Annotated in this window: 16 protein-coding genes and 2 pseudogenes; 17 read left to right on the top strand and 1 reads right to left on the bottom strand. The window is 63.8% G+C overall.

Features of this window, described 5'->3' with window-relative positions:
- The 6 genes and pseudogenes from F790_RS0112845 to F790_RS0112875 form a co-directional block, all read left to right on the top strand.
- On the top strand, positions 1–423 hold a 423-nt coding region (locus F790_RS0112845), incomplete at its 5' end, for an IS256 family transposase (RefSeq protein ID WP_019591925.1).
- A 40-nt stretch (positions 424–463) separates the two neighbouring features.
- Positions 464–1273 (top strand): annotated as a pseudogene (locus F790_RS13925) (ADP-ribosylglycohydrolase family protein); the annotation flags it as partial.
- The gene (locus F790_RS0112855; protein ID WP_019591927.1) at positions 1270–1866 is read left to right on the top strand and encodes a cyclin-dependent kinase inhibitor 3 family protein; all 597 of its coding nucleotides are present in this window, start codon (positions 1270–1272) and stop codon (positions 1864–1866) included. The pseudogene F790_RS13925 and the gene F790_RS0112855, both read left to right, overlap by 4 nt.
- A 274-nt stretch (positions 1867–2140) precedes the next feature.
- The gene (locus F790_RS0112860) at positions 2141–3577 is read left to right on the top strand and encodes a hypothetical protein (protein ID WP_026332971.1); all 1437 of its coding nucleotides are present in this window, start codon (positions 2141–2143) and stop codon (positions 3575–3577) included.
- 108 nt (positions 3578–3685) lie between these two features.
- The gene (locus tag F790_RS0112870; RefSeq protein WP_232199279.1) at positions 3686–6037 is read left to right on the top strand and encodes a S8 family serine peptidase; all 2352 of its coding nucleotides are present in this window, start codon (positions 3686–3688) and stop codon (positions 6035–6037) included.
- Complete coding sequence (locus tag F790_RS0112875) at positions 6037–6333, top strand: hypothetical protein (RefSeq protein ID WP_232199280.1); 297 nt, start codon at positions 6037–6039, stop codon at positions 6331–6333. Before F790_RS0112870 ends, F790_RS0112875 begins: the two co-directional genes overlap by 1 nt.
- Positions 6334–6499: 166 nt before the next feature.
- On the opposite strand, the gene F790_RS14590 is transcribed toward F790_RS0112875, so the two are convergent.
- Positions 6500–7012, bottom strand: a complete 513-nt coding sequence (locus tag F790_RS14590) for a hypothetical protein (protein ID WP_156824341.1) — start codon at positions 7010–7012, stop codon at positions 6500–6502.
- Positions 7013–7067: 55 nt separating this feature from the next.
- On the opposite strand from F790_RS14590, the gene F790_RS0112885 reads away from it, so the two are divergent.
- From F790_RS0112885 to F790_RS14400, 11 genes and pseudogenes are all read left to right on the top strand, one after another.
- On the top strand, positions 7068–9953 hold the full coding sequence (locus tag F790_RS0112885; protein WP_019591933.1) for a DEAD/DEAH box helicase: 2886 nt from the start codon (positions 7068–7070) through the stop codon (positions 9951–9953).
- A gap of 48 nt (positions 9954–10001) precedes the next feature.
- Entirely contained in the window at positions 10002–15020 is a 5019-nt protein-coding gene (locus F790_RS0112890; protein ID WP_019591934.1) for a class I SAM-dependent DNA methyltransferase, read from the top strand.
- Between the two features lie 49 nt (positions 15021–15069).
- The gene (locus F790_RS14595) at positions 15070–16482 is read left to right on the top strand and encodes a hypothetical protein (protein WP_156824342.1); all 1413 of its coding nucleotides are present in this window, start codon (positions 15070–15072) and stop codon (positions 16480–16482) included.
- Positions 16483–17378: 896 nt separating this feature from the next.
- Complete coding sequence (locus F790_RS14600; protein ID WP_156824343.1) at positions 17379–19652, top strand: hypothetical protein; 2274 nt, start codon at positions 17379–17381, stop codon at positions 19650–19652.
- A 105-nt stretch (positions 19653–19757) separates the two neighbouring features.
- On the top strand, positions 19758–23123 hold the full coding sequence (locus F790_RS13935; RefSeq protein WP_019591938.1) for an STY4851/ECs_5259 family protein: 3366 nt from the start codon (positions 19758–19760) through the stop codon (positions 23121–23123).
- A 20-nt stretch (positions 23124–23143) separates the two neighbouring features.
- Complete coding sequence (locus tag F790_RS13940) at positions 23144–28654, top strand: DEAD/DEAH box helicase (protein WP_156824344.1); 5511 nt, start codon at positions 23144–23146, stop codon at positions 28652–28654.
- Positions 28655–28915: 261 nt separating this feature from the next.
- Positions 28916–29440 (top strand): annotated as a pseudogene (locus tag F790_RS13945) (DDE-type integrase/transposase/recombinase); the annotation flags it as partial.
- Positions 29441–29872: 432 nt separating this feature from the next.
- Positions 29873–30727 carry a hypothetical protein gene (locus F790_RS14605; protein ID WP_156824345.1) on the top strand — a complete coding sequence of 285 codons (855 nt, stop codon included), beginning with the start codon at positions 29873–29875 and terminating at the stop codon, positions 30725–30727.
- Between the two features lie 98 nt (positions 30728–30825).
- The gene (locus F790_RS0112930; protein ID WP_019591942.1) at positions 30826–37248 is read left to right on the top strand and encodes a DEAD/DEAH box helicase; all 6423 of its coding nucleotides are present in this window, start codon (positions 30826–30828) and stop codon (positions 37246–37248) included.
- A complete protein-coding gene (locus F790_RS0112935) occupies positions 37248–39437 on the top strand; it encodes a UvrD-helicase domain-containing protein (protein WP_019591943.1) in 2190 nt (729 codons plus the stop codon). The genes F790_RS0112930 and F790_RS0112935 overlap by 1 nt, the downstream gene beginning before the upstream one ends.
- Before the next feature lie 192 nt (positions 39438–39629).
- Positions 39630–40010: an Ltp family lipoprotein gene (locus F790_RS14400; RefSeq protein WP_083938886.1), complete on the top strand. Its 381-nt coding sequence runs from the start codon at positions 39630–39632 to the stop codon at positions 40008–40010.
- Positions 40011–40447: the final 437 nt, after the last annotated feature.

The following is a 40447-nucleotide window of genomic DNA, read 5'->3' on the forward strand; positions in this document are numbered from 1 at the left end:
CAGGCGATCTGGATGGCCGAAACCCGCGCCGACGCCGAGAAGGCCTTCGACGCCTTCCTGACCGCCTACGGCGACAAGTACCCGAAAGCCGCCGAGACGCTGCGCAAGGATCGGGAGGACCTGCTGGCGTTCTACGACTTCCCGGCCCCGCACTGGCAGTCGATCCGGACCACCAATCCGATCGAATCGACCTTCGCCACCGTGCGGCTGCGCACCGCCAAGACCCGGGGCTGCGTGACCCGCAACACCGTCCTGAGCCTGACGTTCAAGCTCGGCCAGAGCGCGCAGAAGCGCTGGCGTCGGCTCCGGGGTTACGAATGGCTCGACAAGCTCGAGCGCGGGGTGACGTTCATCGACGGCGTCGAGCAGACCGAACCGACCAACGACGAGGCATCATCCATGACCGACCGGAGCGCCGCCTGAACCAGCGATCGCTCATACACCAGACTTGACCATAAGTCATACCTCGATGGCCATCGCGCTGGCGGAGAGCCTGGTCGAGTGCCGCGGCTTCGATGCGCACGATCAGATGGACCGGTACGTCCGCTGGTGGCGCGAAGGCTATGCCAGCAGTACGGGGCGGTGCTTCGACATCGGGAACACGGTGAGCGCAGCGCTGGCGCGGTGCGAAGACTCCGGCAATCCGTTGAGTGGTTCGGAGGATCCCACGGCGGCGGGCAACGGCTCGCTCATGCGCCTGGTTCCGGTCCCGCTGGCGTACCGCCGCACCCCGGACCGGGCCCTTGAAGCCGCCCGTTTGAGTTCCCGGACCACGCACGCGGCCGCGGAATGTCTCGATGCCTGTCGTCTGTGGACGGCTTTAATCCTTGCCGTTCTGGAAGGAGCGGAACGAGCCGAGGTGCTGGAACGGCCCTGGCAGGCGCTCCCCGGCTTCGGTCCGGGTGATGAGCTGGAACCGGCCGTCCTGGCCATCGCCGAGGGCTCCTTCCGCCACCGGGATCCCCCGCAGATCCGAGGGACGGGTTATGTGGTCGAGAGTCTGGAGGCGGCCCTGTGGGCCTTCGACCGCAGTGGGGATTTTCGGGAAGGAGCGCTGCTGGCGGCGAATCTGGGCCAAGATGCCGATACCACCGCCGCGATCTATGGGCAATTGGCGGGGGCGTACTACGGGGAGACGGGGATCCCGGTGGAGTGGCGCACCCGCCTCAGCCAGCACGACCGAATCGCGGGTCTTGGCGATGCGCTTCTTCAGCTCTCGATTGCCGGCCCGTCGGATGTCCCTGTCATGGAATCACCGGGGCGCACTGAATGAACGCCGTTCGGACCAGTACCAGTCATCCGCTGGAGATCGCCGAGATCACGTTGCCGGAGGGCGGCACCATCGGTATCACCTTCTGCCCGGGTAAGCAGCAGGCTCATGCGATGACGGGCGCCTGGGCCCGCGACCTGGAGGCCGATCTGGACCGAATCCGGGCGTGGGGCGCGGCCGGTGTCGTGACCCTCACAACGCTTGAGGAACTGCATGAGCTGGGCGTGCCCCGGCTCGGGGAGGCCGTCAGCGAGACCGGGGTGACCTGGTACCACCTGCCCATCCCGGACATGGCCGCTCCCGACCGTCAGTGGGATGACCGCTGGCAGGCGGTGGCTCCGGAGATGCATCGAGCACTCTATGCAGGCGGGCGCCTGCTCGTGCACTGCAAGGGCGGTCTGGGACGGGCGGGTACGGTGGCCGCCCGTCTCCTGATCGATCGAGGCATGGCCCCGGATGCGGCGGTGGCTGCTGTCCGCCGGGCTCGGCGAGGCGCCATCGAGTCGAGCGAGCAGGAGCGCTATCTGCAAATGGTGCCGCCGGGACAATACGCCGATGGAGTGGCCAGGGCTCCTCGGCAGGCAGGGGATGAGTGAATCGAACCTGGCTTGTCTGGCCGGGTTCGACCGACGCCCATACCGGCTGCCGAGTTACACATTCCTGGGAACTCTACCTGCTGATCACGCTGCACTACGGGAGCGAACCGGAGGCGGACATCTCTCGATTGCGTCAATCACTTTCGGCATTTAGGGTTTAGCTCTGTACCGACAAGGTTGTCGGTTGGGGAGACGGTCGATTGGTCCGCGATACGGTCATGCCATCCGTATGCACCGCAGACCGGATTTGGGGGACATCAACAAAGGAAGCGGCATGAAGAGGACTCTTCTTGTGGCGGGCGTCAGCGCGGCGCTTGCGGTACTGGCGACCGGGTGCGACTCGTATCCCACGGAGGCGGAAATCAACTTCGACGGGGTCGAGTCGGAGGAGGAACGTGCAGTGGCCCGGATGATGTGGGCCGAATTCGAGGAAACGGTCGAAACGGGCTGGTCGTTCATGCTTTCGACCGAGGTCGAGGCGGAGCTGGAGCCTGTGGCCGCTCATCTCAAGGAACTGTCCGATTATCTGGCCACCCCCGGTGACGGTTCGAAACCGGAATTGCTGTACGACGGCCCGGAAAGCGAGGCCCTGCGCGCGGCGCACGCCGAGTACCTGGAACGCAGGAGTTCGATCAAGGCCGAGCAGGAAGAGGAATTCGAGGCGCGGCGGGAGGAGCTCTCGGAGGAGCTGTCGTCGATCGAGGCCGATCTTGCGGAAACGGAGGAGGCGATCGAAGCGCGCGAGGCAATGCTGCGGGACGAAGTGGAAGCGGTGAGCGAGCTCGAGGACGAGATCGAGGAAGCCGAACAGGAGTTCGAAGAGATCCGTGAGACGGTCCGCCAGGAGCTGAACGAGGCGATCGAGGAGGAAGACCTTCCAATCGACACGCTGGATCACCTGCGTCGGTATTCGTGGCGTGATTGGGAGAAGGGGCCGGGGGAGGAATGCCCTCGGCCGGACAGCTCACTTACCGTGGATGCTCGAGATTCCCACGGAGTGTGCCTTTTCGCGACCCCGACGCCCTACCGGGATCCAACGCCCTTCGATGGTGGCGAAGGGGTCAATGAGGTCCTGGACCCGATCCTGGCCTCGAGGCTGCTGGAGGCCTACGAGGTGGCAGAGGAGCTCGGTCCGATTGGACGTAATGCACCCGAGGACAGTCTCCGGGGCGAGCTTCGCCAGGCTCGACAAACGCTCTCCGAGCGCCAGAACGAGGCGGACTCGAAGCATGGAAGTGCGCGCGATCTCAACCGGAAACACTCACGTTCCGAACGCGAGCGAGAGCGTATCCAGGGTCGACTGGACGGAGTGGAACGTACGGATCCGAGCGTGCAGCCCTGGGAAGTTCGGGAAGAGCAGCGGGCTCTCCAGCGGTCGCGTCGTGAGTATCGCGACGCGTTGATCCGGACGACCGTGGAAGACCACGCTCGACCGGCGGGGGAGATGACCGACGAGGGGACGTTCCCGGTCGAGGGCGAGGAAGGCATGGTCGTGGCCGTGATGGCGGCTCAGGATGCCCGTGCCTCGCAATCCTGGGAATGGTCGATCTCCCTGTTCAAAACCCGGCTCGAAGAAGAAATGGCTGACCGGAACCGAGTGCCGATCGACCCTCGTGAAGGCGAAGTCGGCCGGGCCGTGTTCGACGAGAAAGACCGGGACACGATGACTCGGGAGGCCTACCTGGAGGTCGGTCAGCAGCTGATGGACTGAGGCCCGAACGCGGTCGGCATTCCGCGTGATTCGAAAACAAGAAATTGGGGCCAGACCTGTAACGCGCACGCAGGGCTGGCCCCGGCAACAACCAGGGAGATCCGAATCATGATGATTTCAATGGACCGTTTTCATCCCACTGTCGTGGCCGTCGCCGTGTCGGCCGCAATCCTGGCACTGTCCGGCTGCGCGAGTAGCGGGGGAAGCAGCAGTAGCAGTAACGGGGGCGGAGGTGGCTCCGGTAACGGTGAGGAGGAAGATACGCGCGAACTCCCGTCCTACGACCAGCAGACGATCCTGGATGATGACGGGGAAACCGTGGAAGTTCAGGTCGCGGTTATCGATAACGAGTTTCGGTCGAGTCACGAAGAATTCGAAGGGCGTGTGTCGGGCACGGAGGCCGTGGCGGGCCACCGGGATAGCGTGGAAGCCTCGGAAGATGACGATGGGGATCCGGAGTACGTACATGGAACCCCAGCTGCAGCTCTGGTCGGTGGCCAAGAGTTCGGAACCAGCGGGAATGCCCGGATGGAGCTGATTGCTGCAGCGGATGATAATGGGACGGTTTTCGGTGGTTACGTGCGCGAAGGAGTGGCGCATGCAGTCGAGGAAGAGGCCCGTGTCATCAACGCGTCCCTGATAGGTCAATGGTCGACATGGGATTACGAAGAAACGGTGGGACAGCTTCAAGAGGTCACGTACGAACAACCGCAGGAAGATGGCGAAAGCAAAACCATCGAGGTGGGCACGGCAGCGGTATTCCCCGCAGGGAACAATGGGAGCAACCTCAGCGAAGACAATGGCGACGGGGACGATGATTATATCGACCACGAAGGGTTCGAATACCTGGGTGAAGTCTGGGATCAAATCCTGATCGCGGGCGGATCGCGCGACTGGGAGAAGGCCTTTCACAGCAACTACCCGGGCCAGGATGAAGAAATCCAGAATCGCTTCCTGGTGGCGCCTTACACGGCCCGGTCGGCAACGAATACCGGCGACGACGCCGAGGGGACGTTCACCGGGACCTCGTTCGCGGCCCCGCGGATTGCCGGCATGGTGACCGGAATCATCGCGCAGTGGCCGCATCTGGACGCATCCGAGGCCACCGGGCGTCTGCTCGAGACCGCCAGTCAGGAGTCGGAGCTTTATGAAGAAAACGACTGTGGACCGAACGAGGACCTGAACTGCGGCTATTACTATCTCGGCCAGGGTCACGCGGATTTCGAAGCCGCCCTGGAGCCGAAAGGCGATGTCGTCCAGCCGGCCGGCGGACAGGTCGAGGATGACGAAAGCCACGATGTTCAGGAAAGCTACGCGTCCTGGTCGCACGCATTCGGCAACGGCTTCCAGGCGGACGAAGAGCTGTTCGATGGCGCGGTGGCGTTCGACGAACTGGGTCGCGACTACCGCGTGGACCTGAGCGGGCAACATGCGGGCGGGTTCGCGCTGGGTACGCATGTCCGTCAGCGGCTGGAAACGCACCTGGCGAACGCCTCGGTGGCGGGTGACGAATCCATCGAGATCGCCGAAGGCGTCAGCATGGCCACGCGCTATACGGATTCCGGAGAACTGCTCACCGGTCGTTTCGACATGGACTTCGGCGGTACCCGCGTGTCCGCGTTCGGCTTCCAGGGTGGAGAAGAAAACCCGATGGAGACCGTGCTGGAGGGGGCGGATACCGCCATGCTGTCCAGCACCACGCCGCAGTTCACCCACAGTCTGGACGACGTGGCCGGTGTCGCCGCTGAGGTCGGCCTGACCGATACGTTCAGCGTCAGCGCGGAATACTGGTCCGGGCGTTCGGATGAAGATCCGGCCGAGCGGGTGCTGAGTGAGGACACCGTGGGTCTGTCGGATTACGGCGTGGACCGCCAGGACATCGCCCTGCACATGCAGGCCACGGACGATCTGCGGCTGTCGCTGGGTCAGGGCATGCTCCGCGAGGACAACGGCATGCTGGGCTCTCGTGGCTATGGTGCGCTGAACCTGGGTGACGAGCACGAGCTGCATGTCACCAGTCTCGGGGCGGAATATGCCGTGTCGGATCGACTGAGCGTGACGGGTCAGTACGAGTACGGCCAGGGCCGTATGGACGGCGGTGCCGGCATGATCCGCTCCATCGACAACCTGCGCACCGAACGGGCCACCCTGGGCGTGGCGTGGGACGGCGACGACCATCAGGTCGCGCTCATGGCGAACCAGCCGATGCGGGTGACTGGTGGGGAGGTCGAGGCCAGTGTGCCGGTCGGCCGGACCGTGGACGGCGAGGTGATCCGCGAGGATCGCACGGCCAGCATTGGTACTGAAGGTCGGCAGACGGATATCGAGCTGGGCTACAGCTTCATGCCCGACCGTGACAGCCGCTTCAACGCGAACCTGCTGTACATGGACCAGCCGAACCATGACCCGAACGCCTCGGGTGAATGGGCCGGTGCCGTGACCTACGCGGTGCGGTTCTGATGGCGGCTCGATATGCCATGACCCTCATGGTGGCCCTCGCGGGGGCCACCATGCTTTCCGCCTGTGCCGGCGGCGGTCAGGCCGGGGTCGGAACCCACGAATCGAAGGCCGGCGACTCGGAGCCCAGCGTTCGCTATGTCCCGATTGGCCGGGACGAGGGCGGGTGCATGCAGTATCGCCCGGAACCACTGAAAGAAGACGTCGCGGTGCCGGCGGCGATCTTCTTCTGGGATGGCGAGGGCTACACCACCAACCGAGACCGTTGTCAGCCACGCGACGTTCAGCAAGACCCGTAAAGTGAATCCCACGGTCAAGACACAAATCGCCTAGATTTAAAGCTTACGCCCTTGGCCGTGTTTGCAGCTCCGTAGGGCAGGCCCGTGTGAAGCGCCCCACGGCCTCGTCTCCCGCCCTCGGGGCGTGATGTTGACCAGCCACCCCACGCTTGACGGGCTTGGGGGGTCATGACTGGGCAGTGGCAGGATGCGGACATCGGAATACTGTTCCTCGGATCGGCAGCGTTTCCCGAACTTTGCGGGGCAGGGCCGCCACGTCGTCGACTCCCACTTCGTACTCCGGCAACCGCATTTCTCCCGCTCGAAGGGCCTTCCGGACCACCTGAAGAAAACGGTGGCCGATGTCGTCCGGGAGAGCGTCCTGCAGGGACGTGCCTTCCAGCAACTTGCCGCTGACATACATGGCTTCGTTGGCCCCGACACTGACCCGGATGTACAGCCCATGTTCATCGAGCACGGACGAGATGTCGGGCAGGGGCCGAAACAGGCCGAGGAGCTGATCGGGTTCGGCTTTCAGCCGGGAGGCGAGGGCCGGCTGGTCAGGATGCGAAATCTCGTCTCGACCATGGTGCGCGGCGTTGCAATGCGCAGAAGTTAAGGCGGTGCGTACGCGAGGCGACAGGCCTTGTCGCCCGGATGGGAGCGGAACGCCGTTGCGAGCTTTATTCACCCAATTCATTTGGGGTAGGGTGCCCATGGACGCCTGAGCGGGGCCTCACGGACACGGGGAGAACATGAGCGAAGTACTGGCGCCCGGCATGCGGGTGGAGATTCGCGATGCGGAGTGGCGCATCCGTCAGGTGGATACGACCCCGGAAGGTGAGCGCCTGCTGACCTGCGAAGGGCTGTCCGAGCTGGTGCGGGGCCGTCAGGCGACCTTCCTGCCGGCACTGGAGGCGCGGCATGCGCAGCCGGTGCGGGTACTGGATCCGCGCGAGACCGAGCTGGAGGACGACCTCAGCGCGAATTACACCGCGAGCCTGCTGCACATGGAAGCGGCCCTTCGCAGCACGCCGGCCACCGGCGAGGCGATCCATGTGGGCCATCGGGCGGCACTGGATGCCTTGCCGTACCAGCTCGACCCGGCGCGTCAGGCGCTGGCCCAGCCGCGCCCGCGCATCCTTATCGCCGATGCGGTGGGTCTGGGGAAGACCCTGGAAGCCGGCATCCTCACCTCGGAACTCATCGCCCGCGGGCGGGGCCAGCGCATCCTGGTGCTGGCGGTCAAGTCCATGCTGGCGCAGTTCCAGCAGGAGTTCTGGAACCGTTTCACCATCCCGCTGGTGCGGCTGGATTCAGTGGGCCTGCAGCGCGTGCGTTCGCGCATCCCCACCAACCACAACCCGTTCCATTACTTCGACCGCTCCATCATCTCGATCGACACCCTCAAGCAGGACATCGAGTACCGCCACTATCTGGAGCAGGCGCGCTGGGACATTATCATCATCGACGAGGCGCACAACGTGGCCGACCGCGGCTCACGCTCGCAGCGCGCCCGCCTGGCGCAGTTGCTGGCCACCCGCTCGGATGCCCTCATCATGCTCTCGGCCACCCCGCACGACGGCCGCGCCGAGAGCTTCGCCAGCCTGATGAACATGCTGGACCCCACGGCCATCTCCAACCCCTCGGACTACGCCCACGAGGACTTCCGCGACAAGGGGCTGGTGATCCGCCGCTTCAAGAAGGACGTACAGGCCGATCTGGCCAGCCACCTGCCGGAGCGCGAGATCGCCATAGAACGTGCCGGCGCGAGTGCCGCGGAAGAGGCGGCGTATGCGGAACTGGAAAGCGCCCGCTTCCGCACCCTGGACGGCCGCGGCGCGCGCGGCGCCCGGCTGTTCCGGACCACGCTCAAGAAGGCGCTGTACTCCAGCCCGGCGGCCTGCCGCGCCACCATCGAGACGCGGCTGCGCAACCTGCAAAAGCGAGACGCCACGCCGGAGCGCCAGGCGGACATCGACGCCCTGGAGGCGCTGCGCCTGACCGTGGACGCCATCGACCCGACCAGCTTCAGCAAGTACCAGCGGCTGTTGCGTCTGCTCGGCAAGGGGGCGGACGGTCTGGGCTGGTCTCCGCGCGACAGCGAAGACCGCCTGGTCATCTTTACCGAGAGCATTCGCACGCTGGAATTCCTGGCCGAACGTCTGCCCGCGGACCTCGGCCTCAAGCAGGGCCAGCTCCGCGTGCTGCGCGGTGACATGCCCGACCGCGAGCAGATGGCCGTGGTCGAGGCCTTCGGCGCGAAGGACGACAAGGTCCGCGTACTGGTTGCCTCCGATGTCGCGGCCGAAGGCATCAACCTGCATTACCGTTCGCACCGGCTGATCCACTTCGATGTGCCCTGGTCGCTGATGACCTTCCAGCAGCGCAACGGCCGCATCGACCGCTACGGGCAGACTCGCCAGCCGCAGATCCGTTATCTGGTCACCGAAAGCGACAACCCCCGCATCCGCGACGAGCAGCGGGTGCTCGAGGTGCTGGTGGAAAAGGACGAACAGGCCGGGCGCAACATCGGCGACCCGTCCGAGTTCATGGCCGAACGGACGGTGGAGGAACAGGAAGCCACGGTGAGCGAGTTCATCGAGGACCACGAGCAGGACGCCGGCAGCGGCGAGCTCGCGTCCCTGTTCGGCGATTTCCTCGACACCCAGCAAAGCGAGGCGAGCGAGCCGCTGGATGCCTTCGTGGCCGAACCGCCACCGGCCGAACACGCTCCCGCGCGCGACCCGTTCTCGCTGTTCGAGAGCGACTTCGACTTTGCCGCCACCACTGCCCGCTGGCTGCGCGACGGCGGCGTGCCCCTGCAGGTGGATATCGACCGCGATGATCGGCGCCTCGCGCTCACCGCGCCACCCGATCTCGGCATCCGCCTGGCGCAGCTGCCGCGCGAGGCCCGGCCCGAGGATGACCATTTCATCCTCACGCCCGACCGTGATCAGGTGAACGAGTCCCTGCGTCGGCACGACGAGGACAGCCCCTGGGCCGAACGCCAGTACCTGTGGTCGCTGCACCCGGTGGTCGAATGGCTGGTCGACCGCGCCCGGGGTGCCTTCGGGCGCCATACCGCGCCGCTGCTGCGCCTGCCCGCGCGGCTGGCGGAAAACGAGACCGCCTTCCTGCTGCAGGGCGGCTATCCCAACCGTCGCGGCTATCCGCTGGTGCAGGACTGGCTCGGCTTTGTGCTGCGCGACGGCGAGATCGTCGAGGAGCTGGACCTCCCCGGGCTGGTGGAACGCCTGCAACTGCACCCCGGCCAGGTCCCCAACCGGGGCGAGGCCGGCGAGACCGCGCCCGAACGCGCCGCCCTCCCGGCGGTGGTGGAACGCGCGCAGGCCCTGCTGGACGTCCGCCGCCGCGAGGAAGAGGCACGCCTGAACGTCCGCCTCAACGAACAGATGGAAGCGATGGATGCCCTTGAGGCTCGCCACAAGCGCCAGCTGGAACTGGAGCTCGAGACCAGCGGCCAGGCGGACAGCGTGAAACAACGCCGGCGCGAGCAGCGCATGGACCGGATCGAGCGCATCTTCCGCGACTACCAGAGCTGGCTGGAGGACACCCAGATGATCGAAAAGACCCCCTACATCCAGGTCATCGCCGCGTTCACCGGCCGTCGCGCCTGAACGCCCCAAACCCCTGCGATACGCAACAAGAACAGGGAGACGCGCCCCATGAGCTGGGCCGGCATCAGTAACGAAAACGAGTTCTACTCCGAGCACTACCTCAGCGAGGTGTTCCACGGCGACATCAAGGCCTTCATTGAGCGCTGGAATGCCGCCGAGCAGGCTGCGCGCGAGGCGCACGATCCGGTGCCGGACGATTTGCAGGCACCCTGGAACCGGCTCGGCCGCATCGCCCACGAGTACCTGCGCGCGCAATCCGCGCTCGAGCGCGACCGCGACCCCGAGCGCCGTGTGCAGGCCCAGCGCGAGCAGGTGCGCGAACTGCTGGGCGTGTTCGGCTTTGAGTACCACGCCCGGCGCCTGCCGGCCGGCGAGGACGTGGAGATCCCCGTGCTCGCCGAATACACCGGCGTCGACGGCCATCCGCTGCTGTGGGTGGTGCAGGCCATCCCGCTGGACGACCCCGAGAGCGACCCGCTGGAGGTGCCGCTGCACGCCGAGCAGTTCCGCTCCCTGTCGGCCGCGCCGGTGCCCCGCGCGCTGCACGCCGGCGAGGGCGAGCACGCCCTGATCGACTGGCAGACCGCGCTGTCGCGCCACATCCTCGCCCAGCCGCACCCGCCGCGCTGGGTGATCCTGGCCAGCCCGCGCCAGTGGCTGCTGATCGACCGCACCAAGTACGCCCGCGGCCGCCTGCTGCGCTTCGACTGGGTGGAGCTGTTCTCCCGCCGCGAGACCGACGCCCTGCGCGCCACCAGCGTGCTGCTGCACCGCGAATCGCTCACCGACCACGACGGCCAGTCCCTGCTCGATCAGCTCGAGGACAACGCCCACAAGCACGCCTACGGCGTCTCCGAAGACCTCAAGTACGCCCTGCGCGAGGCCATCGAACTGCTGGGTAACGAGGCCGCCGCCCAACTGGAGGCGCGCGCCCAGCAGCACAAGAAGAGCATCTACCAGGGCGAGGAACGCCTGGACCCGGAACAGCTCTCCCTGGAATGCCTGCGCTACATGTACCGCCTGCTGTTCCTGTTCTACATCGAGGCCCGGCCCGAACTCGGCTACGCCCCGATGAACGCCCCCAGCTACCTCGGTGGCTACAGCCTGGAACGCCTGCGCGACCTGGAGATGGTCCCGCTCACCCGGCCGGACGAACAGCAGGGCCGCTACCTGCACGACAGCCTGAACATGCTGTTCGCGCTGGTACACCACGGCTCCGAGAGCGACGAGGCCGACCAGCGCGCTGCTCAGCCCGGCCTCGATCTGGAAGGCCAGGCCCCGGAGCCCACCGGGCCGCCCGACGCCACCGCCAGCCGCTTCCGCATGGCGCGGCTGCAGTCGCACCTGTTCGATCCCGAACGCACCCCGCTGCTCAACCGGGTGGTATTCACCAACCAGACCCTGCAGCGCGTCATCCAGCTCATGTCGCTGTCGCGCGAGGGCGGCGGCGGGCGCGGGCAGGGCCGCCGGCGCCGGGGCCGCATCTCCTATGCGCGTCTGGGCATCAACCAGCTCGGCGCGGTGTACGAGGCCCTGCTGTCCTACCGCGGCTTCTTCGCCCGCGAGGACCTTTATGAGGTCAAGAAAAAGGACGCCAAGTCCAACCCCGGCCCGCTGGAAACCGGTTACTTCGTCACCGCCGAGGCGCTGGAGGACTACGAAGAAGAAGAGCGCGTATACGACCGCGACGAACTCGGCCAGCGCGTGCTGCGCCGCCACCCGCGCGGCAAGTTCCTCTACCGCCTGGCCGGGCGCGACCGTGAGAAATCCGCCTCCTACTACACCCCCGAGGTGCTCACCCGCTCGCTGGTCAAATACGCCCTGCGCGAACTGCGCTGCGAACAGCTCGACCCGCTGCCGGACGACGCCGCTCGCGCCGAACGCATCCTGCGGCTCACCCTGTGCGAGCCCGCCATGGGCTCTGCCGCGTTCATCAACGAGGCCATCGACCAGCTCGCCGACCTCTACCTCGAATACGCCCAGAGCGCCCGCGACGAACGCATCCCCCAGGCCGACTACGCGCGTGAAAAACAGCGGGTGAAGATGTACCTCGCCGACCACAACGTGTTCGGCGTGGACATGAACCCCGTGGCCGTGGAACTGGCCGAGGTCTCCCTGTGGCTCGCCGCCCTGGCCGAAACCGACGCCGACCACCCCCACGTTCCCTGGTTCGGCCTGCAGTTGCGCACCGGCAACTCCCTGATCGGCGCTCGCCGCGAAAGCTGGCCCGCCCACCGCCTCACCTGCGGCGCCAACGCCCCCGAACGCTGGACCCGCCACGCCCCGGAACACCGCCCGCTGGACCCGGAGCAGGGCACGGCTCTGCCCGAAGGCCATGTGTGGCACTTCCTCGTGCCCGACCGCAGCATGGCCCACTACAACGACGCGACCGTCCAGAATGTTCATCCGGATGCGATCGCTGCGATTAACGAGTGGCGCCGCGCCTTCAACAAGCCCTTCGACCGCGAAGACGCCGAACGCCTGCAGCGCCTGTCCCGCCGCATCGACGAACTGTGGCACCAGCACGCCCGCGAGCTGGCCGACCTGCGCCAGCGCACCACCGACCCCTGGGATATCTTCGGCCAGCCCGCCCGCGGCCAGCGCTCCAGCATCGACTACAAGGACCGCGCCCTGGCCGGCGAGCTCTACGCCGAATACCAGAAAAACGCCTCCGCCTACCGCCGCCTGCGTCTGGCCATGGACTACTGGTGCGCCCTGTGGTTCTGGCCCATCGGCGAACACGCCGACCTGCCCGACCGCCAGGACTTCCTGTTCGACCTGGAAAACCTCCTGCTCGGCGACACCATCCTGCCCGGCCAGGTGAACGAGACCGACGACCTCTTCGCCCCCACCCAGAACCCCGACGCCGGCCGCCGCTTCATCGACCGCTTCGGCGTGGTGGACCTCAAACTGCTGTTCCGCAACTTCCCCCGCCTGCGCCGCGCTCAGCAGATCGCCGAAGCTCGCCGCGTCTTCCACTGGGAGCTGGAGTTCGCCGACATCTTCGCCAGCCGCGGCGGCTTCGACCTGATCCTCGGCAACCCGCCCTGGCTCAAGGTGGAATGGGAAGAGGGCGGGGTGTTGGGGGACCACGACCCCCGCTTCGTCCTGCGCAAATACAGCGCCACCCGGCTCAACCAGATCCGCGAACAGGCCTTCCACGAACACCCCGGCCTGGAAGCCGCCTGGCGCGCCGAATACGAAGAGGCCGAAGGTACTCAGAACTTTCTCAACGCCGAGGCCAATTACGGCGTTCTGAGAGGGCAGAAGGCCAACCTGTACAAGTGTTTCCTGCCGCTCGCGTGGCGCCTCGGCCAGCCGCAGGGCGTCAGCGGCTTTCTGCATCCGGAAGGGATCTACGACGATCCGAAAGGCGGGGGGCTACGGCGCGAGGTGTATCCGCGGCTGCGGGCACATTTCCAGTTCCACAACGAGCTGTCCCTGTTCGCCGAGGTGCATCACGCAACGATCTTCAGCATCAATGTGTATGGCTCACTACGGGTGACGCCCGATTTCATCCATCTCGCCAACGTCTATGCGCCGGCCACCATCGACGGCTGCTTCGCACATCGCGGAAACGACCCGGTACCCGGCATCAAGGAAGAGGCAGCGAAGCCGGATGGATCGATCACCATGCGCTGGGGCACTACCGGACACCAGGAACGCCTGATCCGCGTCACCGAGCACGAACTCGACCTCTTCGCGCGGCTGTACGACGAGCCTGACACCGACGCGCTAGAAGCCCGCCTGCCGGCCCTGCACGCCCGCCCGTTGGTCGCCGTGCTGGACAAGTTTGCCGCCCAGCCGCGCCGCCTCGGCGACCTGGAAGGCGACTACTACTCAACCCAGCACTGGAACGAATCCAATGCGCAGGACGACGGCACCATCCGCCGCGAAACCCGTTTCCCCGACGACCCCGGCGAATGGATACTCTCCGGCCCGCACTTCTTCGTCGGTACCCCGCACTACAAGACCCCGCGCGCCGTCTGCACCCAGAACAGTCACTACGACCAGATCGACCTGCAGGCCATCCCGGACGACTACCTCCCGCGCACCAACTACGTCCCCGCCTGTACCCCCGACGAATACCGCGCCCGCACCCCCGTCGTCCCCTGGACCGAACCCGGCGAAAGCGCCCCTCGGCGTGTCACCGACTACTATCGGGTGATCTCGCGGACCATGATCGGGTCTTCATCAGAACGAACCCTGCAAAGCGCAATTGCGCCCAGGGTAGTGGGCCACATCGATCTAGGTTTTTCGATCGCTCTGAGGAAGCAGCAGGACACGGCCTTTCTCGCTGGCTTATACGCGTCTGTCGTATTCGACTTCTTCGTAAAGTCCACAGGGAAGGGCCATTTCCGGAACGATATTGCATCACTCCTTCCCATGCCCCCGCTTCGGGAGGATCTGGATCTGGCGCTGAGAGTCAGGTCGCTTGCGCTCAATTGTCTGACCGTCTTTTACAAGGATCTTTGGCGCGAAAACTGGCGGGATTTCTTCAGGTCCGGCGCGTGGTCGTGTCCGGTCGAAACTGATGCCGGATCCCGGCTGCCGCACGATTTCTTCGACAAACTCACGCCCGAATGGCACCGCGACTGCGCCCTGCGCACCGACTACGCGCGCCGTCAGGCCCTGCTGGAGATCGACGTCCTCGTCGCTCAGGCCCTCGGCCTCACACTGGAAGAACTGCTCACCATCTACCGCGTCCAGTTCCCCGTGATGCGCCAGTACGAAGCCGACACCTGGTACGACCGCAACGGCCGAATCGTCTTCACGCCCAGCAAGGGCCTCCCCGGCGTCGGCCTCCCGCGCAAGGCCCGCAAGGCCGACCCGCAAAACGGCATCCGCTACGGCATCACCAGCCCCGACCGCACCGAACACGACATCGCCCTGGGCTGGGAAGACATCCAGCACCTCCAGCAGGGCACCGTCACCAAAACCTTCATGGACGACACCCTCCCCGGAGGCCCGACCGAACGCACCATCGAATACCACGCCCCCTTCTTCCGCCCCAACCGCGAAGAAGACTACCGCTCGGCCTGGCACCACTTCTCTGGCACGGGATAAACGTGCGCCTGTTCATGGCGACGCACATCCCCACTCCAAAGGACGTTTCATGATTACATTCAACACGATTGTCCCGCTTCCTGACACCGCTAGCCTGGATGAAGTCGCCAACCTCGCGCGGGAATGGGTGGCCGGTAGTCCTCATACCGCGTTAGCTGATCAGTTGCTGGACCCGGCGCTCGATGATCGTACCGACTGGAGCGTTTCGGACACGGACGAGTACGCCGAAGCCCTCCAGATGGTAGGCGACGGATATGCACGGTACGGATTGCGATATATCAAGGACGAATCAAGCGGGGTGCGATGGGTGAGCGACGTCCTTTATGCGGAGGATGATTCCGGAAGGTGGGTGGCGGTTACAGTGTCTTGCGACTCCGAGTCCACCGCGCTCCGGCTTCCGATGGCAAAGAAGCCATATATCCTGCGACTCCTCATTGAGCGGTTTGGAGGAGGGGAAGACGGCGAGATCGTCGTTTCCGACAAGCCATATGAGCTCAGCGGCAGCGAAATCGCCTTTGCTGCAGATATGCTGACCGGAAATGCTCGTAACTTGCTCCCGATTGTTTACCTAAGTGCGAACGCCAATGGAGACCCTGCACTAGACCCGAAACGGCTTGCTCGGTGGCTCTCCGGTGTCGCCCATGTCGTAAGCGAGCCAAACCGTGAGTTTTCATATCGTCTGGCAATCGAGGTGAACCATCAGAACCCGTATGGAGGAGCGGTCGGTATCTATTGGCCAGATGATTCGCGCAGTACCCGCCTTCTGCCGCGCGAGCATGGTTACGATCCGAACACAATCTCGAAAGAGATCGCGCGTCTGTTGCGCGACCGGTCTGTGAGGTTGCGAATCCCCCGTCGCCTTACCTGGACCAATCTGTTGGAAAATCGTGCCCGAAGGGAGATTGAAAGACTGCGAGAGGCCGGGTCAGAAGACTTGGATCAATATGTCGCTAACTTTGATAATGAGGTCAAGGCGAAAGAAGAGGCTCTTGAGGCCGCAGAAAAGGAGATAGCTCGGCTGCAAGCTGAAGTGCACGGGCTCAAGGCAAAGACTCGCTCGTCGGATGGGAGTCCGTTGCTAGTATGGGGGGAAGAGACGGATTTGTATGTAAGTGAGAACTTAGCAATTGTCGTGGACGCTCTAGAGTCGGCTTTGAGTCAGGCGCCGGAAGGCTCCAGGCGGCACCATGTCCTGTCTTCATTGCTAGCCGCAAATCCAGTGGAGAAGGTCGCGCCGCAGTATTCGGAGACAATTAAACATCTGTTGTCTCAATATCGGACGATGGACTCCGAGGTGTCTGGGGGGTTGGAAGAAATGGGATTCGAGATTTCGAGTTCCGGAAAGCACCACAAGCTAGTGTTTCGAGGGGACCGGCGGTACCAGTTTTCTATGCCGAAGACGAGCTCGGACCATCGTGCTGGTATGAATATGGCGACCGAGATTAACAGGAAGTTGTTTTGACGCGCATTTACACGATAACGGTTGGTCCGATCCCCGGGGGTGTTGAATCCTGTGCGGAGCGGATCCCTTCACCAGGGGTTTAAAACGCTTTTGTAGCAGAACCTTTTTTTGCACATCGATTGGTACCGTCTTCGTGAAATTTGGCGGGGGAGTAGGTGAATATGTCGAAGGGCTGGAGCAGAGCGAGCAATCGAGGCGGGAATTTTCTGAGTAAAAAGCAGCGTAAGCAGTGGGTCTACGCGTTGTGTGAGAGAGTCCAGCGCGGGGATCAGGAAGCCGAACGGCAATTGGAGGAAGAGCTCAGCGCGAGTTCAGTGGCTCGGTGGGCAGAAAAACATTGGCGCAAAGTGAGGGCGGGGAAAGAACGCCGGTTACGCAATAACCAGGGTGGCGGACATCGTGGACCGCGAAGGTCAGTGCCGAGCATGGGCGTGTCCGGAGATCCAACTCGACCAGTACAGGGCGGGGCGTTCGGCTCCGGGAAAAAATCATGAGAATTGGAGGGTAGCGATGGATGAGAAACGCATCGGAAAGGCCGTAACCTTGGGATCAGTCGTGATGCCGGCAGCGGCCCTACCGTCGATGGCCTTTGGGCAGTGGTCCCAAATGTTCCCGGATGGGAGTTACGGACCAGACTACGGGCGAGGCTCTAAGATGCACCCGGATGGCACCTACGGGCCTGCAACAGGGCACGGCTCCCAGATGAATCCAGATGGGAGCTATAGCTCCAGCTTTGGGCAAGGCTCGCAGATACATCCCGATGGTACGCACGGACCTAACACCGGGCGAGGTTCGCAGATCTACCCGGATGGCACCTACGGTCCGGACACTGGGCGCGGCTTTCAGATGCACCCGGACGGCACCTACGGCCCAAGGTAATCGAAGGGAGCGGTCCTATGGGCAACGTCATAAACCTGGTTCCGGATGCCTACTACCAACGCCTCCGGCAGTTTGAAGATGACCGGCAGCTCGGCAGCTTTCTCGCGGCATTGGATGCGATCGCCCCAGTCACAACGGTGGATGAAACCGCCGTCGCAACCTGGGCGAGATTAGCTGATTCGGTGATGTCGGATGAACCGCTCACCGAGGTATTGAACTGGGTCGCAAAATACCGCTTCAACTTCCTGGATCCACCCGCGGAGCGCGAAGAGAGCCGACCGAATGAGTCATTGGAAGAGGGGGACTCAAGAATTTGTGAGGTTGCCCGGATGGCGGCTCAAGTTGATTTAGACCGGACAGTAGAAATGGACCAACTGCGCGTTCGCAATCCGGTATATGGCCGTTTCCCGGCTATACTGCCTTTTCTCAGGCGGTCCGACGCTCCTTGGTTTGAGGCTATTTCTGAACCCGCAAAGATCATCGGTGCGTTCATAGACAACGTGTACCCGGAAGATACTGACAGTCCGGAGCAGCCAACGGTCGTGGGCCAGTTCTGGCTGGAAAAACACGTTACCGAAATACTGCTCCCATGGGCCATTGATCAGGAAAGGTATGGGCAGTCTAGCTATTCCGACGAAGCTCTTTCGCGCATTGAAGCGTTCGTTCCTTTGGTCTCTACCGTTTTCGATTTTCACTTCGAATTTGTTAAGCCGGAGACATGGGGGGATCAATTTTATCCCGAGAAATTAGTAGATGCATTGATTCACTTGCCGCAGGGGATGTTCGATCGCGTATTGAATTCAGCGTCGTGGGAGGCATTAGAGGCGGATCCGGAAGTGTCGAGTGACGGGCGAGATCAGCCTGGAAGAGACGAGCGAGCGGCGCGCGCGATCATCGAGATTTTTGAGCTTGTCTCTGTCTTGCCCGTTATCAGGCGGGAACGGCTTGTTAGGGAGAACATACCCTCTTCGGTCAGGCATCACTTTGAGGCGCTTAATAGAATTCACTGTGTTCCCCGGATGGATTGGGGGGTTCATAAACACTGGGCTTTTGAAGCCTTGTACGGTGAAGGGGATGAATACACCGTTCCGGCACTTGTGGACCACGTGGGGCATCTGTCGAGCGGGAACAAGTTTGATAAAGAAGATCTGTCACGCTCTCTCGGGCGTGTAGTGCGAAAGCTGGGACGCTTTGACTCGTCCAGGGGCCGTGCACGTATAGGATATGGTGACTGCGGTTACGTAGGCGAGGCCCTGGCAAGTGCAATGGAGTTCGTTGGGGTTGACCGTCCCGATGTGAATTTTGTTTTACTGCTGGGGCAGGATGACACTTTTGGGTTCGGGGATGCGGCGTCTATCGGAAGCCCTGAGCTTCTTGAGTACGGAATAGAAGCTCATGGGATGGCGAGGGAACGAAGCGCTGGTTTTCGGTTGGCGATAAATAGTGCATTCGAGGAAGGCTTTGTAGAGTTGGGGTGTGCATTGATGGCGTTTTACCTACCGACGCAAGTCTTCGCCTACAATGACGAAGCCGATTTTGATTGGTCATGGTTAGACGCGGCGATTGATTGGGCGTTGCGGTGGGATCATAACGGTCGTGTTATGGCAGCCGTGAAGGCAGCGATTCAGCTTTTTGATGTGGTAGCGGATGGCGACTGCTCGGAGTCGGGGCATAGGAGCAGGCTAGCTGCATTCCTTTCCGGGAGGGTGAGTCGGTTGTCGCTCGATAAGGGGGAGCTCGAGGAGTTACGTCGGGAGATTGGTGAGGAGGCTGAGGTGCGGGGGGCGCGGTTTCTCGATGAATATGTGGGTTACGCGAACTTGCGCTGGATGGATGGCAAGGATGTGGAAGAACTGAAAGGGTTGGTGATATTTACTGTACGTGCCCGAGATGAGGGGCATTTGGTGGCAGGGTCTCCTGTTCCGGCAATGCTGCTCACGCACTGGTTTAAATTTCTGGAGTCGCGCCTCGTCCGCGTTTACGACGGTGCGGTCCACGAAGAGGTGGGTTCAAATCCGGATCGTGGGTTTGGGGTGGACGGCTCTGTGGCGGATCGGCTCTCCGTCCTGGGGGGCAACGGTCGGCGGAAGGCGCAGTTGCTGGAGAAGATCAGGGATGGTTTGCCCCCCGGGCTGCGGGACGATGAGCTTCTGGACTTTTTGCAGAGGTTTCGGAAGCTGCGAAACAAGGCCGCCCACGAGGAAACGCTGCCGCCCGGCACCTTCGAAGAGATTTACGCAGAGCTGGAACACGGACGGCTTAGGGAGTTCGTCGAGGGTGTCTTGTTTTAGGTGGCGGGAGGGGTTCCAGAAGCCCTGCAGCCAAGAGACGTGGGGCTGCCGCCGCACGACGCGGATGCGTGGCAAGGGGGGCGCCGGGCGACAGGAGTGGTCGCAATGAGCCTCGAGCATAGGTCGCAGAGGCTCGCGTCGTCGCGACGGGGAGTTTCGGACAACCATCCCGAGGGGAGGCGGATGTTTCATCGGGAAACGATTGATTGGGTGCGGACGTTTCTGGACCGGCGTGGGTTGGAGAAGCCGGACCAGCGAGAGTTGTACCGCTATCGGTGCACGGATGGTGAATACCGTGACCTCCGCCGTGTTCTCCGTCTTATTCCGGATTTCATGGACGTGAGGGACGACAGGCGGGTCTGCGGTGCGCTGGTTCTGGGGATCGCCGAGTGGTCCAGGCGGGAAAAGCACCCTGACCAATGGGAATGGGAGCCGATTTTCGAGGCCTTCGACTTCGAACTTGACCCGGCTCCCAGGGGTGACGTGATGACTCGCGGGCTGGAGGACTTCTGGGGGCGCCCGATCCATCGGTTCGAGGCCGGGCATCGGGATTTTCTGGGTTCGCTCATGAGTGAGGGTGGCTTGCCGTTCCAGGTGTTGCGCGCCCCGGGGAACCCGCTTCATGTGCTGTTCGTGCGGTTGCTCCGCCGTGTCGACCAGGCCGAGGCCCTGGGGGCGGACATGGAGGCGTTCGTGCGCCGCGAGATCGACGCATCGCATCTGCCCCAGGTGTTTTCGTCGGTGGGCCCGGTGCGGTTGATTACCGGGATGTTGCAGCAGTTGCGATCGCTGGTGCGCAGTCACGGCCTGGAGTCGCAGGAAGAGCCGGTGGCATTCCTGGATCAGCAGGATCCGCAGTGGCGCGAGCGTTTTCCGATCCCGCTGGATCAGGAGACGGGCGAGGACTTCCTGAACAGCCTGCTCAAGACCGCGAGCGATGAGGGACGCCGCCGGCGTCGTACCGGGGCGTTGTCGTGTACGCACGTATCTCGCGACGTCTCGATTGGAGAGCTGGAGACGGTGGTGACGCTGCCGGCCGAGTTGCAGGTGCCGCTTGAACATGTACCGGCAAGTTCGCGTCTGGAAGTCGAGATCCTGGAAGGGACCGAACCGTGCCTGAGATTGGGGGCGGTGTTCGCGGATCTTTCACGACCCGGCTTCGCGAAGATTCGTTTGCGCGCCGGAGAGCGAAGGATCCGGAGGAGTTCGCCCAATCGCTTCCTGTTGCTGGCGGTATCGGCGGGCGGTTTGCAGGCAGGCAAGGTCCTGATTCCGGGGGGAGCCGTTGCGCTTGGGGAGGTCCCGGTGGGGTTCGCCTGGCGCGAGAATCGATGGCATGTCTGCGGGCAGGCTTCCTTTCGGACGGAGGATCGCGATGTGCTGGTTACGGTCCCGACCGGGGTCTCCCTGGAGCGGGTGGAGCCGGAAGATGCGAACGTTCGGCCCGAACCGGTACCCAGGCTCGGCCTGGACGGGTACCGGGTTTCCGGACAGGTAACGGTGAGCCTGGTCGGGGACGATCGCTTCAGTGTGCGCACGGGGCAGGCGGGGGCCGCGTCCATGGGCCTCGGTCTTGCGGGTGACATGCTCGACTGGCCGACAAACCCGCCACTGTGTCTGCGGGGCATGCCCCGGATCGACCACTCGGCGAGTGGTGGCGCCGCCGATGTGGCTGATCTTGGGGTTTACGTGGGTGGCGAACGTATCGAGTCGCTGCCGGCACACGAGCTTGGTGGTGTGCGCTCCGTGTCGATTCGCAATCGTTCGGGCGAGACGCTGCTGCGGCGCAAGGTCGGTATTTTACCCTCCGATTTTGCGGTTCAACTGATCGGGGGAGACCAGCCGGGCCAGGGCTGGATCCGTGTCACGACGGCACAGCGCTGCCTGGTGGAGTTGGACGACGACCGGGTTGAGGTCCAGCGCACCCGCGAGGATGAGGCATCCAGCCTGCTGTATCTGCAGGCAGTGGGCGAGATCCCGGCCAGTGTGGCCATACGAGTGACCCCTTCCCTCGTAGCTGATCCGATCGAAATACGGCTCCCGTTCCCGTATGTGGGGTGCCTTGCGCTGGACCGGGACGGCAGGCCCCTGGCCCGTGATCTCGCGGTGGATGATCTGCTGGGTGCGCGTCTCATGCTCTACGGGGCTCAGGGAGGGTCCGGCTTTTCGGTCACCCTCTTACTTTCCGGGTATGGCAGGGGGCAGCTGTACGATCGCTGGATCTATCGAGTGGGCCAGCAGCCGCTGGAGATCAGCTTGCACGGGCTCCGCGAAAAAATCGTCGAACTGCTTTCGATTGATACGGACATCGACTGCGAGGTGCGGCTGGAGGTCGAAGGTGGTCCGGTTCCGGTGCGACACAGGGTTCGCCTGTTCGGGGTGCAGTTGCGCCGGTCGGAGGGCAATGAGTTTCGGGTTCATGTGGCGGACGGGAGCGGGGGGAGCGCGGAGGGCCTGGACCCGCGTCTGATGCTCCTGCACGCCCCGTCCGTTCCGGCGGTTTCGCTGGAACCGGTACGCAGTGAAGGGGTGCCAACTGGGGAATTCAGGCTGCCGGAACAGGTGTCGCGCGATGGTCCGTGGCTCGTGGTTCCAGGGCCTGACTCGAAGATTTCTTTTCGCCCGCTCCTCGTACCAGGCGAGCCGGACTCGGGTGTGGACCTGGAGCGCGTGGAAAGCCTGCAAAAGGCCGTGCTGGCGTTTCGGCCGGGTCGCGGCACAACGTCGTTTGACGAAGTGCTGGATGCGATGAGCGAGAACCCGCGGCACGGTGGATGGGAGTTTCTCAACGCGCTGTATCGCAATTTCGGATACCTGCCGCTTACCACATTCGAAGTCTGGAAGGCGCTGGTTCAGCATCCGCGTGCGCTCTGCATGGCGATGTTCAAGTTCGAGATGGACGAGAATTTCGTCGGTCGTCTGGAACGTGATTTCCCCTTGTTCTTCGAGATGCTGCCGGTACGGGACTTCCGCGCGGCCACGGAGATCTTTCATCGGTTCCTTGTGGACCAGGGCATTCCGGAGGACACCGTCAACGACGTGCTGGGGCGGACGTTGCAGCGTCTTGAACACGCCACGGTGGCCTATGGCACGGAACTGCAGGGATGGTTGAGGCAGGGGGATGTTGAGCCACAAGCCCGACAGGCAGCTCTGATTCTGCCCAATCTTTTTGAACAGGTGATCCGCGAGCGGGTGGATGTGGAATGGCCCGATTATGGAGCCCGGGAGCTGACGGAGTGGATTGGGGGGAGGGCCGATGAACCGGCTGGCCGGATTCATACCCAGTTCCAGCATCGCAACTCGGTGGCTTACCTGCCTGCCTTCGTAGCGGCGATCGCCCTGGGCGAGGCGCGCGTTGACGAGGTGTTCCATGACTACGGAGAGGCGCTGTTCCAGTTCCGCCGCATCCGTGATTTCGATGCCACGTGGTTTCGAATCGCCTTCAATGCGTCTCTTTTCGCCCGTCTGTGACTATCGATCGAGGACTTTCCATGCGACCGTTTTTCACTTCGCTGGTTGATCAGGCCCGTTCTCGGGCAACGGAATCCACGCTGGGTTTGCTGGGTGTCACCCACCCGGGGTTGCGTGAGCACCTGGCGGGCGTGCTGGATGCCGAAAGCGGTGCAAGGGGCAGCTTTCTGGCGGAGCCGCAGTTTGAACCGACCTTCGCATGGGAACCGGCGAATTGCCGGCTGCGCGATCTGGGAACAGGTGCCGACTCCCTGCTGAGCTCGACGGTGATCGACGCACTCGACGACCCGGACAACGGGCAATACCGCTTCAACGCGGACTGGGCACCGTTTACTCACCAGCTGCGTAGCTGGCAGGCGCTGCTCAGGGAGAAGAAATCGATTGTGGTCACCAGTGGTACGGGGTCCGGCAAGACCGAGTGTTTCATGGTCCCGGTGATCGAAGAGTTGTACCGCGAACTCGAGGCCGAGGGTACCGACACGCTGGAAGGGGTCCGGGCGTTGTTCCTGTACCCGCTGAATGCCCTGATCGATTCGCAACGTGATCGTCTGGATGCCTGGACGCGTCCGTTCGGGGAGGGGATGCGCTACTGCCTTTACAACGGCCGCACGCCGGACCGTGCGAGCGGGGTACGCGCGGAGCAGAAGAAGCGTCCGAACGAGGTGCTCTCGCGCGAACGGATGCGCGAGTCCCCGGCACCGATCCTGGTGACCAATGGGACCATGCTGGAATACATGATGGTCCGGCAGGTGGACGAGCCGATAGTGCGTGTGTCGCGGGCCAGGAAATCGCTTCGCTGGATCGTGCTGGATGAAGCCCACACGTATGTGGGGTCGCAGGCCGCGGAACTGGCGCTGCAGTTGCGCCGGGTGATGATCGCATTTGGCGTAAAACCGGAGGATGTCCGGTTCGTGGCGACCTCGGCGACCATCTCCAGTCCGGAGGGTGTGGAGAACCTTCGGCGGTTCCTTTCCGATCTTTCAGGGGTGCCGGGGGAACGTGTGGAGGTCCTGGGCGGGCAACGCGTGGTGCCACAACTTCCGGCCAGTGAGGGCCGATCGGCTACGCTGGAGGAACTGGAGTCGATCCCGTCCGACCCCGGCAGCAAGGAGGTTTCGAACGCGCGCTTCGAGGCCCTGTCGCATTCGCCGGAAGCCCGGACGATCCGCGATTTCGTCGTGGAGTACGGCTCACCGGTTGGACTGGGCGAGATTCGCAAGCATGTTTCCCGGACACTCGGGGCCTCCCTGAGCGAACGCGATACCCTGCGATGGCTCGACCTGTGTTCGGGGACGCGACCTGCCGAGAATGAACCGGCGTTTCTCAACCTTCGTGCGCATTTCTTTCAGAAGACCTTGCACGGGCTGTGGGCGTGTATGGATCCCGACTGCCCCGAGAAAGCGGGAACCGCACTGGCCACGGACTGGCCGTTCGGCAGCGTGTATACCGAACAGCGTGCCACCTGCGGTTGTGGTGCGCCGGTGGTGGAGCTGGCGTTCTGCGACGACTGCAACGAGCCGCACCTTCTGGCGGACACGCGTTCCGGTCACGTGAAGCATTGGGAGACCCGGGTTGAGGATGAGTTCTCTCTGCAATCCGATACCGAAGAGGCGGAAGGCGATGAGCCGGAGGTTGACCTGGACGCGCAGAAAAATGAGCCAACGGTTTTCTGTCGCCCGGAACACATCGGTGAAGCGTATTTTCCGGTGGAGGTCGACCTGGAGACGGGGAGCTTCACCGCGAGTGAACGTTCGGTCCGTCTGGGGGTGAACGACTCGGAGGCCCAGTGCTGTCGTCCGCAATGCGCATTCACGGGCTATTCCGGCCGCTCTCCCTTCAATCGGGCTCTGACCGGAGGGCCGTTCCATGTGACTCAGGCCGTGCCCACGGTCCTGGAATATTGCGAAGACTTCCAACCCGAGAAAGGGGCATCCGAGGCCGGGCCTCAGACCCTTCCAGGTCGAGGCAGGCGCCTGATTACCTTTACCGACAGCCGTCAGGGAGCGGCCCGGATGGCCGTGCGGATGCAGCAGGAGGCAGAGCGCAACAAGCTCCGCGGACTGGTGGTGGAGGTCCTGGGGGCGGCGCAACGCGATCATGCCGCTCAGCCACGTGATGAGGTCTCCGATGAGGGCCTCCGGGCTCTCCGTGAGGCTCATCAGGGTTTGCTCGCCGCGGGTATGAACCAGGCCGCCGCCGAGATGGAAGAGCGGATCAGGCAGCAGGAAGCCACACTGACAGGCCAATCTTCCGGCGATGCCGCCGATACCGTGTGTTTGCCCTGGCGCGACATGGTTCGAACGCTGGCTGGAAAGGAGGATATCGCGGGGCCGGTCTGCGAGTTCAACAAGCAGTACAACCCGGAGCTCTTCGGGGGGGCCGATGGGGCCGAGAGACTGGCGGAGATGCTGCTGTTCCGCGAATTCATGCGGCGACCGAAGCGCCAGAACAGTGCCGAGACACTCGGTTTGGCTGCCGTGGATTACCCGTGTCTCGATAACCTCCGGACCGTGCCCGAGGGCTGGGCAGAAAAAGGGTTGGAGCTCAAGGATTGGCGCGAGTTTCTGAAGGTGGCCCTAGATTTCTACATTCGGGCGTCCAGTGGTATCAACGCCAACCAGGAAGTGTTTCGTTGGGCAGGGGTGACATTCAAGCCGAAGCGATTCCTGTCCCCTGACTCGGAGGCAGGTCAGGAACCGGGGCTGTTGAAGTGGCCGCAAATCCGGGGTGGCAACACGTCGCACCGCCTGGTGAAGCTGTTGGTCCTGGGAGGCGGGATGAACCCGGGGGATCGCGCGGATGTGGACCGCATCAACGATTGGCTTCGGGCGGCCTGGCGAGTCCTGACGGGGCCCGGGGGAGCCCTGAAACCGGACCAGAACAAGTTTTCTTTGCCGCTCGATAGCCTTGGTTTCCGTCTTCAGAGCCGTTTTTATGTCTGTCCGGTCACCAACCGCCTGTTGGATACCACGTTCCGCGACTGGACTCCGTATCTTCCGCGAAGCATTGAGGCGCTACGCTCTGACGAAGGGGAACGCCGTCGTCACCGGGTCGAGGCCGTGGACTATCCTGACCTGTCGGTATTCGAGCGCACCCAGCTCGATTACGAAGCCGGACTTGCGCATATCCGCCAACAGATTGCCGCAGACCCCGTGATCCGCGAACTGCGCTCACGCAGCCTTTGGGTCAATCTGAACGATCGAGCGGTCGAGGGTGGTTACTACTACCGAACGGCGGAACATTCGGCGCAGCAGTCCTCAGATCGCCTGGAAGAGTACGTCAACCAATTCAAGAAGGGGCGGGTCAACGTCCTGAACTGTTCGACGACGATGGAAATGGGCGTCGACATCGGGGGCATCACCGCCGTGGTGATGAACAATGTGCCGCCGCATCCGGCCAACTACCTGCAGCGTGCGGGGCGGGCCGGACGCAGCCGTGAGGCCCGTGCGATTGCGTACACCGTGTGCAAGCACAACCCGCACGACCTGCAGGTGTTCGCCAACCCGAGCTGGCCGTTTCGGACAGCCATGCCGGTCCCGGCGGTTGCATTCAGCTCCGCGCGCCTGGTTCAGCGTCAGGTGCAGGCGCTGCTTCTCGGGCATTTCCTGACCCGAACGGTTGGGACGGGGGGTGTCGAGCGCACCAAATTGACCACGGAATGGTTCTACTTGGGGGAATCGCAGCCGGCCCCCTGTACCGAGTTTCTCGAATCCCTGGAGGCGGCCGGACATGAAGCCGACGCCGATATTCTGCATCTGACACGCGGTACGGTCCTCGAATCCCGCGAACCGGCGCAGCTGCGCAGCGAGGCGCGGGCGAACATGGAAGCTCTGCAGAAGGACTGGACTGCGAATCATTCCTGGTTGAAGTCGGAGCAGGAACAGGCAACCCCGGAGAGCGCATATCGGGCCCGCCTGGATCGCGAGCTGGACCGGCTGTGCAACGAGTATCTGTTGCGTGAACTCGCGGGTCGAACCTTCCTCCCGGGGTACGGCTTTCCCACGGATGTCGTCACCTTCAACCACTTTACTCTGCACGACTACCATCAGCAGCGTAGGGCGCGGATTGCTGCTCGGAGCAAGGAAGACAACCACAGTAGCTACCGTGGGCTTCCGTCCCGGAACCTGTCGGTCGCCATTCGGGAATATGCGCCGGGCGCCGAGGTTGTTCTGGACGGTCGTGTGTTTACGTCCGCAGGTGTATCGCTTCACTGGCATCGCATGGAGAGCGGCGCAAACGAATCGCAGAAGCTGGAGAGCGTCTGGCGATGCGATGCATGTGGCACTGTGGGTCACCACGAAGGAATCGTCGACACCGACACGCTGGTCTGCAGCAATAGCGCCTGCGGGGCACCGGTCAAATCACAGAACATCAAACGGGTGCTGCAGCCAGCCGGTTTTGTGGCGGATTCCAGGGTCGCGCCCACGAATGACGTGCAGTCCCAGCGATTTGTGCCTGCAGGTTCACCTTGGGTCTTCCTCGAAGCGGAAGAAACGGCATTGCCGAATCCGTCACTCGGAACCATGGCCCACGCTACGAACGGGAAGGTGTTCCACCACAGTGCGGGGCTGTACGGTCAGGGTTATGCGGTGTGCATGACCTGTGGCCGTGCGGAGTCCATGACTGCCGACGGAGAGTTCCCCAAGGGACTTTCGCCGGATGGAACGCATTTCGCACCCCAACCAACGCGTGAAGATCGGAAGGACGGGCAACCAGCGCCTTGTCCGGGCTCGGGAAGCCTCCAGCAAAACGTCCAACTCGGTGTCGTGACACCGACCGACGTGTTCGAGCTTACCCTGTGCCATCCCGTTCGAGGCACCTACATCGAAGATAACCATGAAGGGCGGGTGATTGGCCTGACTCTGGCTATTGCCCTGAGGTTCGCACTCGCGGAAACCCTTGGCGTGGCCCCCTCCGAGATCGGCTACGCGACTCGCCCCCGGCGCCTCGGTGATCGCGGCTCAGTGATCGTACTCCAGTTGTATGATGCGGTGAGTGGTGGCGCGGGGTTTTCGTCCGCCGCGGGCAAGGTGGTGCTGCCCATGCTGCGACGGATGGCCGAGAAACTGGAATGTGATCACTGCGAGACGGGCTGCAGCCAGTGTCTGCTCGACACCCAGACCCGGGTGGACCACGACCGCGTGGATCGGGCGCGGGCTCGCGATTGGCTGGGCGATCTGCTGAATGAGTTTCAGGGTTGTGACCAGCAGGATACGTCGTCGGTCCCGCCGCACGGAATTCGGCCGGACTGGGCGAAGAACGTGAGCGAGCAGGCGATTGAGCTGGTGGACGGCATCATCGAGCAGGGCTTGCCGGAACCGGTGGTCGGCCAGGAGGTACTGGATGGCCAGGGCGAGGTGGTCGGCGAGTTCGAGCTGGCGTGGCCCGATCTGAAAATCGGCGTTTGGGCATCCGATCGCGCGGCCAGCCCCATTCCGGACAGGTTGGAGGGCTGGTGCCTTTTGACCCTCAAAGACGCTAAGGAAACCCCCAATCTATTGTTTGATGATTTAGGCCGAGCCCAAGCTTAATGGGTGTTTCGGGTGTGCCGGAGGAAAACTGGTCCCTGGCACCATCCGCTGTGAGAGGGACTGGCTGGAGGCACGGCAGGGTGGCAACATCACCCTACAATGGATCGGGATGCGAATGTTCTCGGCGCTGTTTATCTCGTGGGGAGACAGATTTGGCGCCGGGAGAAGGAAGAATGGTCCGATATGCACAATCCGGGAGTCCCCCAGTGGTGGAGCACGACAGGGACGATAAGGGCCGGGTTCGTGGTCAGGATTAGGTGTCAGGCCTCGCGCGGTTACCTGTTCGTGGCCATCGACCGCGCCTCGCGCTGGGTCTATCTGGAGGTGCGGCGCTCGAAGACGGCCGACGCCGCGCGCGGCTTTCTGAAGAAGCTGATCGAACGGGCGCCGTTCCATGTCACGCACGTGGTCACGGACAACGGCAAGGAGTTCACGGACCGCTTTGCGGCCACCGGAGAGCGCGAGCCCACCGGGTGCCACCCGTTCGACCGGCTGTGCGCCGAACACGGGATCGAGCATCGTCTGATCCGGCCGAAACGGCCGCAGACCAACGGAATGGTGGAGCGCTTCAACGGCCGCATCGCCGACTTGCTGCGGACCCGGCGCTTCGGCTCGGGAGAGCATCTGAAGGACACCCTCCAGAACTACCAGCGCCTGTACAACCATCAGATCGGGCAGAAGGCGCTGGGGCACCGAACGCCGGTTGAGACACTCAAGGCCTGGCAACAGGAACGCCCCGATTTATTTCGTAAACGTGTATACAACCAGCCGGGACCCGACATTTAGTCGCCCGATGATGGTGGCGAATCTGATTGAAATGGTTCCGGCGGACTAGATCATTATTGTTCGAGGTTGCGTTATCGGCTTCTGCGCCAATGCCGTTTTTGGGGTGACGAACAGCCAGCGGTAGAAAATGTGGTTGGCGCTCGATTTGCAATCGGGGCTCATGCGCTTGTAGGCTCCAGGTGCCAGTAATTTCTCAGCATGGGTTTCCTCAGGCTCAACAGGGAAAGTCCCGCCCAAGTCTTCTTGTGAAATGCAAATTTTTGTCTCGATGTTGGTCGCTGGTCCCGGGGTGTATGGCGGTCAGATATCACCATCCGGGGAAACGGTTTTTCGGTTGTGGGTGAAGGGCTTATTTGGACCACTATTTTAGTAATAAGTAATTGTTTTTAATATAGTGCGTCGGTACGGATGATATAGTGGAGGTGTGGCTCTATGGAATGGGCCAAGTTTTACGATTTTTTGGCTGGGTTGTGGGTGCCATATCTGGTGCTGCACGGAGCAGTAATTCTGGTTTATGCGATTGATGGTGGAGACAGGTTGTTGGAGTGGGCCATTTCGACCGGCAAAGTGTGGCCGGCCTGTGTAGGTGGGGCGTTACTGCTTTGGCCGTTGGGTTTTTTCCCTGCTAAGTCCATGGGGGTGGATCTGTCAGGGGGTGCGTATAGTGGGTTTGTTTTTCTTTCTGTGGTGGGGGTGTTTCTTTTCTTGTGGGTGGGCTTCTGGATAGCCCGATCAGGATGGTCTTTGGCGCTTCGGTGGTTTGTGCCTTGCGATATCGTAACGCCGCATGCGTGCAAGGTGAAGAGGGATCTCGAATCCCTAATGATTTGTTTATCCAAGAAGTTTGAGCATGTTTTGGAGAGCTGGCTCGGGGCAGAAGGCAAGGGGTTGCATGAGAAAGTGACCAGTGTAGAAGCGAAGCTTGACCCTAGTGCGGTCCAGGGTCTGCGTCGCCTGGCATCGATCCGGAACAAAGTGGTGCACCATGAAGAGTTTGACGAGAGTAGCGTGTGCCGTAAAGAATTACTGTCTGAGGCGGTTGAGATAATGAACGGGTTAGCGGATGCACATGATGCGAAGATAGGCGCAGCTTCGAATGGTTGGGTTTTTAGGTTTTTGTTTATTCCGGTGATCTCGATTTTCGGGGGGATTGTTGGATTGTTGTATGGGTATTTCTCGTGGGTTGGAGCCGGCGCGACCCTGTGGGGGATTTTTTTGACTGGTCTTGTTGCCGTGTTCTGGTTGGGTGAGCAGGTCATCGCCCCAGCATTGCTGAGTGGAGGGTGACCGGCGGTGTCGTCGGGAAAAGGAGCAGCATGCTGCCAGCAGTTGTAGCAACGGAATTGCGAGAAGGGGTCCGGCACTTTCTGCGGGCGACCTTCCCCATGACGACCCCGGGGTTCCGCCGGGTCGATGGCGGGACCCCGCTGGAGGATCTGCTGGCGGATCCGCGGGCGCTGTTCAAGGGGCCGTATCTGAGTCTGGGGCTGCCGTTCCGGACGGCGGATCCGGAGGCGCCGTCGCCGTTCGAGTACGTTCAGCTCGGTTTTTTGCCGTTTCTCCATCAGGCTCGGGCCTTCGAGCGCCTGGGCGGCGCCGTGCCGCGCTCGACGCTGGTGGCTACGGGGACCGGTTCCGGGAAGACGGAGTCCTTTCTTTACCCGTTGCTGGAGGATGCCGCCGCACGCTCGGCCCCGGGCGTGAAGGCGATCGTGATCTATCCGATGAATGCGCTGGCCCGCGATCAGGCGGGGCGCATCGCCGAGAAGATCCACGAGAGTGAGGGCCTGCGGGGGCAGGTCTCGGTCGGGCTGTTCACCGGGGACCGGGAAAGCACGCCGACCACGGGCATGAGCGCGCAGGGCGTGATCACGGATCACGACACCCTGCGCCAGAATCCTCCGGACATCCTGCTCACCAACTACAAGATGCTGGATTTCCTGCTGATGCGTCCGCAGGACCAGGCGATCTGGCGTTTCAACGAGCCGGACACGCTGCGCTATTTGGTGGTGGACGAGCTGCACACCTTCGACGGGGCGCAGGGGACCGATCTGGCGTGCCTGATCCGACGGCTGCGTGACCGTCTGGCACCTGAAGGGAAGCTCGCCTGCGTCGGTACGTCGGCCACCATTGGCGGAGCGCAGGCCGCCGGGCGCCTGCGCGACTACGCCGAAGAGGTGTTCGCCACACCGTTCGACGAAGACGCGGTGCTGCTGGAAGAGCGCCTGTCGCCGCACGAATACCTGGAGGCGGAGGGTCGCCGCGCGACGGCGGAGCACTCGCGCTGGCGCTGGCCAGCCCGGTCGGAATTGCCGCGGATGCGCCCGCGAAACCCGGGCACTTCGGAAGAGTGGCTGCGCAGGCAGGCCGAGATCTGGTTGGACCGGTCCCTGGAGCTGGATTCTGCGGACCCGAGGGAGCGTGATGACGCACGGGTGGAACTGGGACGGGAGCTGGTGGCGCACGAGGGGTTCGCGGAGCTGCTGGATCGCTGCGAGCAGGGGCCGGTGGAACTCAATGACATCGCCGAAGATTGGGCGCAACGCTTCGGACTGGAGGGCACCGAGCCGGCCCTGACGATGCTGGACAGTCTGCTGGCGCTGGTGTCCGCCGCGCGTCGGCGCATCGACGACAAACGCCTGGCACCGCTGGTGGAGGTGCGGGTGCAGCTCTGGCTGCGCGAGCTGCGGCGCATGGTGGCTAGCGTGGCGCCGGAGCCGGCACTGGATTTTGCGGACAGCCTTTCGGATCAGCGCTCCGGGCTGCACCTGCCGGTGGTGCACTGCCGGGAATGCCACGCCACCGGCTGGGCGAGCGTGAAGCGTCCGGACGAAGGCCGCCTGGAGGATGATCTGCGCGCGATCTACAACGCGTGGTTCGGTAACCATCCGGATGCGTGCCTGATGTTCCCGCTGGAGGATCAACCGCCGCGCACGGGGTCGCAGGGCACCGCGGGGTTCGTCGGCTGGGCGTGTCCGGAACAAGAGCAGTTGCGCCCGGGGCGCTCGGCCGAGGCTGGCGGGCCGGACGGTTCTCCCTGCGAATCGGATGCCGGCGTTCGCGTGTGGCAGCCGGACATGACTCGAGAACGTAGACGGGGAGAGCACAAGGTTCGTGTCAGCCACCACGACTGCCCGTTCTGTGGTGCGGGCGATGGCCTGAGCCTGCTGGGGGCACGCGCGGCATCACTCTCCAGTGTGGTGATCGGGCAGCTCTACCACTCACTGCATAACGAGCATCGCAAGCTGATCGCCTTCTCGGACTCGGTGCAGGACGCGGCGCACCGGGCCGGGTTCTTCGAGGCGCGGACGTACACCACGCTGGTGCGCCGCGCCATCGCCCAATTTGTGAACGATCGCGGGCGCGACCTGGATCTGGCCATGGTGGCGCGCGAGATGCCGCGCTACTGGCGCCGGGTGCTGGGGGACGACGCGCGGTTCGTCGGCACGTTCATCGCACCCAACATGGTGTGGCTGCGCGATTACGAACAGCTGGTGGCGACGGATGCGCTGCCGTCCGACAGTGACCTGCCGGAGCTGGTGAGCCAGCGCCTGGAGTGGGAGGTGATGCAGGGCTTCGGTCTGCGTGCCCGCATCGGTCGCACGCTGGAACGCGGCCGCATAGCGACCGTGGGCGTGAATATCGAGGACGAGTTGTTGCCTACGGCCCGGACGCTGGCCGACCGGCTCTCGGAGGAGATCGGGCCGCTGCGGGACGTCGGGGTCGAAAAGGTGCAGGCCTTCCTGCAGGGCCTGTTGTGGCGCGGGCGTACGCGGGGCGCCTTCTATCACCCGTTCCTCGACGAGTACATCCAGGCGCGCGGCAAGACCTACAAGCCGTTCAACCTGAGCCTGTTCCTGCCGAACTATGGCGGGGCCGCCCGTCCGCCGGCGTTGTGGACCCTGGGCCGGGTGGGGCCGTCGTTCGACGACCTGCACGGTGAGTCCGGATCGTGGTTCCGGGCCTGGTTCGATCGGGTGCTGGCCACGGACGAACACGTGCTGGCGAGCCCGGAGTTCCGCCAGGTGATGAGCCTGACCGTCGACGTGCTGCGGCGCGACGGCTGGCTGCTGGAACGACCGGTCGGGGATCAGGCAGTGTTCGGGCTGGATCCGCAGCGCTGGTATGCCGGGATCCAGGTGAAGTCCTTGCACTGCGGCGTCTGCGGGCACCCGGTGGAGGTGCTGGATAACGAGCACCGTAACTGGCTCGGCGTGCCCTGCCTGCGCAGTACCTGCGAGGGACACTACGAACAACCGGATCGACCGTCGGAGCAGGACGCGCTTCAGGAGGGTCAGGGCGCCCCCACGCGCCTGGTGACGGCGGAACACACCGCGCTGCTGGACAGCGATGGGCGTGCGGCCATCGAGGGCTCGTTCAAACGCGATGATCCCCTGCCCTGGGATGTGAACCTGCTGTCGGCCACACCGACGCTGGAGATGGGGATCGACATCGGCGATCTGTCCAGCGTGCTGCTGTGCTCGGTGCCCCCGTCACAGAGCAACTATCTCCAGCGCATCGGCCGGTCGGGCCGGCGCGACGGCAACTCGCTCGCGGTCACGGTGGCCAACGGGGTCGGGCACGACAACTACTTCTTCGACGATCCGTTGAAGATGCTGGCGGGCTCGGTGGAGCCCCCGGGGGTGTTCCTGAACGCGGCGGCCGTGCTGGAACGCCAGCTGATGGCCTTCTGCCTGGATCGCTGGGCGGCCAGCGGCATCGAGAACGACGCGATCCCCGGACGCATGCAGATCGTGCTCGATGCTATCGAGCGCGAGGACACCCGGCGTTTTCCGCACGACTGGCTGGAATACGTGGCGAACCATCGCCGCGCGATCATGGACGATTTCACCGCGCTGTTCCCCGGCCTCGAGGACGCCACGCGGGAGAGCCTGCATCGCTTCCTGTTCGGCGCCCCGGAAGATGAACATCCGGGGCTGGACTGGCGCCTGCTCAACCGCCTGCGCGAGACGGCTCAGCGCCGTCGCGAATGGACCCGGCGCATCGATCGCCTGAAGCGCGAGATCGGCAACCTTGAGAGCGGGCCGGAGGACGACGAAGTGCGCGAGCGCCTGGCGGGCGCGCGCGGCGAGCGCGAGGCGCTGATGTCGCTGCGCCGCCACCTGAACCACCAGCACACGCTGAACTTCCTGACCGACGAGGGGCTGATCCCGAACTACGCCTTCCCGGAGGAAGGGGTGACCCTGCAGTCGATCATCCTGCGCCGCACCCGCGGAGGCGCCGGGTCGGGCGAGGGCGAGGCCGACCGCCCCCGGATGGAACGCCTGAACTTCCAGATGCAGCGATCCGCCGAGGCGGCGCTGGCGGAACTGGCGCCCCTGAACCGCTTTTACGCGCAGGGGCGCGCGGTGGAGATCGATCAGGTGGACCTGGCCGCCGACTCCGTGCAGCAGTGGCGCTTCTGCGACAACTGCCAGTACGTCGAGAACCTGGAGACCTCGGGCGATCCGCACTCGGTGTGCCCGCGCTGCGGCAGCGCCCAGTGGGCGGACGCGGAGCAGCGCCGCTCGGTGCTGCGCATGCGCCAGGTGTTCGCCACGGCGGATGACCGTGAGAGCCGCATCGGGGATGACGCCGATGATCGCCAGCCGGTCTTCTACACCCGCCAGATGCTGGTGGACATCGACCCCGAACAGCCGCGCCGGGCCTGGCGGCTGGCGACCGAGGACCTGCCGTTCGCGTTCGAGTACATCCCGCAGGTGACGCTGCGCGAGATCAATTTCGGCCAGCTCGGGGTCGAGGAGGCCGAGTTCCGCGTGGCGGGGGATCTGAACGCCCGCCCCGGGTTTCGCATCTGCCGCCACTGCGGCAAGGTCCGTCGCCCCGGCGGCCGGGCTCCGCGCCCGGGTCAGTTCCCGCATGCCTATGACTGTCCGCTCGCGCGGTCGGGGGCCGAGGAAAGCGAAGAGGATTATCACTCCAGCCTGTATCTCTTCCGGGAGCTGCATTCCGAGGCCATCCGCATCCTCCTGCCACTGGCGGATTTCGCGGAATCGGAGGTGCGGTTGCACTCATTGATCGCGGCGTTGAACCTGGGGCTGCGCGAATACTTCCGTGGCAGTGTCGACCACCTGCGGGTGACCGATTACACCGCCCCGGGTGAGGGTAGCCGCCGCCGCTATCTCGTCCTCTACGACAGCGTGCCGGGCGGTACGGGCTACCTGAAGCAGCTGCTGAAGGACACCGGGCCGCTGCTGGAAGTGCTGCGCCGGGCGTGGGAGGTGGTGCGTACCTGCAAGTGCCGCGAAGAGGAGGATCGCGACGGTTGTTACGCCTGCGTGCTGGCCTGGCGCGACCGCTACCGCATGCCGAAGATCTCGCGGGCCGCCGCCGAGGACCTGCTCGGTCGCATGCTGGAACACGCCGACACGCTGGAGCCGATCGACGGGGTGGAGGAGGTCCACCTGAACAGCCTGGTCGAGAGCGAGCTGGAGCAGCGGTTTCTGGACGCCCTGTGCAATGCACACGCGGGCGTGCGCGCCAGCCAGGAACTGGTGAACGGCAAGCCCGGCTATTTCCTGACGCTGCAGCCACCGGGGCAGGATCCGGAGACCCCCGCCTCCACGCGCGCCTGGAAACTGGAACTGCAGCGCAACCTGGGGGCGGCCGACGGGGTGCGGGTTCCCTGCAAACCGGATTTCGTGCTCTGGCCGGTGCGGGCGGGCGACGGACAGAAACCGGTGGCGGTCTTCGTCGACGGCTATTCCGTACACTTCGATAACCTGGCGGACGATACGGCCAAGCGCCAGGCGATCCTCGACAGCGGCCGTTTCCATGTCTGGAGCCTGGGCTGGAACGACCTGCCGCAAAGCGGCAAGGAGCCGACCCGGGCCGGAGTGGAGCTGCTGGAATCCACCCAGGTGCCGGATATGGTGAAGCGCTACAACGCGCTGACGGCGAACAACGGCGGTCGCCCCCATGGCGAGTTTCGTGGCGGGCTGGAGCAGGGGGGCTTTCGGTGGCTGATTCAGTATCTCCAGGGGGGCGATGAGGCCCTTGAATGGCTGCGCGAGGCGGCCTTCTCGCGCGCCTTCTGCATGCTGGATCAGCGCACCGCGCGCGATGCCGGCCTGCGCCAGGCGGTGGCCGAAGCGCTCGAGACCCGGGTGCCGAGCTGGGACGCGGAGCGTGTGGTCGGGCCGCCCGGCGGCGACGTCTTCGCGATGGGCGGGGCCCTTCCGGTCCTCTCCGGGCACGAGGGCGTGGCCGGCATGGTGGCGGGGTTGCCGGTGGCGACCTTTCAGAAGGACGCTCAAGCGCTGCGGGAAACGCTGGCGGTCGCCCTGTTCATCGACGACCGCGACCCGACGACGGACAAGCCGTTCGAGACGGCGTGGCAGGCGTTCTGGAACCTGTCCAACCTGCTGCAGTTCGCGCCGCGGTTCTCGCTGTCCTCCGCGCTCGGCGTCGAAGGCGAGCGTTATGCCCCGGCGCCGGCCGAAGAGGCGGTGGATACCGGGGAGGCGGCTGCTGCCGAACCGGCATCCGGATCGGGTGAGGAGGCTTGTTGGGCCGAGCTCCGGACGCTGTCCCTGTTCGGTGATGCCGTGGCGGATCTGCAGAAGGCGGGCGTGCCGTGCCCCGACAGTGGATACGAGTTGCCGGACGAGGCCGGCGCGATCGTCGCGGAACTGGAACTCGCCTGGCCGGACGCGCGCACGGGCCTGCTGGTCGACCCGGACCCGCCGACGCAGGAGGCTCTGCAAGCGCGCGGCTGGAGCGTGTGGGTCGGCCTTAATGAGGAAACCATTCAGGCCGTGGCCAATAAAGTAATGCAGGAGGCATGATGTCCGATCTTCAGCCCATGGTGGCCATCTCCGACGACTTCTTCTCGGCCTTTGCGGCGATCCCGCGCGGCAAGCAGAAGAAGGTGCAGGAGTTCGTCACCAAGTTCCGGCGCGATCCGTTCAGCTCCGGGATCAACTACGAAAAGCTCAATCAGGTGGCCGACCCGAACTTCCGTTCGGTGCGGATCGACCAGGATTTTCGGGCGATCGTGCTCAAGCCGGAGACCGGCAATGTCTACGTACTGCTGTGGGTGGACAAGCACGACGATGCCTACGACTGGGCCCGGCGACACCGCTGCAAGGTGCATCCGAACACCGGCACGTTGCAGCTGTTGCAGAGTTCGACCGAAACCGCCCCCGACGCACCCGCCGAGGCGAACGAAGCCAGGGCAACGCCGGAGCCTCAGGCCGCCGATGAAGCGACCGTGGAGGCCGAGGCTCTGTTCGATCTGCGCGATCGCGAATTTCTCCGTCTGGGCGTGCCGGAGTCGATGCTGGGTCAGGTGCGGGCGCTGTCTTCCGCGGAGGAACTGGAGGCGCTCGAGAGCACGCTGCCGCGCGAATCCTTTGAGGCCCTGTACATGCTGGCCGCCGGTGAATCCCTGCAGCAGGTGGAGCAGGAGTACGCGGCGTCGCAGGCGGAGACGGACACGGGGTTCGACACCGAGGATTTTGCGGCGGCCCTGCAGAAGGCGCACTCGCAACGCCGGTTCATGGTGGTCAGCGACGACGCCGAACTGCAGGCAATGCTGGAGGCCCCGCTGGAGCGCTGGCGGGTGTTCCTCCATCCCTCCCAGCGCCGCCTGGTGCAGTGGAACACCAATGGCCCCGTGCGCGTGCTCGGCGGCGCGGGCACGGGCAAGACCGTCGTGGCCATGCACCGGGCCCGCTGGCTGGTCGAGAATGCCCTGAGTGACCCGAAGCGCAAGGTGCTGTTCACCACGTTCACCGCCAACCTGGCGACCGACATTCAGGCCAACCTGCAGAAGATCTGCTCGAAGGAGCAGATGGACCGCATCGAGGTCACCCACATCGACCAGTGGGTGAGCCGCTTCCTCAAGCGCAACGATTACCCCAGCCGGATCGTCTACGACCAGGATCCGGAATACCGCAAATGCTGGGAGCTGGCGCTCGACCAGCGCCCGGCAGAGATCGACCTGCCGGATTCGTTCTTCCACGAAGAGTGGGAGCGGGTGATTCTGCCGCAGCGCGTGACCGACCGGACGGGGTATTTCCGCGCGAAGCGAACGGGGCGCGGCGTTGCGCTCACGCGGGCGCAGCGCGCCGCGATCTGGCCGGTATTCGAGGAACTGCGCATCCAGCTGCACCAACGCGGACTGCGGACCAACGAGGATGCCACCCAGGATGCGGCCGATCTGATCGAGCGCGGGGAGGGCGGCTATCTGCCGTACGACGCCGTGGTGGTCGACGAGGCGCAGGACATGGGTCCGCAGGTCATGCGGCTTTTGCGCATGCTGGTTCCGCAGCGCGGGAACGACATGTTCATCGTCGGCGATGGTCACCAGCGGATCTACCGGCGCCGCTACGCCCTGAGCCACTGCGGGATCGAGGTGCGCGGGCGCAGCCGCAAGCTGCGGATCAACTACCGCACCACCGAGGAGACCCGGCGCTTTGCCATGTCGGTTCTGGAAGGCGTGGCCATCGATGACCTGGATGGCGGTGACGACGCCAATGTCGGATACCGCTCGTTGATGCACGGCGACGCCCCGGTCGTGCAGGGTTTTGGCAGCCGGGACGAGGAAGCCGCCTGGGTCGCCGGCCGCATCCGCGAGCTCCAGGAGGACCAGGGCGTCGCGGGTGCCGACATCTGCGTGGTGGCCCGCACCAACAACATCGTCGAGGACTTTCGCGCGCGTCTGGAGAATGAGGGACTGGCGGTCCGCCCCGTCTCGCGCAAACAGGCCGACCGTTCAGATCAGCCCGGTGTGCGCCTGGCGACGATGCACCGCGTGAAAGGACTGGAGTTCCGCTACCTGTTCATCGTGGAAGTGAACGACGGCGTGGTCCCCCTGCGCCGGGCGCTGGAGGCCAGCGAGGACCCCACCGAACGGCGTTCGACCGAGACGAGCGAACGGGCGCTCCTGCATGTGGCCGCCACGCGTGCCATCCGTGGCCTGCACGTTACCTACACAGCATCACCCAGTCCGTTCCTTGCGTACCACGGTTAGCACGACCAAGTCCGGTGCGATGTGGTGTTGCACTTGCTGGAGGTATCGAGGGGGGCGCGTTGCTGGAAGGACATCGGGCTGCGCATGCACCAACGTCCTTGCAACAACCTGTTGATGGGTTATGGAGCCGGATGCAGGGGTGTTAATCAGCGTTACCGGAGGCCAGAATGTCCAACGAGTGGAGGAAATCGAATGAGAATCATTAATGTAGTTTTGCTTGCTTTTATCCTTGGTTCGGGGTCCGTATGGGCGCAAAACCTGACTGGGCCCCAAGAGAACGCGGTTCGGTCTGCGAATCAATATCTCGCCATGCAGGGTTTCTCGCGAGAGGGGCTCATCCAGCAACTGTCGTCTGACTACGGAGATGGTTACGACCGTTCAGATGCGGCGGTTGCAGTGGATAGCCTGAATGTTGATTGGAACGAGCAGGCGGTACGATCGGCCGAGCAGTATCTCCAAATGCAGGGCTTCTCGTGCCGAGGTCTGATTGAGCAGCTTTCATCAAGTTATGGAGATGCATATACCGAGCGACAGGCAACCCACGGGGCACAGCAGACTAACGCTTGTCAATAGGCCAAGGGTAGCCGTTGGTTTAAAATCATTCTTGTGGGCATGATACGTCTCATGCCTGATGGAGTAGAGTATGAGCGAAGGAAAGCGCTGCCCGAAGTGTGGATACGAACGCACCTCCGAGGATGACCAGATCACGCCGTCGACAGAGTGTCCGAGCTGTGGGGTGATCTATGCGAAGTTGACGAATCCGTCCACGGGCCGCTCACAAAGAACGGCAAGAACGAATGCTCCTCATCGACTGGCGCCATTTACAATGCTCAATCTAGGGAGACGCTGATTTAATTCGCTGCCGCTCCCGCCCGGTACGCAGCTCTGGGATAATGGCGGCAGGTTTCCTGCCCGAGGTGATGGTCGATGTCGCAGCGCAGTTTTTCCGATCTCGAGTACTCCGCCAAGCGCAAGCAGACGCGGCGCGACCGGTTTCTGGGGGAGATCGA

Source organism: Thioalkalivibrio sp. ALE20, from assembly GCF_000381405.1.
GTDB lineage: Bacteria > Pseudomonadota > Gammaproteobacteria > Ectothiorhodospirales > Ectothiorhodospiraceae > Thioalkalivibrio.

Bases quoted from the DNA above. Each gene is read 5' to 3' on its own strand.
- F790_RS14590 (WP_156824341.1), bottom strand. From the start codon at position 7,012: ATGAATTGGGTGAATAAAGCTCGCAACGGCGTTCCGCTCCCATCCGGG.
- F790_RS14605 (WP_156824345.1), top strand. From the start codon at position 29,873: ATGGAATGGGCCAAGTTTTACGATTTTTTGGCTGGGTTGTGGGTGCCA.
- F790_RS0112875 (WP_232199280.1), top strand. From the start codon at position 6,037: ATGGCGGCTCGATATGCCATGACCCTCATGGTGGCCCTCGCGGGGGCC.
- F790_RS0112870 (WP_232199279.1), top strand. From the start codon at position 3,686: ATGATGATTTCAATGGACCGTTTTCATCCCACTGTCGTGGCCGTCGCC.
- F790_RS0112885 (WP_019591933.1), top strand. From the start codon at position 7,068: ATGAGCGAAGTACTGGCGCCCGGCATGCGGGTGGAGATTCGCGATGCG.
- F790_RS14595 (WP_156824342.1), top strand. From the start codon at position 15,070: ATGATTACATTCAACACGATTGTCCCGCTTCCTGACACCGCTAGCCTG.
- F790_RS0112930 (WP_019591942.1), top strand. From the start codon at position 30,826: ATGACGACCCCGGGGTTCCGCCGGGTCGATGGCGGGACCCCGCTGGAG.
- F790_RS14400 (WP_083938886.1), top strand. From the start codon at position 39,630: ATGAGAATCATTAATGTAGTTTTGCTTGCTTTTATCCTTGGTTCGGGG.
- F790_RS0112860 (WP_026332971.1), top strand. From the start codon at position 2,141: ATGAAGAGGACTCTTCTTGTGGCGGGCGTCAGCGCGGCGCTTGCGGTA.
- F790_RS13940 (WP_156824344.1), top strand. From the start codon at position 23,144: ATGCGACCGTTTTTCACTTCGCTGGTTGATCAGGCCCGTTCTCGGGCA.
- F790_RS0112935 (WP_019591943.1), top strand. From the start codon at position 37,248: ATGTCCGATCTTCAGCCCATGGTGGCCATCTCCGACGACTTCTTCTCG.
- F790_RS0112855 (WP_019591927.1), top strand. From the start codon at position 1,270: ATGAACGCCGTTCGGACCAGTACCAGTCATCCGCTGGAGATCGCCGAG.
- F790_RS0112890 (WP_019591934.1), top strand. From the start codon at position 10,002: ATGAGCTGGGCCGGCATCAGTAACGAAAACGAGTTCTACTCCGAGCAC.
- F790_RS14600 (WP_156824343.1), top strand. From the start codon at position 17,379: ATGGGCAACGTCATAAACCTGGTTCCGGATGCCTACTACCAACGCCTC.
- F790_RS13935 (WP_019591938.1), top strand. From the start codon at position 19,758: ATGAGCCTCGAGCATAGGTCGCAGAGGCTCGCGTCGTCGCGACGGGGA.